The sequence below is a fragment of the Actinacidiphila sp. bgisy167 genome (assembly GCF_965342175.1).
GTDB lineage: Bacteria > Actinomycetota > Actinomycetes > Streptomycetales > Streptomycetaceae > Actinacidiphila.
Genome location: NZ_CBDRBL010000001.1, coordinates 54575 through 110330 on the forward strand (window position 1 = coordinate 54575; position 55756 = coordinate 110330).

Genomic DNA, 55756 nt, shown 5'->3' on the forward strand with positions numbered 1-55756 from the left:
CCTTGAGGCGCTTGAGCGCGCGGGTCTTCTTCTGGCCCTTGCCGGTGCGGATGATCTCGCGGAGCTTGGCGGCCTCCTCGTCCAGGTCGAAGGACTCCAGGCGCTTCTGCAGCGCCGCGGCACCCATCGAACCCTGGAAGTAGGTGCCGAAGCGCTCCCGCAGCTCGCGGTAGAGCAGCTCGTCACCCTCCAGGTCCTGGACCTTGAGGTTCTTGAAGCGGGACCAGACCTCGTCGAGCCGGTCCAGCTCGCGCTGGGCACGGTCGCGCAGCTGCTTCATCTCACGCTCGGCGCCCTCGCGCACCTTGCGGCGCACGTCGGACTTGGCGCCCTCGGCCTCCAGCTCGCCGAGGTCGGCCTCGAGCTTCTTCTGCCGGGACTCGATGTCCGCGTCACGGCGCTGCTCGATCTGCTGGCGCTCGACGGACACCTGGGCCTCCAGCGAGGACAGGTCGCGCGTACGGCGCTCGTCGTCCACCCACGTGATCATGTAGGCGGCGAAGTAGATGACCTTCTCGAGGTCCTTCGGGGCGAGGTCGAGCAGGTAGCCCAGCCGCGACGGAACGCCCTTGAAGTACCAGATGTGAGTCACGGGAGCGGCAAGCTCGATGTGGCCCATCCGCTCACGACGCACCTTGGCGCGAGTGACCTCGACGCCGCAGCGCTCGCAGATGATGCCCTTGAAGCGGACACGCTTGTACTTGCCGCAGTAGCACTCCCAGTCCCGGGTGGGGCCGAAGATCTTCTCGCAGAAGAGTCCGTCCTTCTCGGGCTTCAGGGTGCGGTAGTTGATGGTCTCAGGCTTCTTGACCTCGCCGTGGGACCACTGCCGGATGTCGTCCGCGGTCGCAAGGCCGATCCGCAGCTCGTCGAAGAAGTTGACGTCGAGCACTTTGTCGTCAATCCCTCTTTCGGGGTCGAAAGTCAAACATGTCTGAACGGTCCGGGGGAGGCGGGGAGCTGCTCAGCGCAGCTCCCCGGCCGGCCCGTCAGACCTCTTCGACGCTGCTCGGCTCGCGCCGGGACAGGTCGATTCCGAGCTCCTCCGCCGCGCGGAAGACGTCCTCGTCCGTGTCGCGCATCTCGATGGACATGCCGTCCGAGGACAGCACCTCCACGTTGAGGCAGAGCGACTGCATTTCCTTGATGAGCACCTTGAAGGACTCGGGAATGCCCGGCTCGGGGATGTTCTCGCCCTTGACGATGGCCTCGTAGACCTTCACGCGGCCGAGGACGTCGTCGGACTTGATGGTGAGGAGTTCCTGCAGCGCGTAGGCCGCGCCGTACGCCTCAAGGGCCCACACCTCCATCTCACCGAAGCGCTGACCACCGAACTGCGCCTTACCACCCAGCGGCTGCTGGGTGATCATCGAGTACGGACCGGTGGAGCGGGCGTGCAGCTTGTCGTCCACCAGGTGGTGCAGCTTGAGGATGTACATGTAGCCGACCGAGATCGGGTCCGGGAACGGCTCGCCGGAGCGGCCGTCGAACAGCCGGGCCTTGCCGGAGGGCAGCACCATGCGCTGGCCGTCGCGGTTCGGGATCGTGGCCTCGAAGAGACCGGCGATCTCGTCCTCGCGGGCGCCGTCGAACACCGGGGTGGCGACGTTGGTGCCGGGCTCGACGCGGTCGGCGCCGATCGCCGTGAGGCGGCGCGCCCACTCGTCGCCGAGTCCGGAGACGTCCCAGCCCTGGGCGGCGAGCCAGCCGAGGTGGATCTCCAGGACCTGTCCCGGGTTCATTCGGGACGGGACACCCAGCGGGTTGAGGATGATGTCGACCGGGGTGCCGTCCTCCAGGAACGGCATGTCCTCGATCGGCAGGATCTTGGAGATGACGCCCTTGTTGCCGTGGCGGCCGGCGAGCTTGTCACCATCGGTGATCTTGCGCTTCTGCGCCACGTAGACGCGGACCAGCTGGTTCACGCCCGGCGGCAGCTCGTCGCCCTCCTCGCGGTCGAAGACGCGCACGCCGATGACCTTGCCGGTCTCACCGTGCGGCACCTTCAGCGAGGTGTCGCGGACCTCACGGGCCTTCTCACCGAAGATCGCGCGCAGCAGGCGCTCCTCCGGGGTCAGCTCGGTCTCGCCCTTCGGGGTGACCTTGCCGACCAGGATGTCGCCGGCGACGACCTCGGCACCGATGCGGATGATGCCGCGCTCGTCGAGGTCCGCCAGGACCTCCTCGGAGACGTTCGGGATGTCCCGGGTGATCTCCTCAGGGCCGAGCTTGGTGTCACGGGCGTCGACCTCGTGCTCCTCGATGTGGATCGAGGAGAGGACGTCGTCCTGCACCAGGCGCTGGCTGAGGATGATCGCGTCCTCGTAGTTGTGGCCCTCCCACGGCATGAACGCGACCAGCAGGTTCTTGCCCAGCGCCATCTCACCGCGCTCGGTGGACGGGCCGTCGGCGAGCACCTGGCCGGCGATCACGCGGGCGCCCTCGTCCACGACGACCTTCTGGTTGAAGGACGTGCCCTGGTTCGAGCGGGAGAACTTGGCGACCCGGTAGGTGTTGTAGGTGCCGTCGTCGTTGGCGACGGTGATGTAGTCCGCGGAGACCTCCTGGACCACACCGTCCTTGTCGGCCTTGATGACGTCACCGGCGTCGACCGCGCAGCGGTACTCCATGCCGGTGCCGACCAGCGGGGCCTGCGCCTTGAGCAGCGGCACGGCCTGGCGCATCATGTTCGATCCCATGAGCGCGCGGTTGGCGTCGTCGTGCTCGAGGAAGGGGATCATGGCGGTCGCGACCGACACCATCTGGCGCGGCGAGACGTCCATGTAGTCCACGTCCTCGCCGGGGACGTAGTCGATCTCGCCGCCGCGGCGGCGGACCAGGACGCGCGACTCCGCGAAGCGGTTGTCCTCGGTCAGCGGGGCGTTCGCCTGGGCGATGACGAAGCGGTCCTCCTCGTCTGCCGTGAGGAAGTTGACCTCGTCGGTGACGACACCGTTCTCGTCGACCTTGCGGTACGGGGTCTCCACGAAGCCGAACGCGTTGACCCGGCCGTAGGAGGCCAGCGAGCCGATCAGACCGATGTTCGGGCCTTCGGGGGTCTCGATCGGGCACATGCGTCCGTAGTGGGACGGGTGCACGTCACGGACCTCGAAGCCGGCCCGCTCACGGGACAGACCACCGGGGCCCAGCGCGGACAGACGGCGCTTGTGGGTCAGGCCCGACAGCGGGTTCGTCTGGTCCATGAACTGGGACAGCTGGCTGGTGCCGAAGAACTCCTTGATGGAGGCGACGACCGGCCGGATGTTGATCAGGGTCTGCGGCGTGATCGCCTCGACGTCCTGGGTGGTCATCCGCTCGCGGACGACGCGCTCCATACGGGCCAGACCCGTGCGGACCTGGTTCTGGATGAGCTCGCCGACGTTGCGCAGACGGCGGTTGCCGAAGTGGTCGATGTCGTCGACCTCGACGACCACGGACGAACCGTTGTCGCCGGTGGTCTCGGTCTCGCCGGCGTGCAGCTTGACCAGGTACTTGATCGTCGCGATGACGTCCTCGACGGTCAGCACACCGGCGTCGAGCGGCGCGTCGGCGCCCAGCTTCTTGTTGATCTTGTAGCGGCCGACCTTGGCCAGGTCGTAGCGCTTGGGGTTGAAGTAGAGGTTCTCCAGCAGCGTCTGCGCGGCCTCACGGGTCGGGGGCTCGCCCGGACGCAGCTTGCGGTAGATGTCGAGCAGCGCGTCGTCCTGGCCCTGGGTGTGGTCCTTCTCCAGGGTGGCGCGCATCGACTCGTACTCGCCGAACTCCTCGAGGATCTGCTCGGTGGTCCAGCCGAGCGCCTTCAGGAGGACGGTGACGGACTGCTTGCGCTTGCGGTCGATGCGGACACCGACCATGTCGCGCTTGTCGATCTCCATCTCCAGCCAGGCACCGCGGGAGGGGATGACCTTGGCGGAGTAGATGTCCTTGTCGGACGTCTTGTCGATCTGGCTGTCGAAGTAGACACCCGGCGAACGCACCAGCTGGGACACCACGACACGCTCGGTGCCGTTGATGACGAAGGTGCCCTTGTTGGTCATGAGCGGGAAGTCGCCCATGAAGACCGTCTGGGACTTGATCTCGCCGGTCTCGTTGTTGGTGAACTCGGCCGTGACGAAGAGCGGGGCCGCGTACGTGAAGTCGCGCTCCTTGCACTCGTCGATCGAGTTCTTCGGAGGCTCGAAACGGTGGTCGCGGAAGGTCAGCGACATCGACCCGGAGAAGTCCTCGATCGGGGAGATCTCCTCGAAGATCTCCTCCAGACCGGACTTGGTGGGGACGTCCTGACCACTGTCCAGGGCCGCCTCGACGCGAGCCTTCCAGGCGGCGTTGCCGAGAAGCCAGTCAAAGCTCTCGGTCTGCAGCGCGAGGAGGTTCGGGACCTCGAGGGGCTCCTTGATCTTCGCGAAAGAGATGCGCAGCGGGGCGGTGCTTGCGCCGTTGTTCGTATTGGCAGTCGAGGCGTTGCGCGAGGCGGCCAAGAGGGGGTCCTTCCGAGGGCTCGGACTCACTACGCGCGTACCGGTTCCGCCCCCGGGCGCAGACAAGGATGCCCTGATCAGGACGGTTCCTCATGTGTGCTCAGGCTTGGGCTTGCCCCTGGTGACGGGCCAGGCAGCAGCTAACAGGCAGCGCAAAGGGTCAGTGTAGCCACTCGGCACACTGATGTCCAGTGCAGAGTTTCGGAGACCGGCGCTGCACCAATCTCGTCCTCCGGAGGGGTCCGTGGGATCCCCTTGTTGTGAGCCGTCATGCCCTCGTTCGCGCTTGCCAGGCTAGGCATTCCCGCATCGTCCTCGTTCCATGCCTCGGTCCATGGTTGATGTGACGACGCGTCCTGAGAATCGCGCGCTGCGTGCGGTTCGTCAAGGCCCCCGCCCCGCGGAGATCGTCACAGCTCGAGGAAGTCGACGGCCCCGGAACGGTGATCATCACCTTACCCGGGCCGGTCGCCGGAGCGGGTGACGCACCACGCAAACGACCGAGGGCGGCCACCCGAAAGGGTGGCCGCCCCGCGGCTGATCAGCCCCTCGAAAGGGGCAGAGATCACTTGACCTCGACGGACGCGCCCGCGGCCTTGAGGGACTCGGCGGCCTTGTCCGCGGCCTCCTTGTTGACCTTCTCGAGGACCGGCTTCGGGGTGCCGTCGACGAGGTCCTTGGCCTCCTTCAGACCCAGGGAGGTCAGCTCGCGCACGACCTTGATGACCTGGATCTTCTTGTCGCCGGCGCCGGTGAGGATGACGTCGAACTCGTCCTTCTCCTCGACGGCCTCGGCGGCGGCGCCACCAGCGGCACCACCGGCGACGACAGCGGCGACCGGGGCGGCGGCGGTGACGTCGAACTTCTCCTCGAAGGCCTTCACGAACTCGGAGAGCTCGATGAGGGTCATCTCCTCGAACTGCGCGAGCAGGTCGTCCTGGCTGAGCTTCGCCATGATGGCGGTCCTTCCACTAATTCGGCAGGTGCCGGATGTACATTGCGGCGGGCGTGTGCCTTGCGGCATTGCTACGCAGACGGGCCCGCTGGAGCACGGGAGTGGTTACTCCGCGTCCTCGGCGGGAGCCGGCGTACCGGCACCGCCCTGCTCGACCTTCTCGCGCAGCGCTTCCACGGTGCGGACGAGCTTCGAGGGCAGGGCCTGGAAGACAGCAGCGGCCTGACCCTGCTTGGCCTTCATGGCACCCGCCAGCTTGGCGAGCAGCACCTCGCGGGACTCGAGGTCCGCGAGCTTCTTGATCTCATCGGCGGACAGCGGCTTGCCGTCAAGCACACCGCCCTTGATGATGAGGTTCGGGTTCTCCTTGGCGAAGTCACGGAGACCCTTCGCCGACTCCACCGGGTCACCGGTGACGAAGGCGACAGCCGTCGGACCCGCGAACAGGTCGTCGAGCTGGGTGATCCCGGCCTCGTTGGCCGCGATCTTGGTCAGCGTGTTCTTCACCACGGCGTACGTGGCGTTCTCACCGAGCGAACGGCGCAGCGTCTTGAGCTGCGCCACGGTGAGACCGCGGTACTCGGTCAGCACGGCGGCGTTGGAGCTGCGGAACTTGTCCGTCAGCTCTGCGACCGAACCGGCCTTGTCGGGCCTCGCCATAGAGCCTCGGCCTCCTTCCGGGTGATTCGGACCGCACGGGAAGGGGCCGGGCACAACAAACGCCCCGGCGCAGGCGCACGGGGCGTCACTCGACCAGAACCACGAGAGCGATTCCGGGAGCTCATCCACTGTCACCTGCGCGGGCCGTCCGCATCAGCGGATCCTTCGGCTGCCGCACCCTTGCGGGCACGCCAACAACCAGCGGTCTTTGGCTTCCCCGGAAGAGTACGCGAACGTGTCCGCGCCAGGCAAATCCGGTGTCGGGGCAGGTCAGACGGCGCTGCCCTGCCCCGGCCTCGCCCGGCGTCAGCCGGCTGCGGTGTTGATGTCCTTCAGCATCGCGAAGAGATCGACGGTGTCCTTCGCCGGCGGGGCCTCGACGCCGGCGGCGGTCCCGTAGTCGGAGTAGCGGGCCGTCATCCGCACCGTGCCCTGGGACATCTTCATCCCCAAGACCATCTTCACCGGGTAGCGGTCCTCGTTGACCCAGATCTCGGTGTCGTACCCCTTGATGCCCGCCTTCTTCACGTCGGCGATCAGGGCCTCGCGCTGCTCGGCGGAGAGCAGGTCGGCGGACTGGTTGGCCTGCACCATCTCCTCGAACGTCAGCGTGCCCTTGTAGTGGTCCGCCGCGGCGCCGTCGACCTTCTCCGCCCCGACGTGCTTCAGATGCGGCGACTGGAGCAGCAGGGCGAGCTGCTCGGACGGGTCCTGGTTCAGGTTCCCCAGGCTGCCGCTCACCTGCTTCTGCAGTGCCTCATTGCCGCTCGCCTCGGCCGCGGCCTCGAAGTCCAGCTTCATCCAGCGCTTGCCTTCCAGCTGCGCGGCCTGCGCCGCCCCCACGTCCACGTACATGGCGTCGTGGATCATGATCATGCGCATCTCGGACGGGGCGTCCGGGCCACCGACGGCCGCGAGGGCGGAGCCCTTCACGGTGAGGTCCATGACCGCCGGATCCCAGCCCTGTACGCCGGTCACCTCCATGGTGCCGCCGCCCTGGACGCCGGGCGGCGTGCTGACCGTCATGCGGACCTTGGCGGACTTGGCCTCCGAGGTCTTCCTGAAGGCGGCCTGGATGATCTCGGTGATCTTGTCCTGGGACTGGACCGCGGAGTGGGGCGCGTCGGCCTTCTTGCGCTTCTTGACGCCGCTGTCGCCGTCGCCGTCACCATCGCAGCCCGCGAGGCCGACCAGGACGGCCACAGCCGCCAGACCGACGCCCACACGCCTCGCTGCGGACACGCTCATCAATCCCCACCCCATGCTGTTCGTCGTCTGCGGTCTCGTGATCCGACCGCTTGTGACGTTAACGCACCGCACTGACACCGTCGTAGAAAAAACCGGCCCCGCGCCTCGGGAGAGGCGCGGGGCCGGTTCACAGCACGCGGGCCCGTAGGGCCCGACCCGGTCAGACGGAGGCCGGGTCCTCCTCGACGAGGAGGTTGCGGGTGCGGTTCGGGTCGACCGGGATGCCGGGGCCCATCGTGGTGCTGATGGCGGCCTTCTTGATGTAGCGACCCTTGGCGGCGGACGGCTTCAGACGCAGGATCTCGTCCAGGGCGGCGCCGTAGTTCTCGACCAGCTGCTGCTCACCGAACGAGGTCTTGCCGATGATGAAGTGCAGGTTCGAGTGCTTGTCGACGCGGAACTCGATCTTGCCGCCCTTGATGTCCGTGACAGCCTTCGCCACGTCGGGGGTGACGGTGCCGGTCTTCGGGTTCGGCATCAGACCACGGGGGCCGAGGACGCGGCCGAGGCGGCCGACCTTGCCCATGAGGTCCGGGGTGGCGACGACGGCGTCGAAGTCCAGACGGCCCTTCGCGACCTCGTCGATCAGCTCGTCGGCGCCGACGATGTCGGCGCCCGCGGCACGCGCGGCCTCGGCACGGTCACCGGTCGCGAAGACCAGGACCCGGGCGGTCTTACCGGTGCCGTGCGGAAGGTTCACGGTGCCACGGACCATCTGGTCGGCCTTGCGCGGGTCGACGCCCAGACGGAAGGCAACCTCGACGGTTCCGTCGAACTTGCTGGTGGAGGTGTCCTTGGCGAGACGGACGGCCTCGAGGGGGGCGTACAGGCGCTCCCGGTCGATCTTGGCGTCCGCAGCGCGGAGGGACTTGCTGCGCTTGCTCACTTACTGCTCCTGTGTGTCTTGAGGAGTCGTGGTGCGGGCCGAGCAGGCCCTGCCACGGAACTGCTGGTGGAGTGGTCAGCCCTCGACCGTGATGCCCATGGAACGCGCGGTGCCGGCGATGATCTTCTCGGCGGCGTCCAGGTCGTTGGCGTTCAGGTCGGGCAGCTTGGTCGTGGCGATCTCGCGGACCTGGTCACGCGTAAGCTTCGCGACCTTGGTCTTGTGCGGCTCGCCGGAGCCCTTCTCCACGCCCGCGGCCTTGAGGATCATGCGGGAGGCCGGCGGGGTCTTGGTGATGAAGGTGAAGGAACGGTCCTCGTAGACCGTGATCTCCACCGGGATCACCCAGCCACGCTGCGACTCGGTGGCCGCGTTGTAGGCCTTGCAGAACTCCATGATGTTGACGCCGTGCTGACCCAGCGCCGGGCCCACCGGCGGGGCCGGGTTGGCCGCACCAGCGTTGATCTGGAGCTTGATAAGCCCCGTGACCTTCTTCTTCTTGGGAGGCATGTGCTCTCTCCGGGTCCTAGTGAGAGTTTTCCTGCCTGCTAACAGGCATACCGCACCACGATAGCGGGTACCGGGCCGAGGCCTGAAACCGGGCAGGTCAGACAAGCTTTACACCGGTGACGTTTGGCCGTCGGCAGGGCCCCGGCGCACGCTCCGCCGGGCGCTCGCGGGGCCGGCGAGTGCGGCGGCCGCGGGCTTCCCGCCGCCACTGGGGCGGGCCCCGCCCGGCGCTGTACGCGCGAGAGCCCCCTGCGGGAAACCACGGGGCGGGGTTCGAGCTGCCCTGGACGGCCCCGAGAGGCGGCCCGAGTCAGGGTGACGGGGCGATCACGGATGGGATTTCAGGACGTGCCCCAGCGCCAGAGGCCCAGGCCGACAACGATGAGCGATGCGTATCCGAGCCCGGCGAACGCCACGAGCAGAGCACCCGCTCCCCAAAGCCTCGGTTGCCGAACGCGGCGTTGGAGCCACTGGCCCGGCATACGCCCGAGCAGCAAGGCATGTATGCCGAGCACTATCAAGGCCAACCACAGGGCAGCCACTCGGCACGCGAGGCCAGGACCGCCATCCACGCCCGGCTCACCCCGCGGGAGCTGCGGCCACTCGTGCGCGTGCAGCAGCAGGAACGACACCCCCTGGGTCTCGGGACGGCAACCCCCGCGAGGCCCGGAGACGCCCGACGGCCCGGTGACGGCCCTCAGCACGCGAAGGAGCCCCTGCCCAACGGGAAACCGCTGGTCAGGGGCCCTTTCGGATGATCGTTTGACTAGTTCTTCTGGATCTGGTCGAAGCTGAGCTCGACCGGCGTCTCGCGGCCGAAGATCTCCACGAGGCCCTTGACCTTCTTCGAGTCCGGGTTGATCTCGTTGATCGTGGCCTGCAGCGTCGCGAACGGGCCGTCGGTGACGGTGACCGAGTCGCCGACCTCGAAGTCCAGCACCTGGACCTCGACCTTGCGCTTCGGCGCGGCACCGCCCTCGCCGCCCTCGGCGGCCGTTGCCTGCTCCTCGACCTCCGGAGCCAGCATCTTGGTGACCTCGTCCAGCGTCAGCGGGTACGGGTCGTAGGCGTTGCCGACGAAGCCGGTGACGCCAGGAGTGTTGCGGACGACGCCCCAGGACTCGTTCGTCAGGTCCATACGCACCAGCACATAGCCGGGCAGCTTGTTCTGGCGGACGGTGCGGCGGTCGCCGTTCTTGATCTGGACGACCTCTTCCTGGGGCACTTCGGCCTGGTAGATGTAGTCCTCGACGTTCAGCGAGACGGCGCGCTGCTCCAGGTTGGACTTCACGCGGTTCTCGTAGCCGGCGTAGGTGTGGATGACATACCACTCACCGGGGAGGGTGCGCAGCTCCTCGCGGAACGCGGCGACCGGGTCCACCGGAGCCTGCTCCTCCGCCGCTTCCTCGCCTGTGGTCTCGTCCGCCTCGTCCGCCTCGTCCTCGTCGACGACCTGGACGGCAGCCGACTCGGCGGGCTCGCCGGCGGCCTCGTCTGCAGCCTCCGCCTGGTCGATCTCGCCGTCGGCTGCCTCGACGATGTCGAGCGCGGTGTCGTCGCCCTCGACGGTCTCGTCGGCGTCGTACAGGTTCGGGTCAGACACGGTCGCTGCTTCTTCCTTCACGATGTGGAACAGGCGGTCGGGCGCCACGGGCACCCTCCGCGGGAGGAATCACCCGAAGACGTACGAGACGCCCTTGTTGAATCCCCAGTCAATCACGGTAACGAGCGCGATGATGACCACAACGAAGACAATCACCACGCTGGTGTAGGTGATGAGCTCGCTACGCGTGGGCCAGACGACCTTGCGGAGTTCCGCCACGATCTGGCGGTAGAAGAGCGCGAGGCGCGCGAGGGGCCCCTTCTTGCCGCGCTTGCCGCCGCGGCGGGGCTTCTTGGAGGTGGCGTCCGCGGAATCGCTGTCGGGACGGCCACTCTCAGGCGTCGCGGTGGAGCCCAGGGCTTCCGTCACTCGTCCTCACCTGAATCCGGGTCGTTTGCCGAACAATTCCTCAAAGCGTCTGCCTGCTTGTAGCAGGGCCGGAGGGACTCGAACCCCCAACCGCTGGTTTTGGAGACCAGTGCTCTACCAATTGAGCTACGACCCTTTGAGTGTCCCCAACGTACCGCATCCAGGCGGCTGCACGACGTGCGCAGCCAAGATCAGCTCGCGGGGGCCATCGACGGATGAGTGTACGTGCTCGCGGGCCGGGCGTCGAATGCGTTGCGTGTCCGCGTACGGTTCGCAGCGATTGCGCACGGTTACGACCGGAACGTGAACTCGTGTGCTCCGGTACCGCCGGGTCTGCGACGATGCAGACATGACCGCTGCAACTGAACGACGCGTGTCGGCCCGCATCGGGTCGATCTCCGAGTCCGCGACGCTCGCCGTGGACGCGAAGGCCAAAGCCCTCAAGGCCGCCGGGCGACCGGTCATCGGCTTCGGAGCCGGCGAGCCCGACTTCCCGACCCCCGACTACATCGTCGAGGCGGCGGTGGAGGCGTGCCGCAATCCGAAGTTCCACCGCTACACCCCGGCCGGCGGCCTGCCCGAGCTGAAGGCCGCGATCGCCGCCAAGACGCTGCGCGACTCCGGCTACGAGGTCGACGCCTCCCAGATCCTGGTCACCAACGGCGGCAAGCAGGCCATCTACGAGGCCTTCGCCGCGGTCCTCGACCCGGGTGACGAGGTCATCGTCCCCGCGCCGTACTGGACGACCTACCCGGAGTCGGTCCGGCTGGCCGGCGGCGTCCCGGTGCCGGTGGTCGCCGACGAGACCACCGGCTACCGGGTCTCCGTCGAGCAGCTGGAGGCCGCCCGCACGGAGAGGACCAAGGTCGTCCTCTTCGTGTCGCCGTCCAACCCGACCGGCGCCGTCTACACCGAGGCCGAGACCGAGGCGATCGGCCGCTGGGCCGTCGAGCACGGCCTGTGGGTGCTGACCGACGAGATCTACGAGCACCTGGTCTACGGAGGCGCCGCCTCGGTCTCGCTGCCGGCGCTCCTGCCCGAGCTGCGCGACAAGTGCATCGTCGTCAACGGCGTGGCCAAGACCTACGCCATGACCGGCTGGCGCGTGGGATGGATCATCGGCCCCAAGGACGTCGTCAAGGCCGCCACCAACCTCCAGTCGCACGCCACCTCGAACGTGAGCAACGTCGCGCAGGTCGCCGCCCTGGCCGCCGTGTCGGGCGACCTGGTGGCCGTGGCCGAGATGCGCAAGGCCTTCGACCGCCGCCGCCAGACCATCGTGCGGATGCTCAACGAGATCCCCGGTGTCGTCTGCCCGGAGCCGGAGGGCGCGTTCTACGTGTACCCGTCGGTCAAGACCCTGCTCGGCAAGGAGATCCGCGGCAAGCGGCCGCAGAGCTCCGTGGAGCTTGCCGAGCTGATCCTGGAGGAGGCGGAGGTCGCCGTCGTCCCGGGCGAGGCCTTCGGCACCCCGGGCTACCTGCGGCTGTCGTACGCGCTCGGCGACGAGGACCTCGTCGAGGGCGTCTCCCGGATGCAGAAGCTGCTGGGCGAGGCCAAGGCCTGAGCCCCGGCGCCGCGTGCACGCGGGCCCCCGGACCGGCCGGTCAGGGGGCCCGCGTGTGTGTGCGGGCAAGCCCTCGTTCGGGGAAAGCCGCCGAAAGCGGTACCGGGACCCGCGCCGGTGCGGCAGGATCTGTGGATGGCACGCGATGTATCCCTCCTCCCCAAGGCGCACCTCCACCTGCACTTCACCGGTTCGATGCGGCCCGCGACCCTGCTGGAACTCGCCGACAAGTACGGGGTGCACCTGCCCGAGGCGCTGACCTCGGGCGAGCCGCCCAGACTGCGCGCGACCGACGAGCGCGGCTGGTTCCGCTTCCAGCGCCTGTACGACATCGCGCGCTCCGTGCTCCGCTCCCCCGACGACATCCGGCGCCTGGTGCGCGAGGCCGCCGAGGAGGACGCCCGGGACGGGTCGGGGTGGCTGGAGATACAGGTCGACCCCACGTCGTACGCCCCGCGTCTGGGCGGGCTGATCCCCGCGCTGGAGATCATCCTCGACGCGGTGGAGAGCGCCTCCCGGGACACGGGTGTGGGCATGGCCGTCCTGGTGGCCGCCAACCGCACCAAGCACCCGCTGGACGCCCGTACGCTGGCCCGTCTGGCGGTGCGCTATGCGGATCACGGCGTGATCGGCTTCGGGCTCTCCAACGACGAGCGGCGCGGCCTGGCGCGGGACTTCGACCGGGCCTTCGCCATCGCCCGGGAGGGCGGGCTGCTGGCGGCGCCGCACGGCGGCGAGCTGGCGGGCGCGGGCAGCGTCCGCGACTGCCTGGACGACCTGCACGCCAGCCGGGTCGGACACGGTGTGCGGGCGGCCGAGGATCCGAGGCTGATGGCCCGTCTCGCCGAGCGCGGCGTCACCTGCGAGGTGTGCCCTTCGTCCAACGTCGCCCTCGGCGTCTACGACCGGCCCGAGCAGGTGCCGCTGCGCACCCTGTTCGACGCGGGCGTGCCCATGGCGCTGGGCGCCGACGACCCGCTGCTGTTCGGCTCGCGGCTCGCCGCGCAGTACGAACTGGCCCGGGAGGCGCACGGCTTCAGCGACGAGGAGCTGGCCGAACTGGCCCGCCAGTCGGTGCGCGGTTCCGCGGCGCCGGAGGGCGTACGGGCCAAGCTCCTCGCGGGGATCGACGACTGGCTCGCCGGCTGATCCCGCCCGGGCGGTACGGGGGTCGGCGTCGCGACGCGCTCCGGCGGACGGCTGGGCGGGATGCGGCGGCGCCTGGGGTTGCCGTGCCGACGGAGGACGGGTCACCCCGCCGCGCCCTGGGGCATGGCCCCGGACCACCCGGCCTCGCAGCTCGTCGGGTGGGCGGTCGGGCCGTACACGCGCCCTGGCAGGTGCGACCGGGCGTGACGGGCGTGAGGCGGCGTGATCGGGCGCGTCCCGGCGGGCTCAGAGGCTCACGCCGACCGTCACCGGCTCGTTGACCAGGGTGATCCCGAAGGCCGCGCGGACGCCCTCGACGACCTCGCGGGCCAGCGCGACCAGGTCGGCGGTCGTCGCCCCGCCCCGGTTGGTGAGCGCCAGGGTGTGCTTGGTGGAGATGCGTGCGGGGCCGCTGCCGTAGCCCTTGGCGAAGCCCGCCTTGTCGATCAGCCAGGCGGCGGAGGTCTTGATGTGCCCGTCGCCTGCGGGGTAGGCGGGGGGCGTGCTGTCCGGGCCGAGCCGGTCGTGGACACGGTTCAGGAAGTCCGCGTAGCCGGCTTCCGTGAGGACGGGGTTGGTGAAGAACGAGCCCGCCGACCAGGTGTCGTGATCCTCCGGGTCGAGCACCATGCCCTTGCCCGCCCGCAGCTTCAGCACCGTCTCGCGGGCGGTGGCCAGGGGCACCCGGTCGCCCGCGCCGACGCCGAGGGCGCGGGCCACCTCGGCGTACTTCACCGGGGCGGACATGCCGTCGGCGTCCTCCAGGGCGAAGCGCACCCGCAGCACGACGAAGCGGGCGGGGTCCGCCTTGAAGAGGCTGTGCCGGTAGGAGAAGGCGCACGCGGCGTTGTCCAGGACGACCGTCTTACCGGTGGTCCGGTCGTAGGCGACCACCTCGGTGATCGTGCCGGCGACCTCCTGGCCGTACGCGCCCACGTTCTGGATGGGCGTGGCCCCGGCGGAGCCGGGAATGCCCGCCAGGCACTCGACGCCCGCCAGGCCCGCCTCCACGGTGCGGGCGACGGCGTCCGTCCAGACCTCGCCCGCCGCGAGTTCCATCTCGGCGCCGTTCAGCTCAACGCCGCGCGTCCCGATGTGCAGCGCGGTCCCCGCGAACCCCTCGTCCGCGATCACCAGGTTGCTGCCGCCGCCGATGACCAGCAGCGGCGTCCCCGTCGCGTCCGCCTCCCGTACGGCCTCGACGACCTCGGCGTCCGTGGTCGCCGTCACCAGGCGGGTGGCGGGACCGCCGAGGCGGAAGGTGGTCAGGGGCGCGAGCGGGGCGTCGTTGAGTACGTGCACGGCATTCAGGGTAAGGGCGGGCGGGAAGTTGGGTGCACGGGCGGCGGGAGTCCGGTGCACGGGCGGGCAGGGCCGCCGGGGATGCCCCCGCCCGTACGGATCAGAGCGCCTCGAGGACCGTCGCGTTGGCGAGGCCGCCCGCCTCGCACATGGTCTGCAGCGCGTAGCGCGCGCCCCGGGCCCGCATGGCGTGGACCAGGGTCGTCATCAGGCGGGTGCCGCTGGCGCCGAGCGGGTGGCCCAGCGCGATGGCGCCGCCGTTGACATTGACCTTGGCGGGGTCGGCGCCGGTCTCCTGGAGCCAGGCGAGGACGACGCCGGCGAAGGCCTCGTTGACCTCGAACAGGTCGATGTCCGCCACGTCCAGACCGGCGCGGCGCAGCACGCGCTCGGTCGCCGGGATGACGCCGGTCAGCATGAGCACGGGGTCGGAGCCGGTGACCGCGAAGCTGTGCAGCCGGACGAGGGGGCGCAGCCCCAGGCGCTCGGCGGTCTCGCTGCTGGTGATCAGCACGGCGGAGGCTCCGTCGTTGATCGGGCTGCTGTTTCCGGCCGTGATCGACCAGTCGATCTGCGGGAAGCGCTCGGCGTAGCCGGGGTCGGCGAAGGCGGGGCGCAGCCCGGCGAGGATCTCGGGCGTGGTCGTGGGCCGGACGGACTCGTCCGTGCTGAGCCCGGCGAGCGGCGCGACTTCCGCGTCGAAGGCGCCGGCCGACCACGCGGCGGCGGCCTTCTGGTGCGACCGGGCGGCGAAGGCGTCCATCGCCTCGCGGCCCAGCGACCACTTGGCGGCGATCAGTTCGGCGCTGATGCCCTGCGGTACCACTCCGCCTGGGAAGCGGGCCGCGATGCCGGGGCCGAACGGGTCCGCGCCGGGCGGCACGTTGGACCACATGGGCACCCGGCTCATCGACTCCACGCCGCAGGCCACGACGATGTCGTACGCACCGGCGATGACACCCTGCGCCGCGAAGTGCACGGCCTGCTGGGAGGAGCCGCACTGCCGGTCCACCGTGGTGGCCGGGACGGAGTCCGGGAAGCCCGCCGAGAGCCAGGCCCAGCGGGTGGTGTTCATGGCCTGCTCGCCGACCTGGTCCACGGTGCCGCCGATGACGTCGTCGACGAGCGCCGGGTCGATCCCGCTGCGGCCGACGAGTTCCTTGAGGGCGTGGGCGAGCAGTTCGACCGGGTGCGTCCCGGCGAGCGCCCCGCCCGGCTTGCCCTTGCCGATGGGGGTGCGGACGGCTTCGACGATGACGGCGTCGCGCATGGGGTTCTCGCTTCCTGCGGGTGCGGTGCCGGGCGGGGTCGAGTACGAGTTAGTTTGATAGTCAAACCATATCCCGGCCCCGAGGGTAGGGCGAGCGGGTTCGGGATCACAACCCGCTGTGTGAGACTGGGCCGGTGAGCCCGACCGCACCTGTGCCCCCGCTGCCGGGGCGCCCCTGCTCCGCCGCCGCGGCCCTGCACCTCGTCGGCGACAAATGGGCGCTGCTCGCGGTCCGCGAGATCCTCTACGGCAACCGGCGGTTCGACGCCATCGCCCGCAACACGGGCGCGCCGCGGGACCGCCTGACCGTGCGGCTGCGCGCCCTGGAGGAGGCCGGCATCGTCGAACGCCGCCCCTACAGCGAGCGGCCGCCGCGGTACGAGTACCACCTGACCGAGGCGGGGCACGATCTCGCACCGGTCATCCGGGCTCTGCTGGCGTGGGGCGACAAGTGGGCGGTGGACGAGCCGCCGGTCGTGCTCCGGCACCGGGACGATCATCCGGTGGACGCCGTCGAGTTCTGCCGCACCTGCGGGGACGAACTCCACGACCGGGACCTGGTGCTGGACATCCGGGGTGAGGGTTGGACGCCCGCGGGGCGGACGGAGTCCGGCTGAACGACGCGGTGGCAGGCGTACGCGGTCCGTGCTGCCCCGCCTCCTTCGACCCGGTCGCCCGGCAACCCGAGGCGGGCGCGCCTCGCCGGCGCACCCGCCTCGGACTTCACAGGGGGGGTCCGTCAGGGGGTCGCGTCGGCGAGGGCCTTTGACGGGGCCGCGGTGGCCCCAGGGGCGGCCTCGTCGGCGCGGCGGGTCGGGACGGCAAGGGCCGCGAGCGCGCCGGCCGCGACGCCGACCGCGCCCACCCAGAGGGCTGGGGTGAGGCCGTCGACGAAGCGCATCGCGGACTCGTAGCCCCCCTGCGCGGAGAAGACCGCCGCGAGGGACGCGACGCCGAGGGCCCCGCCGACCTCGCGCAGGGCGTTGCTGGCGCCCGAGGCGATGCCCTGCTCCGCCGGCCGGACACTTCCCATGACGAGGTTGGCGCTCGGGGCGAAGTACATCGCCATCCCGACACCGCTCACGATCAGCGCCGGCACCTGCGCCGCGTACGACACTCCCGGCTCGACGATCAGGGCGAACCAGCCGAGGCCCACCGCCTGCAGGGCGAGCCCGGCCGCCACGACCGGCCGACCGCCGAGGCGGTCGGAGAGGAAGCCCGCGACGGGCGCGACGATCATGGGCATGCCCGTCCAGGGCAGCATGCGCAGCCCCGCCTGTGTCGGGGAGTAGCCGGCGACGTTCTGGAAGAACTGGCTGAGCAGGAAGATCGAGCCGAACATACCGAGGGACATCAGCAGGCTGGCCGTGTTGATCGCGGCGAAGGCGCGGCTGCGGAAGAGCCGCATCGGCAGGATCGGATTGCGGGCGCGGACGCCGTGCCGTACGAAGACGGCCAGCAGCACACCGCCGCCGATCAGCCCACCGAGGACCGGGCCGCTGGTCCAGCCGTCGGCATTGCCGCGGACGAGGGCGTAGACGATGCCGAACAGACCCGCGCTGGCGAGCACCGTGCCGGTCACGTCGAGCCGGGGGGCGAGGCCGCGGCTCTCGGCGAGCCGCAGCCTGGCGAGGGGCAGGAGCAGCAGGCCGATCGGGACGTTCAGCCAGAAGATCCAGTGCCAGGAGATGTGCTCGGTCAGCGAGCCGCCGATGAGGGGCCCGGCGGCGACCGCGAGGCCGTTGACGGCTCCCCAGATGCCGAACACCATGCCGCGCCGCTCGGGCGGGACGGTGGCCGAGAGCAGGGTGAGGGTGAGCGGCATCAGGACCGCGGCGCCGACGCCCTGGACGGCGCGCGCGGCGATGAGCCCGTCCATGCCGGGGGCGAGCGCCGCGGCGGCGGAGGCCGCCGAGAAGACGCCGAGGCCGACGAGGAACATGCGCCGGCGGCCGAAGCGGTCGCCCAGGGCCGCGCCGAACAACAGCAGGACGGCGAAGGTGAGCGTGTAGGCGCTCACCGTCCACTCCAGGTCCTCCAGGGCCCCGCCGAGGTCGGCGCGGATGGAGGGCAGGGCCGTGGTGACGACCAGGTTGTCGAGCGCCGCCATGAAGCCGGCGGCGCTGGTGATGACGAGGGCCCAGACGACGCTGCCGCGCCTGGCCTCCTGCGATTGCTGTGCCATGAACTCCCCCAGATGATTAGTAATCGATCAATAACTTTCATGGACATGGATGGGCCCGGAGCGTGGCGGCGGCGCGACCGGTCAGCCCTTCTCCGGCAGGCGGTCGGCGTAGAGGGCCTCGAGCCCCGCCCAGCCGCGCTCGCCCTGCGGAACGCCGAGCGCCACCAGTACGTTCACGAGCATCCCCGTGCCGAAGAACTCCGCCGTCTCGCGCTCGGCCACCCCCGTGCGCGCCCTGACGAAGTCCCACAGGTCCAGCCAGCCGCGCCGGCAGGCCTCGCGGATCTCCTCGTCGTCGACGGCCGCCACGTACATCTGCAGCTGCATCCGCAGGACGTCGCCACCCCCGATGAGGTCCTGGTAGGAACCGCACATCGCCCGGAACGCCTCCTCCCCCTCCAGCCCCGCGGCCGCCTCCTCGAAGTGCGCCTGGATCTTCTCCAGGCACCGCGCCGCGGCGGCCAGGAACAGCGCCTTCTTGTTCGGGAAGAGCCGGAAGAGATACGGCTGCGACACACCCATGCGCTTGGCGATGACGCCGGTGGAGGTGCCGTTGTAGCCACCCGTGCCGAACTCCGTCATCGCCGCGCGGACCGCCGCCTCGCGGCGCTCCTCCGCGCTCATCCGCATCCCGTCACCTGCCATACGAAGTAAGTTATCAGTCAATAACAAGCCGGGCCAAGAGAACCGGGCCAAGAGAAAAGGCGGCAGGCACGCCCGCCGCCTTCACCTCCCGGCAGCTGCTATGCGAGCCGGACCACCGCGCGAGACATGCCCAGCACCTTCTGCCCGGCGCTGACGGCCGTCACGTCCACCCGGACCGTGCGCTCGTCGTCGTCCAGCTTGGCCGCGACCTTGGCGCTGACCTCGATCAGCGCGCCCGTGTCGTCGTTCGGCACCACGACCGGCTTGGTGAAGCGGACGCCGTACTCCACGACCGCACCCGGGTCACCGGCCCAGTCCGTCACCACTCGGACCGCCGAGGCCATGGTGAACATGCCGTGCGCGATGACGTCCGGCAGGCCGACCTCCTTGGCGAACTTCTCGTTCCAGTGGATCGGGTTGAAGTCACCGGAGGCGCCGGCGTACTGCACGAGCGTGGCGCGGTCCACGGGGAACGACTGCGCCGGCAGCTCGGTGCCGACCTCGACCTCGTCGTAGGAGATCTTCGCCGTCATCGGTTCACTCACCCTCCGGCGCGCGCGCCACCAGTTTCATCAGCGCCGTCACCACGTGCTCGCCGCTCTCGTCGTGGACCTCGCCGCGGACGTCGATGACGTCGTTGCCCGCGAGCGACTTGATGGCCTCGATGGCGACCGTCACCGACAGGCGGTCACCGGCCCGCACGGGGCGGGTGTAGCTGAACTTCTGGTCGCCGTGCACCACGCGGCTGTAGTCCAGCCCCAGCTCCGGATCGAGGACGACCTGCCCCGCCGCCTTGTACGTGATCACGAACGGGAAGGTCGGCGGCGCGATCACATCGGGGTGGCCCAGCGCCTTGGCCGCCTCGGGGTCGGTGTAGACGGGGTTCGGGTCACCGACGGCCTCGGCGAACTCGCGGATCTTCTCCCGTCCCACCTCGTACGGGGCGGTGGGCGGATAGGTCCGCCCGACGAAGGACTGGTCCAGCGCCATCGGCACCTCCTGGAGCTTGTTGTGCTGCGCGTCGGCGGATCCGCCAACGCCAAGAGGCCGCCCCCGATGAGTGGGGCGGCCTCGTTGGTCTAACGGCCTGGGTCAGCGCGTCTCGCGGTGCGCGGTGTGCGCGTTGCAGCGCGGGCAGTGCTTCTTCATCTCAAGACGGTCCGGGTCGTTGCGCCGGTTCTTCTTGGTGATGTAGTTCCGCTCCTTGCACTCCACGCAGGCCAGCGTGATCTTCGGGCGGACGTCGGTGGCGGCCACGTGAGTGCTCCTTGACGAACGGCAATAAGATGTGAACTTTGAACACGGAAAGAGTAGCCGATTGAAGGACCGATCCCACAATCGGCTACGCAGGGTAGCGGCGACCGGACTTGAACCGGTGACACAGCGATTATGAGCCGCTTGCTCTACCGACTGAGCTACGCCGCTTCGATGAAGAGATCACCCGCCGATAGGCGGGTCATCCGATCACCAGAGCCCCAATACGGAATCGAACCGTAGACCTTCTCCTTACCATGGAGACGCTCTGCCGACTGAGCTATTGGGGCGAGCGAGGAAGACATTACACGCTCCGCCGCCGAAGGTGAAATCCGTATCTTGCGGGCAGTCGCCGGACCACCGGCCGCCTCCTGGGTCCCAGCCGCACGGCCCCCATGTCACTTGACGTCACCGGTACGACTATTCGCTCTTCCCGGACGGACCGGGCGGCGCGCCCTAGGCTCGGAACCGCGTGATCTTGCCTCCGGCGCCGAGGAGCGCGATGACCGACAGCCAGCCGCAGCAGCCCACCGACCCTCCGCTCGGCGAAGCCGCCCCAGCCCCCGCCCTCTTGCTCTGCGGTGCCCGCCTCGCCGACGGGCGCACCGTCGATGTGCGCCTGGCCGGGGCCCGCATCGAGGCCGTGGGCACCTCCGGCAGCCTCCACGAGGGCACACGGGTCGACCTCGCCGGCTATCTGCTGCTGCCCGCCCCCGCCGAATGCCATGCGCACCTCGACACCGCCCTGACCGCCGACTCGGCGGGCCCGCCCTCCTACGACGCCGAGGACGTGCAGCGCAGGGTCACCGAGGGGGCCCTCCTCCAGCTCGGCCACGGCGCCACGGCGGTGCGCAGCCACATCCGCATCGGCGACGTCCAGGGGCTGCGCGCCCTGGAGGCGGCGCTGCAGGCCCGGCGCGCGCTGCGCGGCCTGGTCGACGTGCAGACGGTGGCCGTGCCGCGGGTGCTCACCGGACCCGCCGGCGCGGACGGCCTCGCCGCGCTCCGCGACGCCCTCAAGATGGGCGCGGACGTGGTGGGCGGCTGCCCCGACCTGGACCCCGACCCGGCCGGCTACGCGGAGACGGTGCTCGCCATCGCCGCGGAGTTCGGTCTCCCCGTCGACCTGCACACCGACGCCGCCGATCCGGCCCGGCTCTCCCGGCTCGCCGCGATGGCGGGGGGGCTGCGTCCCGGCGTCACCCTCGGCCCCTGCGGCGGCCTGGCCCGGCTCCCGTACGACACCACCGTCCGCCTCGCCGGGCAGCTCGCCGCCGCCGGGGTCTCGCTGACCGCACTTCCCCAGGGCGCCTGCGGCGCGCTGGAGTCGGTGCGCAGGGGCGGCACCGCGCCCGTGCGGACCCTGCGGGCGGCGGGCGCCCGGATCGCCGCGGGCAGCGGCGCGCTGCGCGACCTGACCAACCCGGTCGGCCGGGGCGATCCCCTCGAGGCGGCCTTCCTGCTCGCCTCGCACGGCGAGTGCGCCCCCGGGGAGGCGTACGAGGCCGTGAGCCGCGATGCCCGTGCCGTCATGGGACTGCCTGAAGTGCGGGTGGAGGCGGGTTTCCCCGCCGAGCTGCTCGCGGTGCGGGCCGACCGGCTGGAGAGCGCGCTGTCGCTCGCGTACAGCCGGATCGTCATCCACCGCGGACGGGTCGTCTCGCGGACCAGCGCGGTACGCGAGTACACCGACACCCTGGCGCTCGACCTGCCGCGTCAGTCGAGGAGCCGCCGCGACCCGGCGTGAACGGCACGCCGGGCGTAGCGTCGGTGACATGCGCACTGTGATCGCTGGTGGACATGGACAGATCGCGCTGCGGCTGGAGCGGCTGCTCGCCGCGCGCGGGGACGAGGTGGCGGGCTTCATCCGCACATCGGAACAAGCCGCCGACCTGCGCGAGGCGGGCGCCGAGCCGATCGTGCTCGACCTGGAGGCGGCGTCGGTGGACGACGTGGCCCGGGCCCTGACCGGTGCCGACGCGGTCGTCTTCGCGGCGGGCGCCGGGCCGGGCAGTGGCGCCACCCGCAAGGAGACCGTGGACCGGGACGCCGCCGTGCTGCTGGCCGACGCGGCGGAACGCGCGGGGGTGCGCCGCTATCTGATGATCTCCGCGATGGGCGCCGACGCGGCCGGCCGCACCGGCGGCGACGAGGTCTTCGCCGCCTATCTCCGTGCCAAGGGCGCCGCCGACGCGGAGGTGCGCCGTCGTGCCGCCCTGGAGTGGACGATCGTGCGCCCCGGCCGGCTGACCGACGACTCCGGTACGGGCCGGGTGCGACTGGCCGCATCCACCGGGCACGGTTCGGTGACGCGGGACGACGTCGCGGCGGTCCTCGCGGAGCTGCTCGACACCCCGTCGACGGCAGGGCTCACCCTGGAGCTCGTCGAAGGACACACCCCGGTCTCGGTCGCGGTCAAGGACGTCGCCGGCAACTGAAGCGCGGGCCGCCGGGCTCCCCCGCGGATGCGGAAGGAGCCAGCCGGGTAGAGGGGGTGGGCCGACGTGCGATCAGCCCCGCTCTGGGCTGCACTGGACCGCATCGGGACGCCCGGCGCCGTCCCCCTGACACCACGGAGAGAGCATGCCGATGAAGCCCCCGGCACCCCCGTTCACCCGCGAGACGGCGATCGAGAAGGTCCGGCTCGCGGAGGACGCCTGGAACACCCGCGACCCTGAGAAGGTGGCGCTCGCCTACACGCCGGACAGCCGGTGGAGGAACCGCGGCGAGTTCGTCAACGGGCGGGCGGAGATCGTCGCGTTCCTCACCCGCAAGTGGACGAGGGAGCAGGACTACCGGCTCATCAAGGAACTCTGGGCCTTCGAAGGCAACCGCATCGCGGTCCGCTTCGCCTACGAGTGCCACGACGACTCCGGGAACTGGTACCGCTCCTACGGCAACGAGAACTGGGAGTTCGACGACGAGGGCCTGATGCGCGTACGGCTGGCCAGCATCAACGACGTCCCCATCGCGGAGTCGGAGCGCGCGTACCACTGGCCGCTGGGGCGGCGGCCCGACGATCGCCCCGGTCTTTCCGACCTCGGGTTCTGAGCGGCCCGCGCCAGCTCCCGCAGCTCCCCCCGGGCCGCCGGCGAGCGGCCCGGGCCGGTGCGCCAGTACGGATGCCAGAACAGCCGGCAGGACAGCCACAGCAGACGCCGCCGGAGAACCGCCGCATGGGTCGGCTCCGCTGCGAGCTGCGCGTAGGTGTGGTGCCATTCGCGTTGCGCCTGCACCAGGTCTGACGGGAACACGGTGTTGGCCATGCCCGTCATTCAATCATGTGTTCGATTTTCTGCGCCTCCCCTCACGTGTCGCTCGTACGGGTGAGTGAGGCTGGGCGGCCACGCTGGCCGCCGACCCGAACCCGGGGGGCGAAGGCGTGCGCCGCCGGCGCGGGGGCCTGCGGCTACAGGCTGAGGACGATGGCGGCCCCCAGGCCGCCCAGCCCCAGCGCGACGGCGGCGTCGGTCCAGCCGCCCCTCCCCCAGCGGAAGAAGCGGTCCAGCGCCAGCCGCCCCGGTCCGATGGCTGCGACACCGAGGGCGACGACCGTGATGGCCAGGTTGTACTCGATGCCGCCCTGCTGGTCCCACAGTCCGTGGGTGCCGGTCACCGTGGCCATGGCATTGATCATCACGCCGATCAGGGCAGCCGCGGCGAGCGGGGTGAACAGCCCCAGCGCCAGCCCCACGCCGCCCAGGAACTCCGATGCGCCGGCGATGGCTGCATAGACCTTGCCCGGCGAGTAGCCCAGCGCCTCGAAGCCCCTGCCGGTGTCGGCGAGCCCCGGGCCGCCGAACCATCCGGTGAGCTTTTGGAGTCCGTGCCCCGCCATCAGGAGGCCGAAGGTGAGCCGGATCAGCAGCAGGCCCCAGTCGCCGGCCGTGACCCCCGGCCGCCGCGGGCCGACGTCCTGGGTCTGCGGCGGAACGCGCAGTCGCTCGACTAGGTGATTCATGGGAAACCTCTTCTGCTCCGATGCCCCGGTGGACGGCGCCGGCCGGCCCCGCGAGTCAGCGGATGCGTGGGTGCGGTCACCGCGGATCTCGCCGGCGTCCCGCGTCCCTCCTTCGGGGGACGCGACGGCCGAGTTCCGCTTTCAACCATTTTCCCTTTTTCTTCCGTCTCATCCAGAAATGTCGAAAGTATTGAGGGCGGCCGCGTCTTCCCGCTCGGAGCCTCAGATGCCGGGGCCCAGCCCTCGGAGGCGACCGGACATGGTTGGCGGGGCGCCGAGAGGACCGAGGGTGGGCGGCCCGGCCCCACCTGTCGACCGGCGACCGGCGAAGGGCGAAGGGCGGCACCGGTCCGCGTCGCCGCCCTCGCGCGGGTCCCACGGCGTCGTTCCCGGCCCCCACGGCCGGACGGGGTTCGACACGGGGCAGCGGTGATCGCCGGGCACGGACCTTCCGGGTCGACGACGCCGCGGTCCGCGATGAGCGGTGGCTCCCGTACGCCGTACCCGTCGGCCCCTTCACGGCATGCCCGTCATCCCACGTGCCCGCTCGCCACACCGCGCGTGACGGGGTGGGAGCGCGTCGCCGCACGAGGGCCGACCCCCTACCTCGTGAACGACGTTGCGCAGCCATGCAACCTCCCACGCGCATTCGGGAGTTACTACGGGCGGACGTCCAAGCGGCGGCCTCCGCACGCGGTGGCCGCCGCCAGCCGACGCGCGGGCCCAGCACGCCGGCCGTCAGGACCGCCCGGCGCCGTGCCGGGTGGCAGCTCCGAAGGAGAAAGCTCCGTGGTTCTCAGTTCTGCCCGCAAGGCCTGCCTGGCCGCTGTCGCGACGCTCGCCGTCGGCGTGGCGTCGTTCGGCGCCTCCGCCGCGGCGGCGCCGTCGGCACCGGCCCCTGCCGCACACCGGGCCGGCGCTCCCGCAGCGGTGGCCGCGAAGGCCGTCGTCGCGTCGAAGAAGCAGACACCCCGGGTCGTCACCCAGCTGATCGACAGGGGCCGGGTGGACGGCAAGCCCTGGTCGGTGGCGTTGGAGTTCCACCCGACGCTGCCGGAGGGCTACGAACTCCCCACCTACCCAAGCGGCAGCACCGTCCCCGCCGACGCACTGCTGTGCCAGCGCATGTACATCGACGGCGTACGCCTCGACCACCAGGGCGGCCCCTGGTCGGACTGCCAGCCCGTCGACGGCACCCACGACCCCGCCGGCAACGGCGGCATGGGGCTGTGGAGCTTCCAGGACAAGGGCCTCTCCGGCTCCCGTCTCATGGTCTCCAACCCCGAGACCGGCATCGCCTACGGCATCGTCAACCTCACCGACGGCACGCGCCTCAAGGCCCGCACCGCCACCGTCCCCGGCACCGACTACCACGCCTGGGCCGTCGCCATACCCGACGGCAAGACCATCGCCGCCGTCGACCAGTACGACTCCCGCGGACGCCGCGTCACCCACGACACCTCCTGGCGCTGACCTCGTGACTGGTGCCACACGGGCGCTCGCTGCCCGGTTCTCACGAACGAAGAGCACGCGACCGCGGACGGCGGGGGTCCGTCACCATGGGTGCCGGCATCCGCCGCGGACGCGGCGGGTGCGCACGGGCTGCCAGGACGTGCCATGTCGTGAAGGCTGCCGTCTGCAGCGTCTTACTCGGACAGTCGGGCCTGGTGCAACGTGCCGAGTCACTCGTGACCCATCAGCGCGGCAGCCGCACGTGCCTGGGCATAAGGCGGCGCCGGTGCCTCACCACACCACGGCCCCTTCGTGCTGAGAGGAACCAGTTGACACCTCCCCTCCCTGAAGGGGGGGATTCCTGGCTCAGGCTGCCTCCGGGAGCAGCGCCCCCGGAGGTCTTACGCCCTCGACACCAGCCGGGTTGAGACCAGCCCGGACCAGCATCACGCGCGCGGAGTTCTTGTCCCTGGGGGATACGCTGCGGATGGCTGCGGGGACTGTCCGCGAGCCCGCCAGTCCGCCTCGGTGCGGGGCCGTTGGAGCGCAGTTGCTGTAGCGGCGGCCTCCGGCACCGCCGGTGGATCACCGGTCCCGGCGTGTGCGCTTGCTCACCCGTCCCAGGAATCCGCGGCCGGCAGGCCCGATGAACGGCGGGAGCTCCGCGAAGCCGGGCTCGGCGCCCAGGGTCCCGGCGAGGTGGGCGAGCACCGTCCGCACCCGGGTGAGCGGGTGGCCGGGGAAGCGCACGTCGTACTCCTCCGCGTCAGCGCGGTGAAAGGGGAGCCCGCCGCGCAGCCCGGGCGCGTAGGGATGCTCCAGGAAGTACTGTTCGGGCCCGAGTTCGGCGAGCACCATGGCCTCGCGCATCCCTGTGACGCCGTCTGCAAAGGCCTGCACCTTGACCACCGCGCTGCAGGCCGCGCGCGGCAGGGTGTAAGTGCCCAGGAACGCCTGGCCCCTCGGCCGGTCCGGCAGCGGCACTTTGAGTACCTGGCGCAGCGCCGGCAGTCCGGCGACCCGGACGACGTCGGCCTCGATGAGGCCCCCGCCCGCGTCGGCCGTGAAGCGGGCGAGTGCCTGCCGCAGCCGGTCCGGCTCCTCCAGGGGCGCCGGTATGTCCGGAGGCAGGTCGAAGAAGTGAAGGCTGATCACATCGCCGTGGTCATCGGTCCAGGCGTGCTCGGCGACCTGCCGGTAGCCCGGCAGGTCCGCACCGTCGAGTGGTCCCATGGACAAGGATCATGCCGTAGGGGCGAGTGCAGCGTCACGGCACTTCAGGGCCGCGTACCTGCAGTCGAGGGGGAGTAGTCGGTCGTGCGTGCGTTTGATCGTGCAGCCGTTTCCACCTGGCTCAGCTCGGGCGTAGAGCCGCGGCTGGTGGCGGAGCGCGCGGGCCACGGCGTCGCCGTGCTCTTTTGGTGTACGCGAAGTTCCTGAAGGGCGGGGACGAAGCCGCGAACGAAAGGATTTCAGCTCGCCTGCGTGAGCGAAGGAGCCCCCTGCCCTAGTCGCCCATGCGCAGGGCGACGGGTGCCACGGAACCCGCCGCCCTGCGCTACGGCTCGATGTCGAAGAGCGGGATGGTCGGTGGTGGCGGGGCGAGTACGGCGCGAAGGCCGTTGAGCGTCGCACGCCATTGCCTCCCGTCTCGTGGGTCGACCCAGTTCGACGCCAATCCGGATTCGTCGCTGACGATGCGGGCGAGGGCTTCGTCCGCCAGGGACCTGAGATCAGAGGGGAAGGTCGGCATGGGTGTTTCAGGGCCGTAGGACGTGTCGACCGGTTCACCGCCTGGACACTGCGCCGCAATCAGCGCCGCAGCGGCCACGGCTTCCTCCGCTTCCGTGAGGTAGCCGCTGGCGTCCACGGTCCGGGTGAGCACGCCGCGAATCAGGGCTTCGCGTTCCTCGGGCTTGGCGTCGTCGAGACCGTCGGCGAAGTCTGCCGCGGTGTCGTTGTCAAAAGAGCCGGTGGCCCAGGTACCCATGATGATCTCCTCGCACAGCTACGCCGGGAGCCTCGCACCGGCCACTGACAACGCGGTCGACGGCGACCAGGGTCCGCCGTCCCACGGATGCCCCACAGCCGCAGGTCGGGCGCCGGATTCCCGTCCACGCCCCGTCCACAACCGCTGGTAGAGACCGTGCGAGAACGGGACGGAGCGAGACAGTGACCCGCATCCGCTGGCGCAAACAAAACAGCCCCTGCGCTGCGTTTCCGCAGCTCAGGGGCTGTGTTTCCACTGTGGCGGCGCCAGGATTCGAACCTGGGTAGGCTAAGCCGACGGATTTACAGTCCGCTCCCATTGGCCACTCGGGCACACCGCCTGGGAAGTGTCTCCGCGGGCCGCTTGTGTGCGGTCCCCGTGGCGACGTCGTAAACAATACCCGATGCCCGGGGGTGCTCCGCCACCCTATTGATCAGCACCTCGGGCGGGTCCGGTGGCTAGGCTTGCGGAGCGGCCCGCAGGCGGGTCGCGGACCTGACAGCTCAGAGCCAAGGAGCCAACAGAAGATGGCCGACTCCAGTTTCGACATCGTCTCGAAGGTCGAGCGGCAGGAGGTCGACAACGCCCTCAACCAGGCCGCGAAGGAGATCTCGCAGCGCTACGACTTCAAGAACGTCGGCGCGTCGATCTCGTGGTCCGGGGACAAGATCCTGATGCAGGCCAACTCCGAGGAGCGGGTCAAGGCCATCCTGGACGTCTTCGAGACCAAGCTGGTCAAGCGGGGGATCTCGCTGAAGTCGCTGGACGCGGGCGAGCCCCAGCTGTCCGGCAAGGAGTACAAGATCTTCGCCTTCGTCGAGGAGGGCATCTCGCAGGAGAACGCCAAGAAGGTCGCCAAGATCATCCGGGACGAGGGGCCCAAGGGCGTCAAGGCTCAGGTGCAGGGCGAGGAGCTGCGCGTGAGCTCCAAGAGCCGGGACGACCTGCAGGCCGTCATCACGCTGCTCAAGGGCAAGGACTTCGACTTCGCGCTGCAGTTCGTCAACTACCGCTGAGCGCGTCTCCACGCCGGTCCCGGTCGGGAACAGCCGACCGGGACCCTGATGCCCCCTCCCCCGCGGGCCTGCGGGCGCACAGGCGTGCCCGCGGGTCCGCGGGAGGGCGCATTCGGAGGGTGCCACCCCGGCAGGCCCCCGCAGGTGCGTAGTGTCTTCCTGTTAGGTCTCCCCCGGACCGCCCCGTCCGTCGACGGCGGACCCGGGGCAGCGTCTCGAGGAAGGAACCGGGCATGCAGAGCCGCACCGCTTTGGTCGAGGACCTGATGAGCCGCTTCCCGCACGTCCCCCGCGAGGCGGTCATCAAGGAGGACCTGCTGCGCGGCGGCATCGCGTTCGACGAGTCGGCGCTCAGCGGCAACGAGGACGGCGACGTCAAACCGAAGTCGTACTTCATCTTCTCCTTCGACCACCGCACCCTCCCCGAGCTGGGCGCCGCCGCGCTGAAGCGGCCGCCGGAGGAGATCGTGCTCACCGGCGGGCCCTACGATCTGCGCCGCACGGTGGTGTCGGTGCGGGTGAACCCGGCCTCGCCGTACCGCGTGCGGGCGGGCGGGCGCGGGGTGCTCGGGCTGTACCTCGACGGGGTGCGCATCGCCGACGTCGGGCTGCCGCCGATGCCGGCGTACTACCGGCACACCCTGGAGAACGGGAAGTCGGTGATGGAGGTCGCGCCGACGATCCAGTGGGGCTACCTGATCTATCTGACGGTCTTCCGCGTGTGCCAGTACTTCGGCGCCAAGGAGGAGTGCCAGTACTGCGACATCAACCACAACTGGCGGCAGCACAAGGCGGCCGGGCGCCCCTACACGGGCGTCAAGCCGGTCGAGGAGGTGCTGGAGGCGCTGGAGATCATCGACAAGTACGACGAGACGAAGGCCTCCACCGCGTACACCCTCACCGGCGGCGCGATCACCTCCAAGGTGGCCGGGCGCGACGAGGCCGACTTCTACGGCCACTACGCGAAGGCCATCGAGGAGCGTTTTCCCGGGCGCTGGATCGGCAAGGTCGTCGCGCAGGCGCTGCCGAAGGAGGATGTGCAGCGCTTCAAGGACTACGGCGTGCAGATCTACCACCCCAACTACGAGGTGTGGGACCGCCGTCTGTTCGAGCTCTACTGCCCCGGCAAGGAGCGCTACGTCGGCCGCGACGAGTGGCACCGCCGCATCCTGGACTCGGCGGAGATCTTCGGCCCCCGCAATGTGATCCCCAACTTCGTGGCGGGTGTGGAGATGGCCGAGCCGTTCGGCTTCGGCAGCGTCGGGGAGGCGATCGACTCGACGGCGGAGGGCCTGCGCTTCTTCATGTCGCGTGGCATCACCCCCCGCTTCACGACGTGGTGCCCGGAGCCGACGACCCCGCTGGGCAAGGCGAACCCCGAGGGCGCGCCGCTGGAGTACCACATCCGGCTGCTGGACGTGTACCGCGCGACGCTGGAGGAGTACGGGCTGAGCTCGCCGCCCGGATACGGGCCGGCCGGTCCCGGCAACGCGGTGTTCTCGGTGAGCTCGTTCATGGACAGCCTGCCGGCGTCGGCACCCGTCGGAGTGAGCTGAGTGCCCACGCTGCTGATCGTGCATCACACGCCGTCGCCGAATGTGCAGGCGATGTTCGAGGCGGTGGTCGCGGGGGCGACCACCGACGAGATCGAGGGCGTGGACGTCGTGCGGCGGGCCGCCCTCGCGGCGACCGCCTCCGACGTGCTCGCGGCGGACGGCTACCTGCTGGGCACGACGGCGAACCTCGGCTACATGGCGGGGGCCCTCAAGCACTTCTTCGACCAGGTCTACTACCCGTGCCTGGACAGCACGCGCGGCCGCCCGTTCGGCTACTACGTGCACGGGGGCGGCGACGTCACCGGGACGGTTCGGGGCATCCGGTCGATCACCACGGGCCTGGGCTGGGAGCAGGCGGCGACGGAGGTGGCGGTCACCGGTGAGCCGTCCAAGGCCGATCTGCACTCCTGCTGGGAACTGGGCGCGACCCTGGCCGCCACGCTGGCGGACTGAGCGTCCGGGCCCGGTACCGACGTGCCGGGCCCCTGTCCCCGCCCTACCGTGGAGAGGGAGAGAGGGGCAGCACGATGGCACCGCATGTCCTGGACGACGCGGCCCTGGACGCCCTGCGATCCGGCTTCGCGGGCGAGGTCCTCGCGCCGGGCGATCCGTCGTACGACGAGAGCCGCACCCTGTTCAACGCCATGATCGACCGCAGGCCGTCCTTGATCGCCCTGTGCGAGACGGTGGAGGACGTCGCCGCCGCGATCCGCTTCGGCCGTGAGCGCGGGCTCGAGATCGCCGTCCGCGGGGGTGGACACGGTGTCTCCGGCAGGGCGCTGACCGACGGCGGCATCGTCGTCGACCTGCGGCGCATGCACGCGGTGGTCGTCGATCCGGCGGCCCGCACGGCGCGGGTCGGCGGGGGCGCCACGATGAGCCACCTGGACCGGTCGACACAGCCGTACGACCTGGTCACCACCGGGGGACGGGTGTCCACCACGGGGGTGGGCGGTTTCACCCTCGGGGGCGGATCGGGGTGGCTGGAGAGGAAGTTCGGGCTGGCCTGCGACAACCTGGTGGAGGTCGAACTGGTGACGGCGGACGGCACCTTGGTGCGCGCCGCCGAGGACGAGAACCCGGAGCTGTTCTGGGCGCTGCACGGGGGCGGCGGCAACTTCGGCGTCGCCACCTCGCTGACGCTGCGGCTGCACCCGCTGCCCGCGGTCACCGCGGCCCTGCTGCTGTGGCCGCCGGAAGCCGCTCCTGAGGTGCTGCGCGCCTACCGCTCGCTGCTGTCCTCGGCGCCGGACGAGGTGGGCGGGGGTCTGCTCTTTCTGACCGGGCCGCCGGAGGAGTTCGTGCCGGAGCATTTGGTGGGGTCGCTCGCCTGCGCCGTGGTGTTCACGTACGCCGGCACCGGTGACGCCGCGCGCGAGGCGCTCGAGCGGCTGCTGGCGCTCGCCCCGCAGGGCCGCATGGTCGTGGAGGTGCCGTACGCGGAGCTGCAGTGCATGTTCGACGACCCGCCGGGCTACCGGAACCACTGGTCGGCGGAGTATCTGAGCGACTTCCCGGACGAGGCGGTGTCGCGCTTCTGCGCCCGCGCCCGGGACATGGTGGTCCCCTCCCCCTCACAGCACGTGCTGTTCCCGGTGGGCGGCGCCGTGGCGCGCGGTCCGGCCGACTATCCGCTGCCCTGGCGCCGGGCGCCGTGGGTCGTGCACCCCTTCGGGCTGTGGGCCGACCCGGCGGACGACGAGCGGGCCCGGCGGTGGGCGCACGACGTGCGTGCCGACCTGCGGCCGTGGTCCTCCGGGGCGGTCTATCTGAACTTCATCGGCGACGAGGGCGCGAGCCGGGTGATCGCCGGTTTCGGCGCGCACAACGTGGGGCGGCTGGCCAGGGTGAAGCGGGAGTACGACCCGGAGAACGCGTTCCGGCTCAACCACAACATCGAGCCCGGTTGAGCCGGTGGGTTCCGGTGGGGCTCCGGCGCGGCCGGGGTGGCGTCAGCGGGTGGCGTACGGGGCGTCGACGGGGACGATCTCCCGGCCGAGCGGCACCAGTGAGATCGGCACCATCTTGAAGTTGGCGATGCCGAACGGGATGCCGATGATCGTCAGGCAGAAGCCGATGCCCGCGATCACATGGCCGATGGCGAGCCAGATCCCCGCGAAGACCACCCAGATGATGTTCCCGAGCAGCGATCCGACGCCCGCGTCGCGACGTTCCACCGTGGTGCGGCCGAAGGGCCACAGCACATAGTTGGCGATCCTCAGGGACGCGATCCCCCAGGGGATGGTGATGATGAAGATGAACATCAGCAGCCCCAGCAGGGCGTAGCCGATCGCCATCCACAGGCCCCAGACGATCAGCCACACGACATTCAGGACGAGGTTGAGCGCCTTCATTGCCCAAGCCTCCCATGCGCCCGGGGGCCACGCCCGTCAGGGGGTGGAAGCCGCCGATCCGTCAGGCGGGCCGCCATGGGCACCAGCAGGGGCCGTGGGGCTCCCGCACCCGTGGGCGGGCCGGGGGTGCCCGCCTGCGGCCGGGCAGGGCCGTACGGAGGCGTCAGCGGCGGTGGCCGGCCATCTCCTGCAGGCGGGCGATGCGCTCGGCCATCGGGGGGTGGGTGGAGAAGAGCTTGGACACGTCGCCGGGACGGAACGGGTTGGCGATCATGAGGTGGCTCGTGGTCTCCAGCCGCGGCTCGGGCGGCAGAGGGGCCCGCTTGGTGCCCGCTTCCAGCTTGTGCAGCGCGGAGGCGAGAGCGAGCGGGTCGCCGGTGAGGCGGGCGCCGGAGGCGTCGGCCTCGTACTCGCGGGAGCGGCTGACGGCGAGCTGGATGAGGGAGGCGGCGACGGGGCCCAGGATCATCATCAGCAGCATGCCGAACAGACCCGGGCCCTCGTCGTCGTCGGAGCGGCCGACGGGGATCAGCCAGGCGAAGTTGACGAGGAACATGACCACGGAGGCCAGGGCCGCGGCGACGGAGGAGATGAGGATGTCGCGGTTGTAGACGTGGCTCAGCTCGTGGCCGATGACGCCGCGCAGTTCGCGCTCGTCGAGGAGGCGCAGGATGCCCTCGGTGCAGCACACGGCGGCGTTGCGGGGGTTGCGGCCGGTCGCGAAGGCGTTGGGGGCCTCGGTCGGGGAGATGTAGAGCCGCGGCATGGGCTGCCGGGCGGAGGTGGAGAGTTCGCGCACCATGCGGTACAGCGCCGGCGCCTCGAACTCGCTGACCGGGCGGGCGCGCATGGCGCGGAGCGCGATCTTGTCGCTGTTCCAGTACGCGTAGGCGTTGGTCCCGAGGGCCACGACGAGTGCGACGACCAGTCCCGTACGGCCGAAGAAGCTGCCGATGACCAGGATGAGGGCCGACATTCCGCCCAGGAGCGCGGCGGTCTTCAGGCCGTTGTGCCGGCGGTGCACGGTACACCCTCCAAATTGCGCATCAGGAGGACTTTCTCTCCTCGTCCAAGGAGAACCTCCTGTGGAGGTCAACGCCACCGGAGGGGCGTTAGTTCCCTTGTGCGCCTGCCGGCAAGGGGCTCGGAGCAGGGTGGGAGGGTGCTCGGAGCAGGGTGGGAGGGTGCGTGCTCAGAGCAGCGTGGCGGAGGCGAAGCGGAGGACGAGCTGGGGTGCGCCGGACAGCGCGACCCCGACGAGGGCGGTGAGGGCGATGGCGGCGCCGAGCGGGCGCGGCACGACCGCCGGGCGCCCGGCGGCGGCCGGCTCCGTCCCCGGCTTCGCGAAGAGCAGGAACGTCCACCGAAGGTAGTACACGAGCGCGATCACGACGTTGACGGCCATGACCACGGCCAGCCAGCCGAGGCCGGCGTCGACGGCCGAGGAGAAGACCGCGACCTTGGCGAACAGGCCGATGACGCCGGGCGGCAGTCCGGCCAGGCAGAGCAGGAAGAAGGCCATGGCCGGCGCGGCGAGCGGGTGGCGGCCGTACAGGCCCCGGTAGTCGGTGAGCCGGTTCTGGGGCGCTGTGCGGCCGACGAGCGCGGCGACGGCGAAGGCGCCGAGGTTCACGGCCGCGTACATCAGGGCGTAGGCGAGGGTGGTGCCGACCTGGCGGTCGGGGTCGGTGTACGCGGCGGCGGCGATCGGGACGAGCAGGTAGCCCGCCTGCCCGATGGACGACCAGGCCAGCAGGCGGACCGCGCTGCGCGGGCGGTCGGGGCGCTGCACCAGGGCGGCGACGTTGCCGACGGTCATGGTGAGGGCGGCGAGGACGGCGACGGCGGGGCCCCACACATGCGCGTAGGGCCGGAAGGCGACGACCGTGACGAGGATGAGGCCGGCGAACCCGGCGGCTTTGCCGACGACCGACAGATAGCCGGCGACCGGGAGCGGGGCGCCGGTGTAGGTGTCGGGCACCCAGAAGTGGAAGGGCGCGACGGCGAGTTTGAAGGCGAAACCGACGACGGTGAGGGCGGCCCCGGCCGCGGCGAGGGTGTTCAGACGGGGGTCGACGTCCTGCAACCCCCTGGCCATGGCCTCCAGGTGGAGGGTGCCGGTGGCCGCGTAGACGAAGCTGACGCCCAGCAGGGTGACGGCGGTCGCGGCGACCGAGGACAGGAAGAATTTCAGGGCCGCCTCGCTCGACAGCCGGTCGCCGCGGCGCAGCCCGACCAGCGCGAACGACGGAAGCGTGGTGACCTCCAGGGCGATCACGAGCGTCGCCAGGTCGCGGGAGGCGGGCAGCAGCGCGGCGCCGGAGGCCGAGGAGAGCAGCAGGAACCAGAACTCGCCTGCCGGCAGCTCCTCCAGGGTGTGCACCGACAGCAGGGCCGTGACGAGGGCCCCGGCCAGGACGAGCAACTGCACGACGAGCGTGAAGCGGTCGACGGCGTAGGAGCAGTCGGCGGGGCTGCCGACGAGGCAGAAGGTCGTGCGGTCCCCGTCGAGCAGCGGCAGCAGGCTCAGCCCGGCCAGGACGAGGCCGGCGAGGGCGATCCCCACCAGGGGCTTCTTGCGGCCCTCGGGCAGGAAGAGGTCGGCGACCAGCACGGCGATCGCGGTCACCGCCACGATGCCGGGCGGGGCGATCGCGGCCCAGTCGACCGACTGGACGACGGAGGTGGCGAGGGTGCTCATCAGCTGCCTCCGAGCAGGGTGCGCACGGCCGGGTCGGTGAGGCCGAGCAGGGCGGCGGGCCACAGGCCGGCGAGGACGGTCAGGACGACCAGCGGGGTCCAGGCCGCGAACTCGTAGCCCCGCACGTCGGCGAGGGCGGGCGCGGCCGAGGCGGTGTCGCGTTCGCCCATGCAGACGCGGCGCACGACGACGAGCAGGTACGCGGCGGTGAGCAGCGTGCCGAAGGCGGCGACCGCGGTGAAGACCAGGTAGGCGCCGCGGTCCAGGCCCGGCGCGGGCTTGAAGGAGCCGAACATCGCCAGCATCTCGCCCCAGAAACCGGCCAGGCCCGGCAGGCCGAGGGAGGCGACGGCCGCGAAGGCGAGCAGGCCGCCCATGCGGGGAGCCTTGCCGTACAGCGCCGCTCCGCTCCGGCCGGCGAGGTTGTCCAGGTCGGTGGAGCCGTAGCGGTCCTTGAGGGCGCCGACCAGGAAGAAGAGCAGGCCGGTGATGAGGCCGTGGGCGATGTTGGCGAAGAGCGCGCCGTTGACCCCGGTGGCGGTCAGGGTGGCGATGCCCAGCAGCACGAAACCCATGTGGCCGACGGAGCTGTACGCGATCAGGCGCTTGAGGTCGCCGCCGGCGCCGCGGCGGGCCAGTGCCAGGCAGGCCAGCGAGCCGTAGACGATGCCGACGGCGGCGAAGGCGGCCAGGTAGGGCGCGAAGGTGTGCATGCCCTCGGGGGCGGCCGGCAGGAGGATCCGCACGAAGCCGTAGGTGCCCATCTTGAGCAGGACGCCGGCCAGGAGCACCGAGCCGACCGTGGGGGCGGCGGTGTGGGCGTCGGGGAGCCAGCTGTGCAGCGGCCACATCGGGGCCTTGACGGCGAGGCCGATGCCGATGGCGAGGACGGCGATCAGTTGCGTGGAGTGACTGAGCGGCGACCCGTTGTCAGTGGCGAGTGCCACCATGTCGAATGTGCCCGCCTTCAGCCCGATGAGGAGCAGGCCGAGCAGCATGATCACGGAGCCGAGCAGGGTGTAGAGGATGAAGCGGAGGGCGGACTTCTCGCGGTTCTCGCCGCCCCAGCGCGCGATGAGGAAGTACATCGGGATGAGGACGGTCTCGAAGGCGAGGAAGAAGAGCAGCAGGTCGAGCACGGCGAAGGTGGCGAGCGTGCCCGTCTCCAGGAGGAGCAGCAGCGCCACGAACGCCTTCGGCGACGGCCCCGCGGGCATCTTGAAGTAGCTGTAGAGCGCGCAGAGGAAGGTCAGCAGCGCGGTCAGGACGAGGAGGGGGAGGCTGATGCCGTCGATGCCGAGGTGGATGCGGATGCCGAGCGCCGGGATCCAGCTGATGTCGGTGTTCGCCTGCATCGTCGCCGGGTGGCCGTGGTCGAAGCCCGCGGCCAGGACGATGCTCAGGAGAAGGACGAGTCCGGTGACGGTGACGCCGTGGCGCAGCACGGCCTGGTCGGGGTTCTTCCCCCGCAGGCCGGGCGGGGCCGGCAGCAGGGCCGCCGCGGCGCCGAGCAGCGGCAGGACGACGACGGCCGCGAGGACGTACGGGAGGACGGTGTCGTTCACGGCTCACGCTCCGACGGCGACGAGGACGGCGAGGATCACGGAGCCGGCCAGCAGCACGCTGATATAGGTCTGCACGTTGCCCGTCTGGGTGCGGCGTACGAGCGCGCCGAGCAGTCGGGGTACTCCGCCCGTGCCGCGGACGTAGGTCTCGACGACCTCGCGGTCGAGGAAGCGGACGAGGCCGGAGGCGGCGAGCACGGGGCGGACGAAGAGCGCCGTGTACAGGGCGTCGAGGCGGAAGCCGTGCGAGGCGGGCCCGAAGAGCGGGCCGAGCAGCAGGCGTCCGGGGTCGGCCGGGTCCGGGGCGGCGGCGACGTCCCCGTAGATCTGTTCATGGGTCTGCAGCGCCGCGGCCTCGGTGAGCGCCGGCTCCTCCTCCGCGGCCTCGGCGGTGACGACGGCGCCCAGGGGCGCGGCGCGGCGGGCCGCGGCGGCCTGCCAGGCCCCGTATGTGGACACGATGCCGACGACCGCGAGGCCCACGCCGAGGATCGAGGTGACCAGGGTCGGGGCGAGGTCGTCGCCGTCGAGCCAGGCGGGGAGGTCGAGGAGTGAGGGCACGAGGGCGACGGCGCCGAAGGCGATGGTCGGGACGGCCAGCACCCACAGCACGACGGTCATGACGGCCGGTTCCCTGCCGTGGGCCTCGGGGGCGGTGGCGCCGCGGCCGCGGAAGGCGAGGAGGAACAGGCGTGTGGCATAGCCGGCGGTGAGCACGGCGGTGATCAGCGCGGCGACCAGGACGAGCCAGCCGACGGCCGCCGGAACGCCCTCGGCGTGGCCTGAGGCGGCGTGCTCGGCTGCCCGCAGCACCGACTCCTTGGAGAAGAAACCGGAGAAGGGCGGGATGGCGGCCAGCGCGGCCAGGGCGATGCCCATGGTCCACATGGCGTCGGGGACACGCTTGCCGAGGCCGGTCATGCGGGACATCGCGGCCAGCGAGTTGGTGCCTGCGGCGTGGATGACGACGCCGGCGGCGAGGAAGAGGAGCGCCTTGAAGGCGCCGTGCGAGATGAGGTGGAACACGGCCGCTCCGCGGTCGCCGACGGCGAGGGCGGCGGCCATGTAGCCGAGCTGGCCGATGGTCGAGTAGGCGAGCACGCGTTTGATGTCGTCCTGGGCGAACGCGGCCAGGGCGGAGCCGATCATGGTGACGACGGCGAGCACGCCGAGCACCGCGAGCGTCGCGGTGGACGCCTCGAAGACCGGCAGCAGTCGGGCGACGAGGTAGATGCCGGCCGCGACCATCGTGGCGGCGTGGATCAGCGCGGACACCGGGGTGGGGCCGGCCATCGCGTCGGGCAGCCAGGTGTGCAGCGGGAACTGCGCCGACTTGCCGGCGACCCCGGCGAGCAGCAGCAGGCCGACGACGGTCGGGTGCGTGAGCTGGCCGTGGGTGGCGGTCGTGAGGATGCCGTTGATGCGGAAGGTCCCGGCGTCCGCGGCGAGCGCGAAGACGCCGATCAGGAAGGGGACGTCACCGAGCTTGGTGACGAGGAAGGCCTTGAGGGACGCGGCCCGGGCGACCTCGGTCTCCCAGTAGTGGCCGACCAGGAAGTACGAGCAGATGCCCATGATCTCCCAGCCCACCAGCAGCACCATCAGGTCGCCGGTGTAGACGACCAGGAACATGGCGGCGGTGAAGAGGGAGACGAGGGCGGAGTAGGAGGCGTAGCGCAGGTCGTGCCGCAGGTAGGCCGTGGAGTACAGCTGCACGCAGGTGGCGACCAGGCCGACGAGGACGGCGATGAGCACCGCGAAGCCGTCGAGGTGCAGGGCGAGGTCGACAGGCACCGAGCCGGTCGGCGTGAGCCGGGTCGCGGCGTCGGTCGCCGGGCCGCTGCCCTGCCGTACGGCGACGACCACGGCCAGCACGAACGCGGTCGCGGTGGGCAGCACGGCCAGCGGCCGCACGAAACCGGGGGCGGTGCGGCCCAGCAGGAGACCGCCGAGGGATCCGAGGAAGGGCAGGACGGGCACGAGGACGGCGAGGGTCGTCAGGGTCACGCTGCGGCCTCGGCCTTCTCTTCGGGTGCGGAGGGCCCGTCCCCTCCGCCGTGCGGGTCGTGCGGGTCGCGCGAGTCCGGTTCGGCGAGATCGGTGAGGCGGTCGACGTCCGAGCTGCCCCGGTTCCGGTACACCAGGAGGACGATGGCCAGGCCGATACCGATCTCGGCGGCGGCGATGACGATCACGAAGAGGGTCAGCGCCTGCCCGGCGTGGAGGGCGTCGCGGAGCCAGACGTCGAAGGCGACCAGATTGAGGTTGACCGCGTTCAGCATCAGCTCGACCGACATCAGGACGAGGATCGCGTTGCGCCGGGCGAGGACGCCGTACAGGCCGACGGAGAACAGGAGGGCGGCGAGGACGGCGGGATAGGCGAGGTGCATCAGCGCTCTCCCGGCTGCTGACGGGACTGCTTGCGGGACAGGACGATCGCACCGACGAGCGCGGCGAGCAGGAGCACGGACAGCGCCTCGAACGGCAGCACCCAGTGCCGGAAGAGGATCTGGCCGGTGACCTTGGTGGAGCCCTGGGCGGCGCCGTCCACATCGATCCAGGTGGCCCGGAAGGCGTCCACCACGACCCACACCAGCGTGCCCGCGGCGGCGGCCGCCACGGTCAGGGCCGCGATCCGGTTGCCCGAATCGGCGTCCGGCGAACGGCCGATGGGCGCCTTGGTGAGCATCAACCCGAACAGCACGAGCACGACGACGGAACCGACGTAGATCAGCACCTGCACCCAGGCGATGAACTCGGCGGTGAGCAGGAGGTACTCGACGGCGACCCCGCCGAGCGCGACGACCAGCCAGAGGGCGGCGTGCACCAGTTGCCGTGTGGTGACGCTGACGACGGCGGCGGCCAGCGTCGCGACGCCGACGAGGACGAAGGCGATCTCGACGCCGGTCGGGGACAGGAAGCCGGGGTGCGCGGCGGCGTTCACGCGTCACCCCCGGGCTGGTCGCGTTCGGCGCCGGCCGCATCCTGGGCATCGTCCCTGTCCCCGGCCGCGTCCTCAGCCTGGGCGGCGGCGGCCGCGGCAGCGGCCTGGGCGGCGGCCTTCTCGGCGGCCTTGCGGGCGGCACCGATCTCCTTGGGCTCCTCGGCCGCCAGGTCGAGCGGCGGCGGGGCCGGCACCGTCCACATCCACTCGCGCAGCTTGTCGCGCTCGTGGGTGAGGTCGAGGATGTCGGTCTCCGCGTACTCGAACTCCGGCGACCAGAACAGCGCGTCGAAGGGGCACACCTCGATGCAGATGCCGCAGTACATGCAGAGCGAGAAGTCGATCGCGAAGCGGTCCAGCACGTTGCGGCTGCGCTCGCGGCCGCCGGGCGAGGCGGCGGGCACCGTCTCCTTGTGGGAGTCGATGTAGATGCACCAGTCGGGGCACTCTCGGGCGCACAGCATGCAGACCGTGCAGTTCTCCTCGAACAGCGCGATCACGCCGCGGGACCGGGGCGGCAGTTCGGGCTGTACCTCGGGATACTGCGCGGTGTGCGAGCGCCGGGTCATCGTGCGCAGGGTGACGGCGAGCCCCTTGGCCAGGCCGGAACCGGGGATGCCCATCAGGAGATCACCACCTTCACCACGCCGGTGAGCGCGATCTGGGCGAGGGCGAGCGGGATGAGGACGGTCCAGGCGAACCTCTGCAGCTGGTCTTCGCGCAGCCGGGGGTACGTGACTCTGAGCCAGATGACGACGAAAGCCAGGGCCGCGGTCTTGAGCAGGGTCCACAGCCAGCCGAGGCTGCCGGACCACGGGCCGTGCCAGCCGCCGAGGAACAGGACGGTGGTCAGGCCGCACAGCACGACGATGCCGGCGTACTCGGCCAGCAGGAAGAGGGCGAACCGCAGGCCCGTGTACTCGGTGTAGGCGCCGAAGATGATCTCCGAGTCGGCCACCGGCATGTCGAACGGCGGGCGCTGCAGTTCGGCGAGGCCGGCGGTGAAGAACACCACGGCGCCGATGAGCTGCCACGGCGTCCACCACCAGGCGTACGCGTCGACGATGCCGGGCAGCGAGAGCGTGCCGGCCGCCATGGCGACGGACGCGGCGGCGAGCAGCATCGGCAGCTCGTACGACATCAGCTGCGCGGCGGTGCGCAGACCGCCGAGGAGGGAGAACTTGTTGGCGGAGGCCCAGCCGGCCATGAGCGAGCCGAGCACGCCGACGCCCATCACGGCGAGCACGAAGAACAGGCCCGCGTCGATGTCCTGGCCGACCAGCCCGTCGGGGCCGACCGGGATCGCGACGAGGACCAGCAGGTAGGGCAGCAGCGCGACGGCGGGAGCGAGTTGGAAAATCTTCCGGTCCGCGTCTGCCGGGACCACGTCCTCCTTCTGCGCGAACTTCACCCCGTCGGCGACGAGCTGGGCCCAGCCGTGGAAGCCGCCGGCGTACATGGGTCCGAGGCGGCCCTGCATGTGGGCCATGACCTTGTGCTCGGTCTGGCCGACGACCAGGGGCAGGACGAGGAAGGCGACGAGCACGGCGAGCAGCCGGAGGATCACTTCGAGGGCGTCGCTCACGGTGTGCTGCCTCCTTCTGCGTCGTCGTGGTCAGGGGTGCCGTCGTCGTCGGTCGGTGCGGGCCGCACGGGTTCGTCCTGCGCGCCGCCGGCCGCTGCCGCCTCCCCTGCGGGACGCCGGTCGCCGTCGGCGGCGCCGGGCCGACCGCCCGGGGCCGGGGCGGGCGCCGCGGGCTCGGCGACAGGCGCCGCGTCCGGTTGTGCGTCCGTTTTCGCCGCATCCGTTGTCGCGTCCCGCTTTGCGTCCGGCCCTGCGTCCGGCTTCGCGGACTCCACCGCAGGCGTCGTCTCCGCGGCGGCCGTGGCGGCGGGCGTGGTCGCGGGTGGGGCGGTGTCGCGGGGGACGTCCCACGGGGCGTCGGGGCTGCGCCTGCGGGGCGGCGTCACCTGGGCGGCGGGTCCGGTCGGGCCCCCGGCGCCCTCGCCCGCCGAGCGGGTGCGGCGCGGGGTGGCGGGGGCCGCGGCGGCGCCCTGGCTGGCGGAGCCCTCGGTGACACTGCGGCTACGCCGGGCGGGACGCTCCCCGGTGCTCCCGGCGCCCGCCGCACCGGCAGCGCCCGCCGCACCCGCGGCGCGCGGGCCGCGCGCGGGCCGGGCCGGCGCGGGCGGCAACTGCCCCTTGAGCGGGCCCCACTCGTTCGGGTCCGGCACGCCCGGCGGCAGCATCTGGCGGCGCTTGGGTCCGCCGTGCTCGGGCTCCCCCGGTTCCTTCGCGCCCGGCCACGCCTTCGCCACGCGCGCCGCCAGCACGAAGTCCTTGCGCAGCGGGTGCCCTTCGAAGCCGTCGGGCAGCAGCAACGGCACCAGATGCGGGTGCCCGGTGAAGTCCACGCCGAACATCTCGTGCGTCTCGCGCTCGTGCCAGGCGGCGCCCGCGTAGACGCCGACGGCGGTCGGCAGCTCCGGCGCCTCGTGCGGGACGGTCGTACGGATCAGCAGGCGCCGCACGGAACCGACCGCGGGGGCGACGACGTGGGCGCAGACGCGGAAGCCGGCGCCGCCTTCGTCGACAGCGCTGAGCCAGTCGAAGAAGGTGCAGCCCAGGGTGTCCCGGGCCGCCCGCAGGGCGTCCGTCCAGGAGGCGGCGGGGACGTCGACGGTGAGCAGGCCGTACGCCTCCTCCGCCGTGGCCCCCGCCCCGAAGACCTCGGCGACCGCGTCCGGCTCGGTGAGCCGGTCGAAGGGCGCGGTCACTGCGCGGCCTCCCCGGGCGCCGGCGGGGCCTGGACGAGGCCGCTGCGCAACGCCGCGGTGGACGGGCGCGCGCCCCCGTCGCCGTAGCGCTCACCGAGCGACTCGCGGGCGATCTTCTCCTGGAGCTTGAGGATGCCCTGCAGCAGCGCCTCGGGCCGCGGCGGGCAGCCGGGCACATAGACGTCGACGGGGATGATCTGGTCGACGCCCTTGGTCACGGAGTAGGAGTCCCAGTAGGGGCCGCCGCAGTTGGAGCAGGCTCCGAAGGAGATGACGTACTTCGGCTCCGGCATCTGCTCGTACAGGCGCTTCACCGCCGGGGCCATCTTGTCGGTGACGGTCCCCGACACGACCATGAGGTCGGCCTGGCGCGGGCCGGGGGCGAAGGGGATCACGCCGAGCCGGATGAAGTCGTGCCGGGCCATGGACGCGGCGATGAACTCGATGGCGCAGCAGGCGAGCCCGAAGTTGAAGACCCACAGGCTGTAGCGGCGGCCCCAGTTCAGGACCACCTTCATCGGCTCGGGCGCCAGGCGCGCCAGCGTGCCGAGGCGGCGCGGCTCCGGCAGGTACTCGGGGGTGCCCACATCCGTCATATCGGTCACTTGGGACACATCGGTCACGTCCATTCCAGGACGCCCTTCTTCCAGGCGTAGAGCAGACCGACGGCGAGGAAGCCGAGGAAGACGAACATCTCGACCAGCGTCGTGCCGCCGTACCCCTCGGCGGCGAACACCGTCGCCCAGGGGAAGAGGAAGATCGCGTCGACCGCGAAGATGACGTAGAGGAAGGAGTAGACGTAGTAGCGGATCTGGGTGTGCGCCCAGCCCTCGCCGACGGGGTCGACGCCGCACTCGTATGTGAGCATCTTCTCCTGCGTCGGCACGACGGGCCGCAGCAGCCGGCCGGCCCCGAAGGCCACGGCCACGAAGAGCACCCCGAGCACCGCGACCAGCCCGACGACCGAGTAGCCGTGGAAGTAGTCCACGTCTGTCCGCCCCTCGTTTCTCGTCGTAAGCGCGTTGTCCAGCGATCCCGGTGGATCTTTAGACGATCTGTACGAACGGAGTCTAGGCCCTGCCCCCCGAGGCGGAGCCACCCGTCCTGCCCCGTGGTACGGATAACCCCACCTTGCCCCGGCAGGCGCACCCCATGGCGGCGGCCGCCCCCTCCCCGGCAGGCTTGGCGCCATGACCATCGACTCCCAGCGCGGGGAAGCCGCCCCGCTGCCGCCGGCGCGCTTCGCCTTCGACGCCGTGACGTGGAAGGAGATCGCGTACCTCCTGGCCAACCTGCCCGTGGACCTTGTGGGCTTCGTCTACGTCACCGTGGTGCTCTACCTCGGCGTCAGCCTGTCGGTGACGGTGGTCGGCCTGCCGCTGCTGGCGCTGGGGCTGGCCGGGTGCCGGCTGCTGGGCCGCGTCGAGCGGACGCGGGCGCGCGGCCTGCTCCAGGTGGCCGTCGAGGAGCCCCGCTCCCTGCGACCCGGGCGGATGGGCTTCTTCCCGTGGCTGTGGACCTCGCTGAAGGACCCGGTGGGATGGCGGCACGCGTTGTACTTCTTCATCCGGCTGCCGTGGGGGATCGCGACCTTCACCGTCATCCTCACCTCGCTCTTCGTGGCATGGCCGGTGCTGCCCTTCATCGCCCGGGGGCTGGCAGGCGCCGACCGCGCCATGGTCCGGGGCCTGCTGTCCCCCTCCGACGAACTGGAGCGGCGGATCGCCGAGCTGGAGTCCGACCGGGGCACCGTGGTCGACACCGCCGCCGCCGACCTGCGCCGCATCGAGCGCGACCTGCACGACGGCGCCCAGGCCCGACTCGTGGCGCTCGCCATGGACCTGGGCCTGGCCAAGGAGAAGCTCCAGGAGGACCCCGAGGCGGCGGCGCGGATGGTCCACGACGCCCACGGCGAGGTGAAACTCGCCCTCCAGGAGCTGCGCGACCTCGCCCGCGGCATCCACCCCGCCGTCCTCACCGACCGCGGCCTGGACGCCGCGCTGTCCTCGGTGGCCGCCCGGTGCACGGTGCCGGTGCAGGTCCAGGTGGACCTGGCGAGCCGGCCGGCGGCGGCTATCGAGGGCATCGCGTACTTCACCGTCTCCGAACTGCTGCAGAACATCAGCAAGCACAGCGGGGCGCGCCGGGCCGTCGTCGAGCTGTGGCGCTCGGACGGCCGGCTGATGATCCAGGTCCGTGACGACGGTCGCGGTGGGGCGACGGCCGAACGCGGCAGCGGTCTGGGCGGACTGGCCGAGCGGCTGGACTCGGTGGACGGCCTGCTGGTGGTCGACTCCCCGGCCGGCGGGCCGACGACGGTGACGGCCGAACTGCCCTGGCGGGACCGCGCCTGAGCCGTGCGCGCGAAGGCCGTGCGCCCTCCCCCGGAGGGCGGCGGCCTTCCGCCGTGCGCCCGGCCTCGCTCGCGCTTCCCCTTGGCGGGATGCCGGCCGTCCGCGGGATGCCGGCCGTCCGCGGGCCGCGCCGGGCCGGGCCGGCAGGTGGGGTTTTCCCCAGGTCCCAGACGCCGATCCGCACCATGGGCGCGAGGGCTCCGCAGGAGGAGGCTGAGGGCATCACAGACGGCAGAGGGATGACGAAGAGGACGGACGTGACCATGGCACACGGTTTCCCGGAGCGGCGCGAGCACCGGTTGCCCACGGCGCTGCGCGCGCCGATCGAGGCCCGCACCTGGCGCGAGTCGCTCTACCTGCTGCTGAACCTGCCGATGGGCGTCATCGGCTTTGTCTTCACCGTGACGATGCTGTCGCTCGGCGCGGGCCTGCTGGTCACCTTCCTCGGGTTGCCCGTCCTGGCCGCGATGCTGGCCGGGTGCCGCGGGCTCGGCGTGGTGGAGCGCGAGCGGGCCCGCCGGTGCCTGGGCATCGACGTGGCCTCGCCCGAGCCGCTGCGCCGCAGGCCCGGCCAGGGCCTGATGTCGTGGCTGGGCGGACAGCTGACCAGCGGCGCCTCCTGGCGGCACGTCCTGTACTTCTTCGTGCACTTCCCGTGGGGGGTGTTCACCTTCTCCGTGACCGTGACGTTCGTCAGCTACGGCTGGGGGCTCCTGACGTACCCGCTGTGGCAGTGGGTCTTCCCGGCCTTCACCGACCAGCCCGGACTCCAGCTGTACGGGAACGCCGACGGCGACGGCTGGTGGCTGGACTCGCCGTTCGAGATGGCCATGGCCTCCGCGCTGGGCCTGCTGCTGGGCCTGGCCGCACCGTGGGTGATCCGGGGCATGGCGTACGTGGACCGCGGCCTGGTCGCCGGGCTGCTGGGGCCGTCCCGGCTGGCGAGCCGGGTCTGGGAGCTGGAGTCCGACCGGGGCACCGTGGTCGACACCGCCGCCGCCGACCTGCGCCGCATCGAGCGCGACCTGCACGACGGCGCCCAGGCCCGGCTCGTCGCGCTCGCCATGGACCTGGGCCTGGCCAAGGAGAAGCTCCAGGAGGACCCCGAGACGGCGGCCACCATGGTCGAGGAGGCGCACGGCGAGGTGAAGCTCGCCCTCCAGGAGCTGCGCGACCTCGCCCGCGGCATCCACCCCGCCGTCCTCACCGACCGCGGCCTGGACGCCGCGCTCTCCTCCCTCGCGGCGCGCTGCGCCGTGCCGGTGCGGGTGAGCGTGGACCTGCCGGGCCGACCCGTGCCGGCGATCGAGGGCATCGCCTACTTCACCGTCTCCGAGCTGCTGCAGAACATCAGCAAGCACAGCGGGGCCTCGCGCGCCACGGTGGACCTGTGGCGCTCCGGGGACCGGCTGATGATCCACGTCGTCGACAACGGGCGCGGCGGCGCCTCCCCGGCTCAGGGCTCGGGCCTGGCCGGTCTCGTCGAGCGGCTGGAAGCGGTGGACGGCGTCCTCGCGGTGGACTCCCCCGCGGGCGGCCCGACCGCCGTCGCGGCCGAGCTGCCCTGGCGGAGCTGACCCCGGGCGGAGGGGCCTGAGGACCGCGACGCCCGGAGGAACCCGCCAGCCGCGGGCCTGCGGAGCCCAACCCGCCGGACGCGCCGGACCTGGGAAAATCCGGAGAGCCGGAAGTGGCAGAAGAAGATCGAGAACCGAGAGGACGCTGACCGCGCCCCCCTCCGCCCCTCCCCGCACCAAGCCCCGGCGGCGCGGCCGTGTGCCGGCCGCCGGAAGCTGGAATGCTGGGGAGGGACACGACGGCGTCGAGACGGACGGGGGAGCCGGTAGCGGTGGAGGACAAGGTGCGGGTGGTCATCGCCGAGGACTCGGTGCTGCTGAGGGAGGGACTGACCCGCCTGCTGACCGACCGCGGGCACGAGGTCGTCGCCGGGGTCGGCGACGCCGAGGCCCTGCTGAAGGTGATCGGCGAGCTCGCCGACCAGGAAGCGGTGCCCGACGTGGTCGTGGCCGACGTGCGGATGCCGCCGACCCACACCGACGAGGGCGTGCGCGCCGCGGTGCGGCTGCGCCGCGACCACCCGCGGCTGGGGGTGCTGGTGCTGTCGCAGTACGTGGAGGAGCGGTACGCCACCGAACTGCTGGCCGGCAGCTCCAGCGGGGTCGGGTATCTGCTCAAGGACCGGGTAGCCGATGTCCGTGAGTTCGTCGACGCGGTCGTACGGGTGGCCGGCGGCGGCACCGCCCTGGACCCGGAGGTGGTGGCACAGCTGCTGGGGCGCAGCCGCAAGCAGGACGTACTGGCCGGCCTGACCCCGCGGGAGCGGGAGGTGCTGGGACTCATGGCCGAGGGGCGGACGAACTCCGCGATCGCCAAGCAGCTGGTGGTGAGCGACGGGGCGGTGGAGAAGCACGTCAGCAACATCTTCCTCAAGCTGGGCCTGGCCCCCAGCGAGGGCGACCACCGGCGCGTCCTCGCCGTGCTCACGTACCTCAACTCATGAGCGTCTGACGTACCGTCATACAGCCGCCGGCGTCCAGGACACAGGAGGCGGACGGCAGGAGGCGGACGGTTCGGGCTCCGGGGGCGGTGGCCGTGACCCATCAGGGCACAAAAGAACCCAGCACGCCGCTCACGGTGGGGGAAGACCCGGGAAGGCCACCCTTACCCACGTACGATGGCGCGTGGGACACAAGGCCACGGCCCCGGTCGTGAGCCGCCGCCTCGAAGGAGGTCCGATTCAGTGACCAGCCAGGTCAGCAGCCCGACAACCCCCGATCATCCTGTTCTGGGAGAGCAGCGGAAACCGGCCAAGGAGACCAGGAAGCTCGATCGGGTGGTGATCCGTTTCGCCGGGGACTCCGGCGACGGAATGCAGCTCACGGGAGACCGGTTCACCTCGGAAACGGCGTCGTTCGGCAACGATCTGTCCACCCTGCCGAACTTCCCGGCCGAGATCCGGGCCCCGGCAGGTACCCTGCCGGGCGTCTCCAGCTTCCAGTTGCACTTCGCCGACCACGACATCCTCACCCCGGGTGACGCCCCGAACGTCCTGGTCGCGATGAACCCGGCGGCGCTGAAGGCGAACATCGGCGACATGCCGCGCGGCGCGGAGGTCATCGTCAACACCGACGAGTTCACCTCCCGCGCGATGGCCAAGGTCGGCTATGCGGCCTCGCCGCTGGAGGACGGCTCGCTGTCCGCCTACGCGGTGCATCCGGTGCCGCTGACCACCCTGACGGTCGAGGCGCTCAAGGACTTCCCGCTGACCCGCAAGGAGGCAGAGCGCAGCAAGAACATGTTCGCGCTCGGGCTGCTGTCGTGGATGTACCACCGCCCCACCGAGGGCACCGAGGACTTCCTCCGCAAGAAGTTCGCGAAGAAGCCCGAGCTCGCCGAGGCGAACGTCGCGGCCTTCCGCGCGGGCTGGAACTTCGGCGAGACGACCGAGGACTTCGCGGTCAGTTACGAGGTGGCGCCGGCCGAGGCGGCCTTCCCGGCCGGCACCTACCGCAACATCTCGGGGAACCTGGCGCTGTCCTACGGCCTGGTTACCGCGAGCCGGCAGGCGGATCTGCCGCTCTTCCTGGGCTCGTACCCGATCACCCCGGCCTCGGACATCCTGCACGAGCTGAGCCGGCACAAGAACTTCGGTGTGCGCACCTTCCAGGCCGAGGACGAGATCGCCGGCATCGGCGCAGCACTCGGCGCGGCCTTCGGCGGCTCGCTGGCCGTGACCACCACCTCCGGTCCGGGTGTCGCGCTGAAGTCGGAGACCATCGGCCTCGCCGTGTCCCTGGAGCTGCCGCTGCTGGTCGTCGACATCCAGCGCGGCGGGCCCTCGACGGGTCTGCCGACCAAGACCGAGCAGGCCGACCTGCTGCAGGCGATGTACGGACGCAACGGCGAGGCGCCGGTGCCGATCGTGGCGCCGCGCACCCCCGGCGACTGCTTCGACGCGGCGCTGGAGGCGGCCCGCATCGCGCTGACCTACCGCACCCCGGTCCTGCTGCTCTCCGACGGCTACCTGGCGAACGGCTCCGAGCCGTGGCGGATCCCGGAGCTGGAGGAGCTGCCCGACCTGCGGGTGCAGTTCGCCACGACGCCCAACCATGTGGCGGAGGACGGCACCGAGGAGTTCTGGCCCTATCTGCGTGACCCGCAGACCCTGGCGCGTCCCTGGGCGGTGCCGGGCACCCCCGGGCTGGAGCACCGGATCGGCGGCATCGAGAAGCAGGACGGCACCGGGCACATCTCGTACGACCCGGCCAACCACGACCTGATGGTGCGCACCCGGCAGGCCAAGATCGACGGCATCGAGGTGCCCGACGTCGTCGTCGACGACCCCGACGGCCGGGCACGGACGCTGGTCATCGGCTGGGGCTCGACGTACGGGCCCATCACGGCGGCCGTACGGCGCATCAGGAGCGCGGGGGGCGCGGTCGCCCAGGCCCATCTGCGCCATCTGAACCCCTTCCCCGGGAATCTCGGGGAGGTCCTGGGGCGTTACCAGAGGGTAGTGGTCCCGGAGATGAACCTCGGCCAGCTCGCTCACCTGCTGCGGGCGAAGTACCTGGTCGACGCACGCTCGCACACCCAGGTCACCGGCCTGCCCTTCAAGGCCGAGCAACTCGCTGCCGCCATCCAGGAGGAGAGCGCAGATGTCTGAGGCTCCTGCCGTCGAACACCGCACACCCGGGCTGCCGGCGCTGTCCCTGGTCCCCAAGGCCGAAGCCGGACAGTCCATGAAGGACTTCAAGTCAGACCAGGAAGTGCGCTGGTGCCCCGGCTGCGGCGACTACGCGATCCTCGCCGCGGTGCAGGGCTTCATGCCCGAACTCGGCCTGGCCCGCGAGAACATCGTCTTCGTCTCGGGGATCGGCTGCTCCTCCCGCTTCCCGTACTACATGAACACCTACGGGATGCACTCCATCCACGGCCGGGCCCCGGCCATCGCGACCGGGCTCGCCGCCTCGCGGCGCGACCTGTCGGTGTGGGTCGTCACGGGCGACGGTGACGCCCTGTCCATCGGCGGCAACCACCTGATCCACGCGCTGCGGCGCAACGTGAACCTCAAGATCCTGCTCTTCAACAACCGGATCTACGGTCTGACGAAGGGGCAGTACAGCCCGACCTCCGAGCTGGGCAAGATCACCAAGTCGACGCCGATGGGCTCGCTGGACGCCCCCTTCAACCCGGTGTCGCTGGCGCTGGGCGCGGAGGCCTCCTTCGTGGCGCGCACCGTCGACTCCGACCGCAAGCACCTCACCAGCGTGCTGCGGGCCGCAGCCGCGCATCCGGGCACGGCCTTCGTGGAGATCTACCAGAACTGCAACATCTTCAACGACGGCGCCTTCGAGGTGCTGAAGGACCGTGCCTCCGCCGAGAACGCGGTGATCCGGCTGGAGCACGGGCAGCCGATCCGCTTCGGCGCGGACGCCTCCAAGGGCGTCGTACGCGACCGGGCCACCGGCGACCTGAGGGTCGTCGACGTCGACGCGTCCAACGAGGACGAGGTCCTGGTGCACGACGCGCACGCCGCGACGCCCACGACGGCCTTCGCCCTGTCCAGACTCGCCGACCCCGACACACTGCACCACACGCCCATCGGGGTGTTCCGCAGCGTCGAGCGGCCGGTCTACGACGACCTGATGTCCGCACAACTGGAGCAGGCCGTCGAGCAGCACGGCAAGGGCGACCTCGCCGCCATGCTGGCGGGCAACGACACATGGACGGTCGTGGGCTGAGCCGTCGGCGCTGACCCCACGCCCCTCGGGCCCGGGCCTGACGATCAGGCCCGGGCCCCGTCGTACGCCAGGCGGGCCGCCATCACCTGCGCCGTGCGCTCCTCGGTCCAGCGGGCCAGTGCCCAGACCTGGTCGGCGGCCTCCTTGCCGAGCGGGGTCAGGGAGTACTCCACACGCGGCGGGATGACCGGATGCGCCTCGCGGTGCACGAACCCGTCGCGTTCCAGGGTCTGCAGGGTCTGGGCGAGCATCTTCTCGCTGACCCCGCCGATCGTGCGCCGCAGCTCGCTGAAGCGCAGGGTGCCGTCGATCAGGGCGGCCAGCACCAGCACGCCCCAGCGGCTGGTGACGTGCTCGAGGATCACCCGCGAGGGGCAGTCGCGCGCGTTCACGTCGGGGGGCGCCTGGATCAGGCCGACCGGCTCTTCCCTTACATCCATACCAGTAGCTTACTTGCAAGTGGGTACTTTCCGGAAGTTAGTACTGGTCCTAGAGTTAGTCCAGCCACCACCGAACGGGGACAACAGGAACGGGAGAACCCCTCATGAGCTTCGTCGTCACCGGAGCAACCGGACAGCTGGGCCGCCTCGTCGTGGACCGGCTGCTGGCCGACGCTCCGGCCGAGCAGGTCGTGGCCGTCGTGCGCGACGCGGACAAGGCCGCGGACCTCGCCGCCCGGGGCGTGGAGCTGCGGGTGGCCGACTACAACGCCCCCGAGACGCTCAAGGATGCCTTCCGCGAGGGCGACGTCGTCCTGCTGATCTCCGGCAGCGAGGTCGGCCGGCGCGTCGCGCAGCACAGCGCCGTGATCGAGGCCGCCAAGGAGGCGGGGGTCGCACGGCTCGCGTACACCAGCGTCCTCGGCGGGCCGGCCGCCGACTTCCGGCTCGCCGCCGAGCACCAGGCCACCGAGCAGGTCCTGCTGGACTCCGGGTTGACCTACACGCTGCTGCGCAACGGCTGGTACACCGAGAACTACACCGCGCAGATCCCCGTCCAGCTGGAGCACGGCGTCGCGGGCAGCGCGGGCAGCGGCCGCATCGGCTCCGCCACCCGCAGGGACTACGCGGACGCCGCCGCGGCGGTGCTGACCGGCGAGGGCCACGAGAACGCCGTCTACGAGCTCAGCGGGGACCATGCCTGGACGATGGCCGAGTACGCCGCCGAACTGGCCCGCCAGTCCGGTCGGCCGGTGGCCTACGCCGATCTGTCCGCCGACGCTTTCCTGGAAGTCCTGACCGGCGCCGGCCTGCCGGAGCCGGTGGCCGCGATCTACGTCGACGTGGACGTGGCCGGCGTGTCCCGCGGCCTCCTCGAGGGCGGCAGCGGCGACCTGGCCCGGCTGATCGGCCGTCCCACCACCCCGCTCGCGGACTCGATCGCGGCAGCGCTCAAGGGCTGAGCCAGGCCGCTCCGGACGGCCTCGGAGACCTCACCTCAGGCGGCCTCAGGCGACCTCGGACATCCCCGGACGCCCCCGGCGGGGCCCCGCGGGCGGACGCCCTCCGCCCGCGGGGCCCGTTCCCACCTGCGTCCCGCGCGTCCCGTCCGGCCCGCGTCCGGACCGTCTTCGGACCGTCTCGCGGCGCCGTCCAGGTGCGCTGCGTGCCCACGGCAAAGGTGTCATGACCGTCATGCGATACGCAGATGACGGCAGCAGGCCCGGCGCGCTACCTTCGAGCGGTCGCCAGCGCCCCGGGAGGAACGAGTGAGCGAGCAGCGTGCCGGCCTGCTGTACGGATTCGCCGCCTACGGGCTCTGGGGGCTCTTCCCCCTCTACTGGCCGCTGCTCGAACCGTCCGGCGCGGGCGAGATCCTCGCCCACCGCATGGTCTGGTCGCTGGCCGTCGTCTCTCTCGTGCTGCTGGCGATGCGCCGCTGGGCGTGGGTCCCCCGACTGCTCCGGCAGCCCCGGCGGCTCGCGATGCTGGCCGTGGCCGCGGCCGTCATATCCGTGAACTGGGGCCTGTACATCTGGGGCGTCAACAGCGGCCACGTCGTCGAGACCTCGCTGGGCTACTTCATCAACCCGCTCGTCACGATCGCCCTCGGCGTCCTCGTCCTGCACGAGCGGCTGCGGCCCGCCCAGTGGGCGGCCGTGGGCGTCGGCGCCGCCGCCGTCCTGGTGCTGACTCTGGGATACGGGCGGCTGCCCTGGATCGCGCTGACCCTGGCCTGCTCCTTCGCCACGTACGGCTTCATCAAGAAGAAGGTCGGCATGGGCGGCCTGGAGTCGCTGGCGGCGGAGCCGGCGATCCAGTTCCTGCCGGCGCTCGGCTACCTGCTCTTCCTCGGCGCCCGCGGGCAGACCACCTTCACCTCGCACGGAGCCGGTCACGCCGCCCTGCTCGCCGCCTGCGGCGTCGTCACCGCGGTGCCGCTGATCTGCTTCGGCGCGGCGGCCATCCGCATCCCGCTGAGCCTGCTGGGGTTGCTGCAGTACCTCGCGCCGGTGTTCCAGTTCGGCCTCGGACTGCTCTGGTTCCACGAGGAGATGCCGGCCGAGCGCTGGGCCGGCTTCGCCCTCGTCTGGCTCGCCCTGGCACTCCTGACCTGGGACGCGCTGCGCACCGCCCGGCGCGGGCGGGTCGCAGTACGCGACGCCGCCGTGGTTCCCGACGGTGCGGCGCCGCGCGGGGCCGTCACCGGCTGAGCCGTGGCGTAGGCGCACCGGCGCCGGCCTACGGGCCGCTCGGCGCCTCGTGCGCCTACACGCCCGTGCGCCTACGCCTCGTGCGCCTCCCTGCGGGAGCGATGGGCGCGGACCTTGTGGCGGTTGCCGCAGTGCTCCATCGCGCACCAGCGGCGCCGGCCGGGGCGCGAGGTGTCCACGAAGACCAGCCGGCAGTCGTGGGCGGAGCACTCACGGACGCGGCCGCCGTACGGGCCGGAGAAGAGCTCCACCGCGTCCCGGGCGACAGCCGCCAGGACCTGGGTGCCGGTGACCGGGGTGCGCCAGGAGCGGCCCCCGTCGACGGTCAGACGCAGCGCGGGAGGGCGCCAGGCGGCCGCCTCGTTGAGGACGACGAGGTCCGGCGCGGGGAACGGTTCCCCGTGGACGCGGGCGACGGCGATGCGCCAGAGCGCGTCGCGCAGATAGCGGGCCGTGGCCACGTCCTCAGGGGAGACCGCGAGACCGTCGCGGTCGGGGCGCAGTCGGCACGCCGCCGCCCAGCGGGCCAGGTCGGCGGGCTCGCGGAGGGCCTCGCGGCGGGCGTTGCCGCCCGGGCCGCCGGTGGGCAGCAGCTCCAGGCCGAGCGCGCCGGGATCGAAGCGGTAGGTGACTCCTTCGGATGAATGGACGACCAGACCGATTGCGGGTTCCGCCATGTAACCAATATAACCAGTTACAGACCGGGCCGGACGCCGGAGGCGACGCGAACGGCGGAACGCGGAACGCCCATCGCGAGCAGGAAACGCAAACGCGCTCGCCAAGGCGCACTCAGGGGACGCGAACGAGGGGGCACGACATGGCAGTTCACTGGAAACTCGTGATCGACGCGGAGGATCCGCACCGGCAAGCCGCCTTCTGGGCGGAAGCCCTGGAGTACACGCTCGAGGACCACAGCGTGCTGATCGAGAAGCTGCTGGGGTTCGGCGCCGTCACGGAGGATCTCCTGACCGAGGCCGCCGGCCGGAGGGCCTGGCGGGACCTGGCCGGCGTGCGCCACCCCGATGACCCGTATGACGAGGAGAAGGGCTCGGGCCTCGGGCGGCGCATCCTGTTCCAGCGAGTGCCCGAGGCCAAGACGGCGAAGAACCGGCTGCACATCGACCTCCACCCGGGCACCGGACGGCTGGAGGCGGAAGTGGCCCGGCTGGAGGGGCTGGGCGCGAAGGTGCTGCGGCGGATAGCGGAGCCCTCCGGCACATGGGTCACCATGGCCGACCCGGAGGGAAACGAGTTCGACGTCGCATGATCCTCGGCTCCGGCACTCGCCTTGACGGCGAAAGGCGACCGATGAAAACATCTCCATGCATGCGCAAATAATGCATACGCAAGGAGATGACGGGGTGTCGGACTCTGAGCGGTCGTTCCTGTTCCTCGTGGGAAGCAACCGCGCCGATGGCAACACCGAGACGCTGGCGCGGCGCGCGGCCGAGCAGCTTCCGCCCGCGGTGGACCGGCGCTGGTTGCGGCTCAGGGACCTGCCGCTGCCGCTCTTCGAGGACCTCCGGCTCGAGGAGGAGGGACACCGTCCCGCGCCGTCGGGGCATGCCGCGACGCTTCTGAAGGCCACCTTGGCGGTCACCGACATCGTCGTGGTCTCCCCGCTGCACTGGTACAGCGTCTCGACCGCCGTCAAGGTCTACCTGGACCACTGGTCGGGCTGGATGCGAGTGCCGGGACTGGACTTCCTGGAGCGGATGCGCGGCAAGACCCTGTGGGCGGTGACCGTGCACAGCAGCCAGGACCCGGCCACGGCGGCCCCGCTGGTGGGCACGCTGCGCCACACGGCCGACTACGCGGGGATGCGCTGGGGCGGGGCTCTGCTGGGCCACGGCGGCGAGCCGGGCGACATCCTCCGCGACACGGCCGCGCTGAGCCGGGCGAAGACCTTCTTCAGCTGACCGGCGAGGTCAGCACGTCACGTCACGGGTGGTGAAGCGGGCCCAGGCCGCGGAGCCGAACACGGCGACGTAGAGCGCCTGGAGCTGGAGGTTGCCCCGTATCCCGTCCCAGTAGACGGGCTCGCGGACGAGGTCGGCGAAGCTCAGCCAGTGGTGCAGGAAGAGGTACGGCTGCACGGCGCCCAGTTGGGGGATGGTGTCGACGATCTGCACGGTGATCAGCAGGCCCACGGTGGTGGCCATGGCGGCGATACCGCTGTCGGTGAGCGTGGAGACGAAAAGGCCCAGCGCGGCGATGCCGGTGAGCGAGCCGGCCACGACCAGGGCGACCAGCAGGGCGCGCAGCAGCCCCTCGAAGAAGGGGACCGTCGTGCCCGACAGCAGGGTGACGTCACCGAGCGGGAAGAGCAGGGCGCCGGTCACCAGTGCCGACAAGGCGACCACGAGAGTGGCGATCAAGCAGAAGGCCAGGACGGAGGCGTACTTGGAGACCAGCAGACGGGTGCGCCCGGCCGGGGCCACCAGCAGATAGCGCAGGGTGCCCGCAGCCGCCTCGCCGGCCACGGCGTCCCCGGCCACGACACCGACCGCCATGGGGAGGAAGAAGGGCAGCGTCGCGGCGAGCGAGGCGAACACCAGGAAGAGACCGTTGTTGGTGATCAGCGCG

Annotated in this window: 54 protein-coding genes, 4 tRNA genes and 1 pseudogene (2 of these 59 cut by a window edge); 20 read left to right on the top strand and 39 right to left on the bottom strand. The window is 71.2% G+C overall.

Translation table 11 applies throughout. The annotated features are described in order from the left end of the window. From ACRWND_RS00320 to ACRWND_RS00365, 10 genes are all read right to left on the bottom strand, one after another. Positions 1–892 carry the 5' portion of a DNA-directed RNA polymerase subunit beta' gene (locus ACRWND_RS00320; RefSeq protein ID WP_431944500.1) on the bottom strand. 3008 nt of this gene lie to the left of the window's left edge, so the window shows 892 of its 3900 coding nt (coding positions 1–892); it begins with the start codon at positions 890–892; its stop codon lies off the left edge, out of view. A 97-nt stretch (positions 893–989) separates the two neighbouring features. Then, positions 990–4478, bottom strand: coding sequence for a DNA-directed RNA polymerase subunit beta (rpoB, locus tag ACRWND_RS00325; RefSeq protein WP_431944502.1), 3489 nt, complete (start codon positions 4476–4478; stop codon positions 990–992). A 565-nt stretch (positions 4479–5043) separates the two neighbouring features. Then, complete coding sequence (rplL, locus tag ACRWND_RS00330) at positions 5044–5433, bottom strand: 50S ribosomal protein L7/L12 (protein WP_431944504.1); 390 nt, start codon at positions 5431–5433, stop codon at positions 5044–5046. A gap of 105 nt (positions 5434–5538) precedes the next feature. Then, complete coding sequence (gene rplJ / locus ACRWND_RS00335) at positions 5539–6093, bottom strand: 50S ribosomal protein L10 (RefSeq protein ID WP_431944506.1); 555 nt, start codon at positions 6091–6093, stop codon at positions 5539–5541. 306 nt (positions 6094–6399) lie between these two features. Then, positions 6400–7341, bottom strand: a complete 942-nt coding sequence (locus ACRWND_RS00340; protein ID WP_431944508.1) for a hypothetical protein — start codon at positions 7339–7341, stop codon at positions 6400–6402. Between the two features lie 160 nt (positions 7342–7501). After that, entirely contained in the window at positions 7502–8227 is a 726-nt protein-coding gene (rplA, locus tag ACRWND_RS00345; RefSeq protein WP_431944510.1) for a 50S ribosomal protein L1, read from the bottom strand. A 75-nt stretch (positions 8228–8302) separates the two neighbouring features. Next, positions 8303–8737 carry a 50S ribosomal protein L11 gene (rplK, locus tag ACRWND_RS00350; protein ID WP_319135229.1) on the bottom strand — a complete coding sequence of 145 codons (435 nt, stop codon included), beginning with the start codon at positions 8735–8737 and terminating at the stop codon, positions 8303–8305. Between the two features lie 766 nt (positions 8738–9503). After that, positions 9504–10340, bottom strand: coding sequence for a transcription termination/antitermination protein NusG (gene nusG, locus ACRWND_RS00355; protein WP_431944512.1), 837 nt, complete (start codon positions 10338–10340; stop codon positions 9504–9506). A gap of 69 nt (positions 10341–10409) precedes the next feature. Beyond that, complete coding sequence (secE, locus tag ACRWND_RS00360; protein ID WP_431944514.1) at positions 10410–10709, bottom strand: preprotein translocase subunit SecE; 300 nt, start codon at positions 10707–10709, stop codon at positions 10410–10412. A gap of 63 nt (positions 10710–10772) precedes the next feature. Next, positions 10773–10845: transfer RNA gene (locus ACRWND_RS00365), tRNA-Trp, on the bottom strand. Between the two features lie 213 nt (positions 10846–11058). Between ACRWND_RS00365 and ACRWND_RS00370 the strand changes: the two genes are divergently transcribed. Then, the gene (locus tag ACRWND_RS00370; protein WP_431944516.1) at positions 11059–12276 is read left to right on the top strand and encodes a pyridoxal phosphate-dependent aminotransferase; all 1218 of its coding nucleotides are present in this window, start codon (positions 11059–11061) and stop codon (positions 12274–12276) included. A 135-nt stretch (positions 12277–12411) separates the two neighbouring features. Further along, complete coding sequence (locus ACRWND_RS00375) at positions 12412–13425, top strand: adenosine deaminase (RefSeq protein ID WP_431944518.1); 1014 nt, start codon at positions 12412–12414, stop codon at positions 13423–13425. Positions 13426–13671: 246 nt separating this feature from the next. Here ACRWND_RS00375 and ACRWND_RS00380 read toward each other — a convergent pair whose 3' ends face one another. Both ACRWND_RS00380 and ACRWND_RS00385 read right to left on the bottom strand, forming a co-directional pair. After that, complete coding sequence (locus ACRWND_RS00380) at positions 13672–14727, bottom strand: UDP-N-acetylmuramate dehydrogenase (protein ID WP_431944520.1); 1056 nt, start codon at positions 14725–14727, stop codon at positions 13672–13674. Positions 14728–14827: 100 nt separating this feature from the next. Beyond that, positions 14828–15997 (bottom strand): thiolase family protein, encoded by a 1170-nt coding sequence (locus tag ACRWND_RS00385; RefSeq protein ID WP_431944522.1) that lies wholly within the window; start codon positions 15995–15997, stop codon positions 14828–14830. 134 nt (positions 15998–16131) lie between these two features. On the opposite strand from ACRWND_RS00385, the gene ACRWND_RS00390 reads away from it, so the two are divergent. Beyond that, positions 16132–16614 carry a winged helix-turn-helix transcriptional regulator gene (locus ACRWND_RS00390; RefSeq protein WP_431944524.1) on the top strand — a complete coding sequence of 161 codons (483 nt, stop codon included), beginning with the start codon at positions 16132–16134 and terminating at the stop codon, positions 16612–16614. Positions 16615–16736: 122 nt separating this feature from the next. Here the strand turns inward: ACRWND_RS00390 and ACRWND_RS00395 are convergent, their stop codons facing one another. The 7 genes from ACRWND_RS00395 to ACRWND_RS00425 form a co-directional block, all read right to left on the bottom strand. After that, complete coding sequence (locus ACRWND_RS00395) at positions 16737–18182, bottom strand: DHA2 family efflux MFS transporter permease subunit (protein WP_431944526.1); 1446 nt, start codon at positions 18180–18182, stop codon at positions 16737–16739. Between the two features lie 81 nt (positions 18183–18263). Beyond that, entirely contained in the window at positions 18264–18827 is a 564-nt protein-coding gene (locus tag ACRWND_RS00400) for a TetR/AcrR family transcriptional regulator (protein WP_431944528.1), read from the bottom strand. A 98-nt stretch (positions 18828–18925) separates the two neighbouring features. Next, positions 18926–19360 (bottom strand): MaoC family dehydratase, encoded by a 435-nt coding sequence (locus ACRWND_RS00405; protein ID WP_431944530.1) that lies wholly within the window; start codon positions 19358–19360, stop codon positions 18926–18928. Positions 19361–19364: 4 nt separating this feature from the next. Further along, on the bottom strand, positions 19365–19817 hold the full coding sequence (locus tag ACRWND_RS00410; protein ID WP_431944532.1) for an FAS1-like dehydratase domain-containing protein: 453 nt from the start codon (positions 19815–19817) through the stop codon (positions 19365–19367). Between the two features lie 102 nt (positions 19818–19919). Next, on the bottom strand, positions 19920–20084 hold the full coding sequence (gene rpmG / locus ACRWND_RS00415) for a 50S ribosomal protein L33 (RefSeq protein ID WP_004571794.1): 165 nt from the start codon (positions 20082–20084) through the stop codon (positions 19920–19922). A 95-nt stretch (positions 20085–20179) separates the two neighbouring features. Further along, positions 20180–20252, bottom strand: a tRNA-Met gene (locus ACRWND_RS00420). Between the two features lie 46 nt (positions 20253–20298). Next, positions 20299–20371, bottom strand: a tRNA-Thr gene (locus tag ACRWND_RS00425). A 212-nt stretch (positions 20372–20583) separates the two neighbouring features. Between ACRWND_RS00425 and ACRWND_RS00430 the strand changes: the two genes are divergently transcribed. The 3 genes from ACRWND_RS00430 (at position 20584) to ACRWND_RS00440 (ending at position 23132) form a co-directional block, all read left to right on the top strand. Then, positions 20584–21828 carry an amidohydrolase family protein gene (locus ACRWND_RS00430; RefSeq protein ID WP_431944537.1) on the top strand — a complete coding sequence of 415 codons (1245 nt, stop codon included), beginning with the start codon at positions 20584–20586 and terminating at the stop codon, positions 21826–21828. Positions 21829–21856: 28 nt separating this feature from the next. Continuing rightward, positions 21857–22519 (top strand): NAD(P)H-binding protein, encoded by a 663-nt coding sequence (locus ACRWND_RS00435; protein ID WP_431944539.1) that lies wholly within the window; start codon positions 21857–21859, stop codon positions 22517–22519. Positions 22520–22664: 145 nt separating this feature from the next. Continuing rightward, positions 22665–23132, top strand: coding sequence for a DUF1348 family protein (locus tag ACRWND_RS00440; protein WP_431944541.1), 468 nt, complete (start codon positions 22665–22667; stop codon positions 23130–23132). 358 nt (positions 23133–23490) lie between these two features. Here ACRWND_RS00440 and ACRWND_RS00445 read toward each other — a convergent pair whose 3' ends face one another. Beyond that, positions 23491–24042 (bottom strand): DoxX family protein, encoded by a 552-nt coding sequence (locus tag ACRWND_RS00445; protein WP_431944543.1) that lies wholly within the window; start codon positions 24040–24042, stop codon positions 23491–23493. A gap of 789 nt (positions 24043–24831) precedes the next feature. On the opposite strand from ACRWND_RS00445, the gene ACRWND_RS00450 reads away from it, so the two are divergent. Continuing rightward, positions 24832–25515, top strand: a complete 684-nt coding sequence (locus ACRWND_RS00450; protein WP_431944545.1) for a hypothetical protein — start codon at positions 24832–24834, stop codon at positions 25513–25515. A 345-nt stretch (positions 25516–25860) separates the two neighbouring features. Here ACRWND_RS00450 and ACRWND_RS00455 read toward each other — a convergent pair. From ACRWND_RS00455 to ACRWND_RS00470, 4 genes and pseudogenes are all read right to left on the bottom strand, one after another. Further along, positions 25861–25980 (bottom strand): annotated as a pseudogene (locus ACRWND_RS00455) (RNA-guided endonuclease TnpB family protein); the annotation flags it as partial. Between the two features lie 99 nt (positions 25981–26079). Further along, entirely contained in the window at positions 26080–26727 is a 648-nt protein-coding gene (locus ACRWND_RS00460; RefSeq protein WP_431944547.1) for a hypothetical protein, read from the bottom strand. 325 nt (positions 26728–27052) lie between these two features. Beyond that, positions 27053–27484 carry a DUF4259 domain-containing protein gene (locus ACRWND_RS00465; protein WP_431944548.1) on the bottom strand — a complete coding sequence of 144 codons (432 nt, stop codon included), beginning with the start codon at positions 27482–27484 and terminating at the stop codon, positions 27053–27055. 258 nt (positions 27485–27742) lie between these two features. Continuing rightward, positions 27743–27824 (bottom strand) — tRNA-Tyr (locus tag ACRWND_RS00470). Positions 27825–28011: 187 nt separating this feature from the next. On the opposite strand from ACRWND_RS00470, the gene ACRWND_RS00475 reads away from it, so the two are divergent. From ACRWND_RS00475 to ACRWND_RS00490, 4 genes are all read left to right on the top strand, one after another. Then, positions 28012–28500: a YajQ family cyclic di-GMP-binding protein gene (locus tag ACRWND_RS00475; RefSeq protein ID WP_431944550.1), complete on the top strand. Its 489-nt coding sequence runs from the start codon at positions 28012–28014 to the stop codon at positions 28498–28500. 233 nt (positions 28501–28733) lie between these two features. Continuing rightward, the gene (locus tag ACRWND_RS00480) at positions 28734–30056 is read left to right on the top strand and encodes a radical SAM protein (RefSeq protein WP_431944552.1); all 1323 of its coding nucleotides are present in this window, start codon (positions 28734–28736) and stop codon (positions 30054–30056) included. After that, positions 30057–30509 (top strand): flavodoxin family protein, encoded by a 453-nt coding sequence (locus ACRWND_RS00485; RefSeq protein WP_431944554.1) that lies wholly within the window; start codon positions 30057–30059, stop codon positions 30507–30509. A 74-nt stretch (positions 30510–30583) separates the two neighbouring features. Next, positions 30584–31966 carry an FAD-binding oxidoreductase gene (locus ACRWND_RS00490; RefSeq protein WP_431944556.1) on the top strand — a complete coding sequence of 461 codons (1383 nt, stop codon included), beginning with the start codon at positions 30584–30586 and terminating at the stop codon, positions 31964–31966. Between the two features lie 42 nt (positions 31967–32008). On the opposite strand, the gene ACRWND_RS00495 is transcribed toward ACRWND_RS00490, so the two are convergent. The 12 genes from ACRWND_RS00495 to ACRWND_RS00550 form a co-directional block, all read right to left on the bottom strand. Beyond that, a complete protein-coding gene (locus ACRWND_RS00495) occupies positions 32009–32410 on the bottom strand; it encodes a YccF domain-containing protein (protein WP_431944558.1) in 402 nt (133 codons plus the stop codon). 163 nt (positions 32411–32573) lie between these two features. After that, complete coding sequence (gene htpX, locus ACRWND_RS00500) at positions 32574–33434, bottom strand: zinc metalloprotease HtpX (RefSeq protein WP_431944560.1); 861 nt, start codon at positions 33432–33434, stop codon at positions 32574–32576. Positions 33435–33602: 168 nt separating this feature from the next. Then, positions 33603–35111: an NADH-quinone oxidoreductase subunit N gene (locus ACRWND_RS00505; RefSeq protein ID WP_431944562.1), complete on the bottom strand. Its 1509-nt coding sequence runs from the start codon at positions 35109–35111 to the stop codon at positions 33603–33605. Next, positions 35111–36676, bottom strand: a complete 1566-nt coding sequence (locus ACRWND_RS00510) for a complex I subunit 4 family protein (protein WP_431944564.1) — start codon at positions 36674–36676, stop codon at positions 35111–35113. The genes ACRWND_RS00505 and ACRWND_RS00510 overlap by 1 nt, the downstream gene beginning before the upstream one ends. A 3-nt stretch (positions 36677–36679) precedes the next feature. Next, complete coding sequence (locus tag ACRWND_RS00515) at positions 36680–38683, bottom strand: NADH-quinone oxidoreductase subunit 5 family protein (RefSeq protein ID WP_431944566.1); 2004 nt, start codon at positions 38681–38683, stop codon at positions 36680–36682. Further along, on the bottom strand, positions 38680–39066 hold the full coding sequence (gene nuoK / locus ACRWND_RS00520) for an NADH-quinone oxidoreductase subunit NuoK (RefSeq protein WP_431944568.1): 387 nt from the start codon (positions 39064–39066) through the stop codon (positions 38680–38682). The genes ACRWND_RS00515 and nuoK overlap by 4 nt, the downstream gene beginning before the upstream one ends. Beyond that, positions 39066–39620, bottom strand: coding sequence for an NADH-quinone oxidoreductase subunit J family protein (locus ACRWND_RS00525; RefSeq protein WP_431944570.1), 555 nt, complete (start codon positions 39618–39620; stop codon positions 39066–39068). Before ACRWND_RS00525 ends, nuoK begins: the two co-directional genes overlap by 1 nt. Continuing rightward, entirely contained in the window at positions 39617–40243 is a 627-nt protein-coding gene (locus ACRWND_RS00530) for a NuoI/complex I 23 kDa subunit family protein (RefSeq protein WP_431944572.1), read from the bottom strand. Before ACRWND_RS00530 ends, ACRWND_RS00525 begins: the two co-directional genes overlap by 4 nt. Next, entirely contained in the window at positions 40243–41205 is a 963-nt protein-coding gene (gene nuoH, locus ACRWND_RS00535; RefSeq protein ID WP_431944574.1) for an NADH-quinone oxidoreductase subunit NuoH, read from the bottom strand. The genes ACRWND_RS00530 and nuoH overlap by 1 nt, the downstream gene beginning before the upstream one ends. Continuing rightward, positions 41202–42398 (bottom strand): NADH-quinone oxidoreductase subunit C, encoded by a 1197-nt coding sequence (locus ACRWND_RS00540; protein ID WP_431944576.1) that lies wholly within the window; start codon positions 42396–42398, stop codon positions 41202–41204. The genes nuoH and ACRWND_RS00540 overlap by 4 nt, the downstream gene beginning before the upstream one ends. After that, a complete protein-coding gene (locus tag ACRWND_RS00545) occupies positions 42395–42994 on the bottom strand; it encodes an NADH-quinone oxidoreductase subunit B (RefSeq protein ID WP_431944780.1) in 600 nt (199 codons plus the stop codon). The genes ACRWND_RS00540 and ACRWND_RS00545 overlap by 4 nt, the downstream gene beginning before the upstream one ends. 23 nt (positions 42995–43017) lie before the next feature. Then, positions 43018–43386, bottom strand: a complete 369-nt coding sequence (locus ACRWND_RS00550) for an NADH-quinone oxidoreductase subunit A (RefSeq protein WP_319158149.1) — start codon at positions 43384–43386, stop codon at positions 43018–43020. 202 nt (positions 43387–43588) lie between these two features. Here ACRWND_RS00550 and ACRWND_RS00555 point away from each other — a divergent pair, with 202 nt between their 5' ends. From ACRWND_RS00555 to ACRWND_RS00575, 5 genes are all read left to right on the top strand, one after another. Next, positions 43589–44752: a sensor histidine kinase gene (locus ACRWND_RS00555; protein WP_431944578.1), complete on the top strand. Its 1164-nt coding sequence runs from the start codon at positions 43589–43591 to the stop codon at positions 44750–44752. Positions 44753–45015: 263 nt separating this feature from the next. Next, positions 45016–46329, top strand: a complete 1314-nt coding sequence (locus tag ACRWND_RS00560) for a sensor histidine kinase (protein ID WP_431944782.1) — start codon at positions 45016–45018, stop codon at positions 46327–46329. 284 nt (positions 46330–46613) lie between these two features. Next, on the top strand, positions 46614–47273 hold the full coding sequence (locus ACRWND_RS00565) for a LuxR C-terminal-related transcriptional regulator (RefSeq protein ID WP_431944784.1): 660 nt from the start codon (positions 46614–46616) through the stop codon (positions 47271–47273). Between the two features lie 240 nt (positions 47274–47513). Beyond that, complete coding sequence (locus ACRWND_RS00570; protein WP_431944580.1) at positions 47514–49439, top strand: 2-oxoacid:acceptor oxidoreductase subunit alpha; 1926 nt, start codon at positions 47514–47516, stop codon at positions 49437–49439. Continuing rightward, the gene (locus ACRWND_RS00575; RefSeq protein WP_431944582.1) at positions 49432–50517 is read left to right on the top strand and encodes a 2-oxoacid:ferredoxin oxidoreductase subunit beta; all 1086 of its coding nucleotides are present in this window, start codon (positions 49432–49434) and stop codon (positions 50515–50517) included. Before ACRWND_RS00570 ends, ACRWND_RS00575 begins: the two co-directional genes overlap by 8 nt. Before the next feature lie 44 nt (positions 50518–50561). On the opposite strand, the gene ACRWND_RS00580 is transcribed toward ACRWND_RS00575, so the two are convergent. Beyond that, positions 50562–50957, bottom strand: a complete 396-nt coding sequence (locus tag ACRWND_RS00580) for a winged helix-turn-helix transcriptional regulator (RefSeq protein ID WP_431944584.1) — start codon at positions 50955–50957, stop codon at positions 50562–50564. A gap of 104 nt (positions 50958–51061) precedes the next feature. Between ACRWND_RS00580 and ACRWND_RS00585 the strand changes: the two genes are divergently transcribed. Both ACRWND_RS00585 and rarD read left to right on the top strand, forming a co-directional pair. Continuing rightward, a complete protein-coding gene (locus ACRWND_RS00585) occupies positions 51062–51919 on the top strand; it encodes an SDR family oxidoreductase (RefSeq protein WP_431944586.1) in 858 nt (285 codons plus the stop codon). Positions 51920–52225: 306 nt separating this feature from the next. After that, the gene (gene rarD, locus ACRWND_RS00590) at positions 52226–53170 is read left to right on the top strand and encodes an EamA family transporter RarD (protein WP_431944588.1); all 945 of its coding nucleotides are present in this window, start codon (positions 52226–52228) and stop codon (positions 53168–53170) included. A gap of 71 nt (positions 53171–53241) precedes the next feature. Here rarD and ACRWND_RS00595 read toward each other — a convergent pair whose 3' ends face one another. Then, complete coding sequence (locus tag ACRWND_RS00595; protein ID WP_431944590.1) at positions 53242–53847, bottom strand: CGNR zinc finger domain-containing protein; 606 nt, start codon at positions 53845–53847, stop codon at positions 53242–53244. Positions 53848–53987: 140 nt separating this feature from the next. Here ACRWND_RS00595 and ACRWND_RS00600 point away from each other — a divergent pair, with 140 nt between their 5' ends. Beyond that, on the top strand, positions 53988–54437 hold the full coding sequence (locus ACRWND_RS00600; protein ID WP_431944592.1) for a VOC family protein: 450 nt from the start codon (positions 53988–53990) through the stop codon (positions 54435–54437). A 70-nt stretch (positions 54438–54507) separates the two neighbouring features. Further along, positions 54508–55089 carry a flavodoxin family protein gene (locus ACRWND_RS00605; RefSeq protein WP_431944594.1) on the top strand — a complete coding sequence of 194 codons (582 nt, stop codon included), beginning with the start codon at positions 54508–54510 and terminating at the stop codon, positions 55087–55089. Positions 55090–55098: 9 nt separating this feature from the next. On the opposite strand, the gene ACRWND_RS00610 is transcribed toward ACRWND_RS00605, so the two are convergent. Beyond that, on the bottom strand, positions 55099–55756 hold the 3' portion of the coding sequence (locus ACRWND_RS00610) for an ABC transporter permease (protein WP_431944596.1). Its footprint extends 203 nt past the window's final position; only the last 658 of its 861 coding nucleotides appear in the window; its start codon lies off the right edge, out of view; it ends in the stop codon at positions 55099–55101.

Bases quoted from the DNA above. Each gene is read 5' to 3' on its own strand.
- rplL (WP_431944504.1), bottom strand. From the start codon at position 5,433: ATGGCGAAGCTCAGCCAGGACGACCTGCTCGCGCAGTTCGAGGAGATG.
- rplJ (WP_431944506.1), bottom strand. From the start codon at position 6,093: ATGGCGAGGCCCGACAAGGCCGGTTCGGTCGCAGAGCTGACGGACAAG.
- ACRWND_RS00340 (WP_431944508.1), bottom strand. From the start codon at position 7,341: ATGAGCGTGTCCGCAGCGAGGCGTGTGGGCGTCGGTCTGGCGGCTGTG.
- rplK (WP_319135229.1), bottom strand. From the start codon at position 8,737: ATGCCTCCCAAGAAGAAGAAGGTCACGGGGCTTATCAAGCTCCAGATC.
- ACRWND_RS00370 (WP_431944516.1), top strand. From the start codon at position 11,059: ATGACCGCTGCAACTGAACGACGCGTGTCGGCCCGCATCGGGTCGATC.
- ACRWND_RS00375 (WP_431944518.1), top strand. From the start codon at position 12,412: ATGGCACGCGATGTATCCCTCCTCCCCAAGGCGCACCTCCACCTGCAC.
- ACRWND_RS00385 (WP_431944522.1), bottom strand. From the start codon at position 15,997: ATGCGCGACGCCGTCATCGTCGAAGCCGTCCGCACCCCCATCGGCAAG.
- ACRWND_RS00395 (WP_431944526.1), bottom strand. From the start codon at position 18,182: ATGGCACAGCAATCGCAGGAGGCCAGGCGCGGCAGCGTCGTCTGGGCC.
- ACRWND_RS00400 (WP_431944528.1), bottom strand. From the start codon at position 18,827: ATGGCAGGTGACGGGATGCGGATGAGCGCGGAGGAGCGCCGCGAGGCG.
- ACRWND_RS00405 (WP_431944530.1), bottom strand. From the start codon at position 19,360: ATGACGGCGAAGATCTCCTACGACGAGGTCGAGGTCGGCACCGAGCTG.
- ACRWND_RS00410 (WP_431944532.1), bottom strand. From the start codon at position 19,817: ATGGCGCTGGACCAGTCCTTCGTCGGGCGGACCTATCCGCCCACCGCC.
- ACRWND_RS00430 (WP_431944537.1), top strand. From the start codon at position 20,584: ATGACCGACAGCCAGCCGCAGCAGCCCACCGACCCTCCGCTCGGCGAA.
- ACRWND_RS00435 (WP_431944539.1), top strand. From the start codon at position 21,857: ATGCGCACTGTGATCGCTGGTGGACATGGACAGATCGCGCTGCGGCTG.
- ACRWND_RS00440 (WP_431944541.1), top strand. From the start codon at position 22,665: ATGCCGATGAAGCCCCCGGCACCCCCGTTCACCCGCGAGACGGCGATC.
- ACRWND_RS00445 (WP_431944543.1), bottom strand. From the start codon at position 24,042: ATGAATCACCTAGTCGAGCGACTGCGCGTTCCGCCGCAGACCCAGGAC.
- ACRWND_RS00460 (WP_431944547.1), bottom strand. From the start codon at position 26,727: ATGGGACCACTCGACGGTGCGGACCTGCCGGGCTACCGGCAGGTCGCC.
- ACRWND_RS00465 (WP_431944548.1), bottom strand. From the start codon at position 27,484: ATGGGTACCTGGGCCACCGGCTCTTTTGACAACGACACCGCGGCAGAC.
- ACRWND_RS00475 (WP_431944550.1), top strand. From the start codon at position 28,012: ATGGCCGACTCCAGTTTCGACATCGTCTCGAAGGTCGAGCGGCAGGAG.
- ACRWND_RS00480 (WP_431944552.1), top strand. From the start codon at position 28,734: ATGCAGAGCCGCACCGCTTTGGTCGAGGACCTGATGAGCCGCTTCCCG.
- ACRWND_RS00490 (WP_431944556.1), top strand. From the start codon at position 30,584: ATGGCACCGCATGTCCTGGACGACGCGGCCCTGGACGCCCTGCGATCC.
- ACRWND_RS00495 (WP_431944558.1), bottom strand. From the start codon at position 32,410: ATGAAGGCGCTCAACCTCGTCCTGAATGTCGTGTGGCTGATCGTCTGG.
- ACRWND_RS00505 (WP_431944562.1), bottom strand. From the start codon at position 35,111: ATGAGCACCCTCGCCACCTCCGTCGTCCAGTCGGTCGACTGGGCCGCG.
- nuoK (WP_431944568.1), bottom strand. From the start codon at position 39,066: ATGCACCTCGCCTATCCCGCCGTCCTCGCCGCCCTCCTGTTCTCCGTC.
- ACRWND_RS00530 (WP_431944572.1), bottom strand. From the start codon at position 40,243: ATGGGCATCCCCGGTTCCGGCCTGGCCAAGGGGCTCGCCGTCACCCTG.
- ACRWND_RS00545 (WP_431944780.1), bottom strand. From the start codon at position 42,994: ATGACGGATGTGGGCACCCCCGAGTACCTGCCGGAGCCGCGCCGCCTC.
- ACRWND_RS00555 (WP_431944578.1), top strand. From the start codon at position 43,589: ATGACCATCGACTCCCAGCGCGGGGAAGCCGCCCCGCTGCCGCCGGCG.
- ACRWND_RS00560 (WP_431944782.1), top strand. From the start codon at position 45,016: ATGGCACACGGTTTCCCGGAGCGGCGCGAGCACCGGTTGCCCACGGCG.
- ACRWND_RS00575 (WP_431944582.1), top strand. From the start codon at position 49,432: ATGTCTGAGGCTCCTGCCGTCGAACACCGCACACCCGGGCTGCCGGCG.
- ACRWND_RS00580 (WP_431944584.1), bottom strand. From the start codon at position 50,957: ATGGATGTAAGGGAAGAGCCGGTCGGCCTGATCCAGGCGCCCCCCGAC.
- ACRWND_RS00585 (WP_431944586.1), top strand. From the start codon at position 51,062: ATGAGCTTCGTCGTCACCGGAGCAACCGGACAGCTGGGCCGCCTCGTC.
- ACRWND_RS00595 (WP_431944590.1), bottom strand. From the start codon at position 53,847: ATGGCGGAACCCGCAATCGGTCTGGTCGTCCATTCATCCGAAGGAGTC.
- ACRWND_RS00600 (WP_431944592.1), top strand. From the start codon at position 53,988: ATGGCAGTTCACTGGAAACTCGTGATCGACGCGGAGGATCCGCACCGG.
- ACRWND_RS00605 (WP_431944594.1), top strand. From the start codon at position 54,508: ATGCATACGCAAGGAGATGACGGGGTGTCGGACTCTGAGCGGTCGTTC.